This is a genomic window from Geodermatophilus sp. SYSU D00684 (genome assembly GCF_054050455.1).
On sequence record NZ_JBJGZI010000025.1, the window covers coordinates 1 to 55,325 of the forward strand.

Genomic DNA, 55,325 nt, shown 5'->3' on the forward strand with positions numbered 1-55,325 from the left:
CCGGCCGCGGGGGGGGGGGCTTCTTTGTGTTTTGGGGGGGGGTCGGGCACCCGGCCGGGCGGGGGGGGGGGGGCGGCGGGGGGGGGCCCCCCCCCCGCGGACGCTAGGGCGGCCCTGCGGCGGGACCGGCCGCGTCGTCCACAGCCGGCTGCCCGTCCACAGACCGCCGCCGCGAGCCCCCGCCCGGCCGGGCCGGGCGGAGGCTCGCGGGGTGGTCTCAGGAAGCGGACGTGGTCAGCGTGCCGGCCGGCTCCCCGGCGGTGCCGCCGACGACGACCGAGCGGCGCTTGGAGACCACGACGGCACCGATGACCACCAGCGCCGCGGCGCCGGCGATGAGCAGCCGCACCGTGGTGTTGGCGCCCTCCCCCACGTGCAGGCTGACGACCGCCGGCGCGATGAGCAGCGCCACCAGGTTCATCACCTTGATCAGCGGGTTGATCGCCGGGCCCGCGGTGTCCTTGAACGGGTCGCCCACGGTGTCGCCGATGACGGTGGCCGCGTGCGCCTCGCTGCCCTTCCCGCCGTACGCGCCGTCCTCGACCATCTTCTTGGCGTTGTCCCAGGCCCCGCCGGAGTTGGCGAGGAAGACCGCCATGAGCGTGCCCGCGGCGATCGCGCCGACCAGGTAGGCGGCCAGCGGGCCGAAGCCGAGGCCGAACCCGACCGCCACCGGCGCCAGCACGGCCAGCAGCCCGGGGGTGGCCAGCTCGCGCAACGAGTCCTTGGTGCAGATGTCGACGACGGCGGAGTAGTCCGGCCGCTCGGAGAAGTCCATGATCCCGGGACGGGTGCGGAACTGCTCGCGGACCTCGAACACCACCCGCCCGGCGGCCCGGGACACCGCGTTGATCGCCAGCCCGGAGAAGAGGAAGACCACCGCCGCGCCGATGACCGCGCCGACGACGTTGTCCGGCTCGACCAGGCTGAACGCCTGCCCGATGTCGACGCCGTCGAGCGCCACGCGGACCTGCTCGTTGTAGGAGCCGAACAGCGCCGTGGCGGCCAGCACGGCGGTCGCGATCGCGATGCCCTTGGTGATGGCCTTGGTGGTGTTGCCGACCGCGTCGAGGTCGGTGAGCACGCGGGCGCCGTCCTCGTCGATGTCGCCGGACATCTCGGCGATGCCCTGCGCGTTGTCGCTGACCGGGCCGAAGGTGTCCATCGAGACGATCACGCCGGCGGTGGTGAGCAGCCCGCACCCGGCCAGGGCGACGGCGTACAACGCGGCGCCGCCGCCGATGAGGAAGGCGCCGTAGACGGCGGCGCCGATGAGCAGGGCGGCGTAGACGGCCGACTCCAGGCCCAGCGAGATGCCGGAGAGCACGACGGTCGCGGGGCCGGTGAGCGAGCTGCGGCCGACGTCGCGGACGGGCTTGCGGCTGGTCTCGGTGAAGTAGCCGGTGAGCTGCTGGATGGCGGCGGCGAGCACGATGCCGATCAGGACGGACACGAAGCCGAGCACCTGGGGGTTGACCACCGAGTCGGGGACGTCGGCGACGCTCGGCAGCACGGTGAAGGCCGCGGCGGCGACGAGGACGAGGGAGACGACCGCGGAGGTGAAGAAGCCGCGGTTGATCGGCGCCAGGCCGCTGGCGTCGCCCTTGCCCGGGTTGCTGGCGAGGATGCCGACGACGGAGGCGAGCACGCCGATCGCGGCGACGACGAGCGGGAAGACCATGCCGACGGCGCCGAAGAAGACCTGCCCGAGGATCAGCGCGGCCACGAGGGTCACCGCGTAGGACTCGAAGAGGTCGGCGGCCATGCCGGCGCAGTCGCCGACGTTGTCGCCCACGTTGTCGGCGATGGTGGCCGCGTTGCGCGGGTCGTCCTCGGGGATCCCGGCCTCGACCTTGCCGACGAGGTCGGCGCCGACGTCGGCGGCCTTGGTGAAGATGCCGCCGCCGACGCGCATGAACATGGCCAGCAGCGCGCCGCCGAAGCCAAAGCCCTCGAGGACGACGGGGGCGGTCTCGTCGAACAGCAGCAGCGCCAGCGAGGCGCCGAACAGGCCCAGGCCGACGGTGATCATCCCGCAGACCCCGCCGGTGCGGTACGCGATGCGGAAGGCCGGCCGGTAGCCGCCGGTGCGGGCGGCTGCCGCGACCCGGACGTTGCCGCGCGTGGCCAGCGTCATGCCGATGAAGCCGACCGTGGCGGAGAACAGGGCTCCGACGAGGAAGAAGACCGCGCGGCCGATGCGGGTGCCCCAGCCGCCGTCGTGGACCGGCAGGACGAGCAGGAGCAGGAAGACGATCACGGCGAAGACGCCGAGCGTGCGGAACTGCCGCCGCAGGTAGGCCCCGGCGCCCTCCTGCACGGCCCGGGCGATGTCCCGCATGCGGGTGGTGCCCTGCTCGGCGGCCAGGACCGCGCGCACGAGGGACCACGCGAACACCAGTGCAGCCAGCGAGACGACGAGGGCTGCCGTCACGAGGACGACGTCCCCGCCGGAGAGATCATTGTCCGGCATCGGTACCTCCCAGCGGTCGGCTGCCGACGGGCGGCTCGCGTCCCCGGTCGGCGGAGAGCACGTCGGCGGGCGGGACCGCCCGGAGACGAGGCGCGAGTGTAAGCGGAATCACACTCCGCGGTCTGCCCCCTCCCCGGAACCGGTTCGGGGGCAGCGCGTGACCGCAGGTGGGCGGAGAGGCGCTCCCCTCCCCGGGACGAGGGGCGGCTTGCCCCCGGGTGTGACAGTGGAGGGGTGACCACGCTCCACCCGGTCCGGTCGGTTGCTCCCCCACCCGGCCGCGGAGGGTCCTCGGGGGGCGAGGCGCCGGGCACCGCTGGAGAGGGCACCGCCGGAGAGGGCACCGCCGTGGAGGGCACGCCGGTCCACGGTGCGGCCGCCGCGCACGGGTCCGCGCCCCCCGGGAGCGCCGGGTCCCCGGACGCCGTGCCGCCGGGCGCCGAGCTGCTCGGGGACCTGCTGGCCGGCACCCCGGAGGAGGAGTCCCCGGTCACCCACGTGCACCGGCTGGCGGTGCGGGAGAGCCGGACGCTGCCCTGGCCCGAGTGGGTCGAGCCGGGCCTGCGGGAACGGCTGGAGCAGCAGGGCGTCAGCGAGCCGTGGCGGCACCAGGTGGAGGCCGCCCAGCTCGCCCACGACGGCACCTCGGTGGTCGTGGCCACCGGCACCGCGTCGGGCAAGTCGCTGGCCTACCAGCTGCCCGCGCTGACCCGCCTGGCCGAGGACCCGCGCGCCTGCGTCCTCTACCTCGCGCCGACCAAGGCGCTGGCCCGCGACCAGCTGGCCTCGGTCGCCGCGCTGGCCGACCCGTCGGTGCGGCCGGCCGCCTACGACGGCGACACCCCCGCCGAGGAGCGCGACTGGGTGCGCCGGCACTCGCGGTGGATCGTCACCAACCCGGACATGCTGCACCGCGGCGTGCTGCCGGCCCACCAGCGCTGGTCCTCGACGCTGCGCCGGCTGGCCTACGTCGTCATCGACGAGTGCCACGCCTACCGCGGCGTCTTCGGCTCGCACGTCGGGCACGTGCTGCGCCGGCTGCGCCGCATCTGCCGCCGCTACGGCGCCGACCCGGTGTTCGTGCTGGCCTCGGCGACCGTGGCCGAGCCGGCCGCGGCGGCCAGCCGGCTGGTGGGGGCGCCGGTCGTGGCCGTGACCGACGACGGCTCCCCGCGCCCGGGTGCGACCTTCGCGCTGTGGGAGCCCCCGCTCACCGAGCAGACCGGCGAGCACGGGGCGCCGCTGCGCCGGTCGGCCGCCGCGGACACCGCCGGGCTGCTGGCCGACCTGGTCGAGCGCGGCGCGCGGACGCTGGCGTTCGTCCGGTCCCGGCGCAGCGCCGAGTCGGTGGCCGAGCAGGCCCGCCGGCTGCTGGCCGACCGGGGCCGCAGCGACCTGGTGCGGCGGGTGGACTCCTACCGCGGCGGCTACCTGCCCGAGGAGCGGCGGGAGCTGGAGCGGGCGCTGTCCGCGGGCGAGCTGCTGGGCGTGGCCACCACCAACGCCCTCGAGCTCGGCATCGACATCGCCGGCCTCGACGCCGTGGTGCTCGCCGGCTACCCCGGCACGCTGGCCTCCCTCTGGCAGCAGGCCGGCCGCGCCGGGCGGGCGCAGCGCGAGTCGCTGGTCGTGTTCGTCGCCCGCGACGACCCGCTGGACCACTACCTGGCCCACCACCCCCGCGCGGTCTTCGGCCGGCCGGTCGAGGCCACCGTCACCGACCCGGCCAACCCCTACGTGCTGGGGCCGCAGCTGTGCTCCGCGGCGGCCGAGCTGCCGCTGACCCCCGAGGACCTGCCCGACTTCGGCGGCCCGGTGGCCGAGGCGCGGCTGGAGGAGCTCGTCGCCGCCGGGGACCTGCGGCGGCGCCCGGCCGGCTGGTACTGGGCCGGGCGGGGACGCCCCGAGGTCGACATCCGGGGCAGCGGCGGCGAGCCGGTGGCGATCATCGAGGGCGACACCGGCCGGCTGCTGGGCACCGTGGACGGCGGGGCGGCGCACTCCACCGTGCACACCGGCGCGCTGTACGTGCACCGCGGCGAGACCTTCGTCGTCGACGAGTTCGACCCAGAGGACGCCTGCGCCGTCGTGCACGCCGAGAGCCCGGAGTGGACCACCGTGGCCCGCGACGTCACCGACCTCTCCGTCGTGGACGTCGAGCGCACCCGCCGGCTGGGCACGGTCACCGCGCACACCGGCGTCGTGGACGTGACCAACCAGGTCGTGGCCTACCAGCGCCGGAGGGCCGGCACCGGCGAGGTGCTCGCCGAGTTCCCGCTGGACCTGCCGCCGCGCCAGCTGCGCACCCGGGCGGTGTGGCTGACCCTCGACGCCGACGCGGTCGCCCGCGCCGAGGTCGACGACCTGGCGCTGCCCGGGTCGCTGCACGCGGCCGAGCACGCGGCGATCGGCATCCTGCCGCTGCTGGCCACCTGTGACCGCTGGGACCTGGGCGGGCTGTCTACCGCGCTGCACCCCGACACCGGGACCGCGACGGTGTTCGTCTACGACGGGCACCCCGGCGGCGCCGGCTTCGCCGAGCGCGGCTTCGCGGCGCTGCGGCGCTGGGTGCGGGCCACCCGCGCCACCGTCGCCAGCTGCGAGTGCGAGAGCGGCTGCCCCTCCTGCGTGCAGTCGCCCAAGTGCGGCAACGGCAACGACCCGCTGGACAAGGCCGGCGCGGTGCGCGTGCTCGACGTCGTGCTCGACGAGCTGGCCGCGGCCGAGGACACCGCGGACGCCGACGACGCCGAGGAGCCCGAGGCCGAGGGCACCGCACACGTGATGCCGACCGGACCGGTCCGGGGGCTGCTGCGGCGGCCGGGCACCGGGCGGACCGCTCCCCGGCCCGGGCCCGCCCAGGAGCCCGACGCCGAGGGGCCCGCGGAGCCCGCCGCGGACGCCGGCGCCGGCCACGTCGAGGACGGCCTGGTCTTCTGAGCCCGCGGGCGGTGCCGGCCCGGCGCGCGCGGCCGCCTCGGCGCGGCGGGCGCCCAGCGGCCCGAGCGGCACGGTGACCGCGACCCGGACGTCGACGACCGCGCCGTCCCCGACCGTGCAGGCGGCCAGGTCCGCGCCGTTGGCCCGCGCCACCTCGGCGGCGGCCGCGCACGCGGCCGGGTCCCCGGTGACCGCCCGTGTCGCGGCGGCGAGCGCGGCGAGGTCGGCCGCGGACCCGGCGCGGTGGCGGGCGACCACCGCCGCGCCGACGAGGACCGCGGCCAGCCCGACCAGCGCGAGGACGCCGGCCAGGGCCACCGTCCACACCGTCGCCGAGCCCCGCTCCGGCTCGCTCACCCGCCGGCCACCCCGGGCTCCAGCCGGGCGACCGCGCTCGCCCCGACCCCGACGGCCGGGCCGGCGCCCAGCGGCGCCACCGACGCGGCGACGGTGACCCGGACCTCCTCCCCCGCGACGACCACCGCCGTCACCGCCCCGTCCGGCGCCACCCGGGCGGCCAGCGCGCGGACCTGCGCCGCGTCCTCCCCGCGGGCGGCGGCGCGGGCGCCCTCCCGCGCGGCGTCCACGCAGCGCAGGTGCGCGCCGACCACCACGACGGCGGAGACGACGGCCGCGAGCACGAGCACCAGCACGGGCAGCACCACGGCGGTCTCGGCGGTGACCATCCCGGCCTCCCGCCGGTCCGGGGGCACCGCGTGGCGGCGCACGGTCAGGAGAGGGCGCCGAGCGCGGACTCGACCAGGTCGCCGAGCGCGCTGACGACCGAGCCGCCGGTCACCACGCGGTACAGGACCGCGGCGAAGGCGCAGGCCGCGACCGTGCCGACGGCGTACTCGGCGGTGCTCATGCCCGCCTCGGCGGTCGCGCGGACCCGGGCCCAGCGCGCGGCGAGCCCTCGCCGCGCGGGTTCCTCGGAGATCGGCCTGGCCGGGTCCTCGGCGGGCGGGTGGTGGGCGGTCACGGCTCCTCCTCGGGTCGGTCGGCCCCGGTCGCGGGGCGCGCCCCGACCCTCGCCGCGCCGGGCGCCTCCGTCGGCGTCCGCCCGCAGGCTGTGGACGACGGGCCGCCTGTGGACGGCGGACGGCGGGGTGTCGGTGCTTCCGCTTCAGGTGGTCCCCGCAGATGCCGAATCTGCGAGGAGGTGGCGCGCACGCGTCACCGCAGGCCGGGAGGAGGACCCGTGGCACACGGCACCGACCGCCCCGAGGGCCGCCCCCTCGTGCTCGCCGGCTACGTCGTGGCGCTCGCCGCCGCGGCCGCCGCCTTCGGGCTGGACCGGACGCTCGGCGTCGTCGCCGGCGCGCTCAACGTGGTGTTCGGCGTCTACTTCTGCCGGCACCTCTCCTTCGCCGTCGCCGCCGCCCGCTGGGCCGAGCGCGACCTGCTCGCCGCCGACGTCGGGCTGGACAGCTACACCCCGCCGGTCGCGGTGCTCGTGGGCTGCAAGAACGAGGAGCTCGTCGTCGACGGGATGGTGTCCGCGCTGCTCGCCCTGGACTACCCGGCCGACCGGCTCACCCTGGTCGTCGTCGACGACGGCTCCGACGACGCGACCGGCGCGAAGCTCGACGCCTGGGCGGCGCGGGAGCCGCGGCTGCGCGTGCTGCACCGCCCGCCCGGCGCCGGCGGCGGCAAGTCCGGCGCGCTCAACGAGGCCCTCGACCTCGTCGACGCCGAGGTCGTGCTGGTCTTCGACGCCGACCACGAGCCCGAGCCCACGGCGCTGCGCCGGCTGGTCCGGCACTTCCGCGACCCGGTGGTCGGCGCGGTCATGGGCCGCTGCGTGATCCGCAACGGCAAGGACTCGTCCATGGCCGGCGTCGTCTTCGTCGACTACCTCTCCGGCTACCTGGTCAACGAGTACGGCCGCCAGGCGCTGTTCGAGCTGCCCGCCTACGGCGGCGCCAACTGCGCGGTGCGGATGAGCACGCTGCGGGCGCTCGGCGGCTGGAACCCGGACACCGTCACCGAGGACACCGACCTGACGCTGCGCATCCTCATGGCCGGGCAGCGGGTGCGCTACGACGTCTCGGCCATCGACTTCGAGGAGGCGGTGGTCAGCGCCCAGCGGTTCTGGAAGCAGCGCTACCGCTGGGCCCGCGGCCACCAGAAGTGCCTGCGCGACTACTGGCGGCCGCTCATGCGCACGCCGCACCTCTCCCCGCTGGAGAAGGTCGAGACGTCGCTGTTCCTCGCCGTCTACCACGTGCCGATGCTGTCCGGCCTGGGGCTGCTGCTCACCGTCCTGCGGGCCTTCGGGATCGGTGACCTGCCGGTCGTCGGGCTGCTGCCGCTGTCGATGCTGCTGTTCATCGGCCCGCTCGCCGAGCTGTGCGTCGGGCTGCTGGTCGGCCGGGTCGAGCGGCGGTCGGCCTGGCGGCTGCTCGGCTTCCTCCCGGCGTTCGCGCTGTCGATCTGGATCACCTCCCGCGCCTACGTCGACGGGATGCTCGGACGGCCCTACAGCTGGGTGAAGACCAGCCGGTCGGGCGCCACCTCGACCGTGCTGCCGGCAGCGCCGGCCGCCCCGGCCCACGCCGTCGAGGAGAGCGCCGCCGAGCCCGCGGGCCGGCCGCGGTCGTTCGCCGTTCCCGCCGGGGAGGAGCGGTGAGCGCCGCCGGCCTCGCGGCCCCGCCCGTCCGCCGCAGTGCGTGGCGCGGGACGAACCGCCGGTTGGTGCCGGTGCTGTTCGACCTCGCGCTCGCCGCCGCCATCTGCGTGCTGGGCTTCCGCTACCTGTCCGGCCCGCTGCAGGTGGTCGAGGCCGCCGGGGTGGCGACGGTGCTCGGCTGGATCGCGCCGGGGCAGGTGTCGGGGGTGCTGCCGCGGCACGTGCTGCTCTTCCCCGGCGACGGCGGGATCATCGACGCGGTCGTGACGGCGTCGTGCTCGTCGGTGCTGTCGGTGCTGGGGCTGACCGCGCTGACCGCGGTCGTGCTGCGCAGCCGCAGGCTGCACGCCGTCGGGGGGCTGCTGGTCGCCGTCGCGGCGCTGCTGCTGCTCAACCACGGCCGGCTGCTGCTGTCGGCGGGGGCGGGCCTGCTGTGGGGCGAGGGCGCGCTGGTCCTCTTCCACGACTGGGTCGGCACGGTGTGGAACCTCGTCGCCACCCTCGGCGGCTTCCTGCTCATGGTGTGGATCACCCTGCCGACCCTCGAGCGGGCCGAGCAGGACGTGTCGGGCCGGCACACCGCCCGCCGTCCCGACAGCTGGGCGCGTCCCGGCCTCGGCTACCGGGACCCGGGTGGTGACGAGCGGCGCGCCCGGAAGCGGCGCACCACGGTCACCGGGCTGCTGCACCGCCACGTCTACCCGCGCCGGCTGTCGGCCTGGCTGGCCGCCCGCCGGGAGTCCGGGCGCGTGGACTACCGGCTCGGCCACCTCCCTCCGGACCGCCGGGCCGAGCGCGTCCGCGAGCTGGCCGCCGACGGCCTCGGCGCGCACAGCGCCTCGCTCGTGGCCGTGGCCACCTACGAGACCGACCTCGCCGTCCTGGACTGCCTCGCCGAGTGCGTCGCCGCGCGGCAGTGGGAGCCGGTCACCGACAGCCGGGTGGCCTCGCTGCGGCTGTGGGCGCGGGGCTGGCTGCTGGCCCGGCCGGCTGTCGACGACGGGGTGGCGGCCCGGCTGGTCCACGCGCCGCACCCGACGGTCCCGGTCGCGCGGATCGCGGTGCCGCCCGCCGCGTCCCCGGCCGCACCGCCGCCCGCGGCCCCGCCGCCGCCCGGTCCCGCCGTCCCGCACCCCGCCAGCTTCGCCCGCCCGAACGACTCGGAGACACCCCGGTGACCTCGACCCTGCACCCCGCGCCCACGCCTCCGGCTCGCGGTCGGCACGCGGACCCGGACGCGGTGCGCCCCGCCGTCCTCGTCACCGGGGCGGGCGGCCCGGCCGGCGTCGCGGTCGTCCGCCGCCTGGTCGCCCTCGGGCACCGGGTGGTCGGCGTGGACGCCGACGGGACCGCCGCCGGCGCGGCGCTGGCCACCGTCGGCGCGGTCGTCCCGCGCGCGGACCACGTGCGCTTCGTCGACGCCCTCGTGTCCGTCGCGACGGCGCACGGCGTGGACGCGTTGATCGGCACGGTCGCCGAGGAGCTGCCCGCCCTCATCGCCGGGGCGGAGCAGCTGGCCGCGGCCGGGGTGGCCACCTGGCTGCCGTCGGCGGACAGCGTGGACCTGTGCTGCGACAAGGCCGCGTTCGCCCGCACGCTGCGCGACGCCGGGGTCCCCCACCCCGCCACCACCGACACCCCCGCCGGGCTGGTGCGGGTCCCGGGCCCGTGGGTGGTCAAGCCGCGCGCCGGGCGCGGCAGCCGCGGGGTGCGCCTGCTCGACGCCCGCTCCGCGGTCGCCGAGGCCCTGTCCGGGGACGCCTCGCTCATCGCGCAGACCCGGCTCGAGGGGCGCGAGTTCACCGCCGACGCCCTCGTCGGCCGCGACGGCGGGCTGCTCACCGTGGTGCCGCGCTGGCGCGACGACACCCGGGCGGGCATCTCGGTCAAGGGCACCACCTTCGACTCCCCCGCCGTGACCGACGTGGTCGCCGCCGCGCTGGAGGCGGTGCGGCTGACCGGCCCGGCGAACGTGCAGGGCTTCGTCGCCGACGACGGCCGCGCCACCGTCGTCGAGATCAACCCGCGGTTCTCGGGCGGGCTGCCGCTCACGCTGGCCGCCGGGGCCGACGTCGTCAGCGCCCACCTCGCCGGCATCCGTGACCCGCAGGCCCGGCTGCCGCACCTGTGGTTCACCCCGGGCGTGCGGATGAGCCGCTACTTCGCCGAGACCTACACCGCCGAGGACGGCACCCCGGTGACCGACCCGTGCGCCGCGCAGGCGGTGTCCGCGTGAGCCGCCGGCGGCACGTGCTCGTGCCCTTCGGGACCCGCCCCGAGGTGGTCAAGCTCGCCCCGGTGGTGGCGGCCCTGACCGCCGCGGGCCATCGGGTCGACGTCGTCGACACCGGCCAGCACACCGACCCGGCGCTCTCCACCCGGCTGCAGGAGACCCTCGGCCTCGCGCCGACCTGCCGGTTCGCGTTGCCCACCGACGACCCCGCCGCCCGGTACGGCGCGCTGCACGCCGACGCCGCCCGCGCGGTGGCCCGGTTCCGGCCCGACGTCGTCCTGGCGCTGGGCGACACGAACACCGTGCCCGCCTACGCGCTGGCCGCCCGCGGCGCCGGCGTGCCGTTCGCGCACCTCGAGGCCGGGCTGCGCAGCCTGAACCCGCGCAGCGTCGAGGAGGTCAACCGGCGGGTGGCCGCGGCGGTGGCCGCCCTGCACCTGGCCCCGACCCGGCGGGCCGCGGCGTTCCTCGCCGCCGAGGGCGTGCCCGCGGAGCGCGTGTTCGTGGTCGGCAACCCGGTCGTGGACACGCTCGTGGCCCGCGGCGTCCGCCCGGTCCCGGTGGCGCAGCGGTCCGGCGTGCTGGTGACCGCGCACCGGCCCACCAACGTCGACGACCCGGTGCGGCTCAAGCGGCTGGTCGGGGTCGTCCGCGCGCTGGCCGACCAGGTCGGGCCGGTGACCTTCCCGGTGCACCCGCGAACCGCGGCCCGCCTGGCGGCCGCCGGCCTGGACGCCGAGCTCGACCACCCGGCGATCACCCGCACCGGCCCGGTCGACTACGACACCCTGCTGGCCGCGCTGGCCTCGGCCCGGCTGGCGGTGACCGACTCCGGCGGCATCCAGGAGGAGGCCGCCTTCCTCGGCGTCCCGGTGGTCGTGCTGCGCGGCTCGACGCCGCGGTGGGAGGGCGTCGAGGCCGGCACCACCACGCTGGCCGGCCTGGCCGACGACTCCGCCGCCGACGCCGTCCTGGCCGCGGCCGCCGCGCACACCAGCCCTGCAGGGCAGGCCCGCGCGGCCGGCCTGCCCTGCCCCTACGGCGACGGCACGACCGGGCCGCAGGTGGCTGCCGTCCTCGCCGACGAGGCCACCGACGCGCTGCTGGCGCTGGACGAGCCCGACTTCACCGACGGCCGGCTGCCGTGGTGAGCACCGCGCCGGCCTGGGACGGCCCGCCGCCGCTGGCCGTCGTCGTCGACCTCGACGACACCCTCTACCCGCAGGCCGCCTATCTGGCCGCGGCCGCGGCGGACGTCGGGGCCGCCGCCGGCGCGGCCGGGCTGGACGGCGACGCGGTGCACGCCGCGCTCGTCGCGGAGCTGGCGGCCGGGTCCGACGCCGGCGGGACGATCGACCGCGCGCTGCTCGCCGCCGGGGTGCCCGCCGGCGACCTGGCCCGGCACGTGCCGCCGCTGGTCGCCGCGTTCACCGCGTGCGCGCCGGCGCGGCTCGCCCCCTACCCCGGCGCCCCGCAGGCCCTCGCGGCGCTGGTCCGCGCCGTGCCCGTCGGCTGCCTGACCGACGGCAACCCGGTCATCCAGGCGGCCAAGCTCGCCGCGACCGGGCTCGGCCCGCTGCTGACCGAGGTGCTGGTCACCGACACCCTCGGCGGCCGGGCCGCGCGCAAGCCCGCCCCGCAGGGACTGCTCGCGCTCGCCGCACGCCTGGGCGTCCCCGCCGACCGGGTGCTGGTGATCGGCGACCGGCCCGGCAAGGACGTCGCCGTAGCCGCGGCCGTGGGCGCGCGGGCGATCCGCGTCCGGCAGGGCGAGTACGCGGCGGCGCCGGACGTCCCCGCCCCGTGGGCGGGGACCGGCACGTTCCCCGAGGCCGCGGAGCTCGCCCTCGCGGTGGTCGCCCGGGCCGTCGCGGTCTGAGGACGGCCGGTCCCTCCTCGGGGACCCGGCTCGCGGCCGCCTGCACGCGGCACCCCGGACGTCCGATGGACCTCCGGCGGGGCCGGGTGCGCCGCGGTCCGGGAGGGGGCCACACGGCAGGCCGGACGCGGCGGCGCGCGGTCCCCGCCGTCTCCGGGCAGGTCCACGGCTCCTACGACGTCGCCTGGCGGGACCTCGGGCCCTGCTGCCCGTCCTCGGCGGAGCTGCCGGCCGACGGCAACGGGATGGGCGTGGTCATCAGCCTCGCGGCCGCCGGCGCGGTGGGCGGCACCTCGGTGGTCCTCTCCCGGCGGCGCCGCGACCGCGGGACGCCCGCGCCCACCGCGGGCTGACCGGTTGCGCGCGACCGGATCTACCCCCGAGGGGGGAGGTCCCGTCACCGCGCTGGAGGGCGCCGCCGGCGGCGCCGATGGACAGGTGTCGGGCGGGGATGCCGCCCCTGGCGAGCAGAGGACGGCGGTCGTGGACGGCACGACGACGAGGGGCCCGGGACGCAGTGTCCTGGCGATCGGCGCCCACCCCGACGACATCGAGCTCGGCTGCGGCGGCGCGCTGATGGCGCACGTGGCGGCCGGGGACACGGTGACCATGCTCGTGATGACCGGCGGCGAGAACGGCCCCGGCGACGACGGCCAGATCGCCGGCCGGCGCGTCGAGCAGCAGCGCGCGGCCGAGCTGGTCGGCGCGCGGCTGGCCTGGGGCGGGCTGCGCGACTGCGAGGTCGTGGCCGACTCGGACACGATCCGCCGCATCGAGCAGGTGCTGCAGGAGACCGCCGCCGACCTCGTCTACGTGCACGCCCCCGACGACAGCCACCAGGACCACCGCGCCATCGCCGCCGCCACCCTGGGTGCCGCCCGGCGCCTGCCGCGGATCCTGCACTACCAGAGTCCGTCGACGCTGGCCTTCGCGCCGAGCGTGTACGTCGACGTCACCGCGCACCTCGGCGGCAAGCTCGACGCCCTCGCCGCGCACGCCTCCCAGGTGGAGCGCTCGGCGATGGTCGAGCCGGACGCTGTCGTGGCCTCCGCCCGCCACTGGGGCGCGCAGGCCCGCATCGGCTACGCCGAGGCCTTCCAGCCCACGCGGATGGTGCTCGACCTCGCCCCGGTCGCGCCGGCGGTCCCCGCGGCGGTCCCCGCGGCCTGGGCGCTGGTGCCCCACACCTCCGCGATGGCCGCCGGCCGCCGCTGACGACCCTCCCCCGGGGGCTCACCCGAACACCTGGCCCGCGATGCCGATGACCATCGGCGCGATGCCCAGGCACACGAACGCCGGCAGGAAGCACAGCCCGAGCGGCGCGAGCACCCACACCCCGGCCCGGCGCACGCCCGCCTCCGCCCGGCTGCGCGCCGCCGTCCGCGCCTCCGCCGCCAGCACGCGCAGGGCCGGCACCGCCGCCGCGCCCGACTCCCCCGCGCGGACCAGGACCCGGCCCAGCCCGGCCAGCTCCGGCGGCGCGTCGTGCCACGCCGTGCGGGGCGCGGCCCCGAGGCGCAGCCGGCCGGCGACGTCGGCCAGCGCGGGACCCAGCGGCCCCGGCACCGCGGCCGCGACCGCGCCGAGCGCGGCGCCGACCGGCAGCCCGGCGCCCAGGCAGACCCCCAGCAGGTCGCAGGCCACCGGCAGGTCGGCGGTCACCAGTGCGGGCGCCGGGCCCCTGCCGGGCGCCCGCCGCAGCCACCGGTCGGCGAGGACCGCCCCGACCGCGCCCAGCGCCACCCCGGCCCCACCGCCGACGAGCAGCGCCGTGGCGACACCGGCCAGGACCGGGAGCCCCGGCCGCCGGAGCGGACCGGGAGACGTCTCCGGCGGCCGCTCCGGAGTGGCGGGCGCGCCGAGGGCACGCAGCCGGGCCGTGCGGCGCGCCGCCGGCGTCGGCCACGCGGCCAGCGCGCCGGCGACCGCCAGCAGCGCCAGCGCCTGGGCGCCCACGGCGCTCACCGCAGCGCCCGCCGGACCAGCCGCGCCGACCAGGCCAGCCCCGCCGCCTCCAGCGCCACCCCCGCGACCAGCAGCGCCTGGCCGGGCACCGTCGTGGTGAGCACCGCCCACGGGTCCGCGCCGATGCCGCTGCCCATGGCGAGCGCCAGCAGCGGCAGCCCGGCCAGCAGCGCGGCGCTGGCCCGCGGCCCGGCGGTCACCGAGCGCAGCTCCTCCCGCTGGCGCCGGCGGGCCCGCAGGTCGTCCTCGACGGCCCCGGCTACGGCGGCCAGCGAGCACCCCGTCCGGGCGCTGAGCTCGACCGCCGCCGCGAGCCGCCCGTGCGCCGAGCCGAGCTCCGACGCCTCCTCCGCCGGCACCGTCCCCGGCGCCCGGAGGGCGCGGGCGAGCCCCCGGGCGCCGTCCGCGTCGGGGACCACCGCCACCGCTGCCGCGGTCGCCGCGTCGAGCGGCCGGCCGCTGCGCAGCTCCGCGGCCAGGGCGGCCAGGGCGTCGGCGAGGACGTCGAGGTCCCGCTCGTCCCGGCGCAGCGCGCGCTGTCGGACCGCCGCCCGGGCGGCGCCGGCGGCGGCCGCACCGGCCAGGACGGCCAGCATCGGCGGGCCGGCCAGCGCCCCGGCGGTGGCGCCCGCGGCCGCGGCGAGGACCGGCCAGGACCGCGGCGCCGCGACCAGCGGTCCCCGCGCCGGGCGGCCCGCCCCGGTCAGCCGGCGCAGCCGCGCCCGCCGTCGGGCCGCCTCGCCGGGCCACAGCAGCAGCGCCAGGGCGCCCGCGGCCAGCGCCGCGGTCACGGCGTCCCGCCGTCGAGGAGGGCGGCCAGCCGGTCCGCGCCCGGGCACGGGCCGCCGTCGGCCCGCCAGCCGGCGTCGACGGCCACGAGGTCGCCGTCGCGTCGCACCACCCCGACCTCGGCGACCCGGCGGCCCGCGGGGGTGCGCCGCAGGTGCACCACCACCGCGAGCGCGGCCGCGGCCTGGCTGTGCACCGCCCGCCGGTCCAGGCCGGCCGCCACGCCCAGCGCCTCGAGCCGGGCGGGCACCTCCCCCGGCCGGTTGGCGTGCAGGGTGCCGCAGCCGCCCTCGTGCCCGGTGTTGAGCGCGGCGAGCAGGTCGGTGACCTCCGCGCCGCGGACCTCGCCGACCACCAGCCGGTCCGGCCGCATGCGCAGCGCCTGGCGCACCAGGTCGCGCAGGGTCACCTGCCCGGCGCCCTCCACGTTCGGCGGGCGGGTGAGCAGCCGGACGACGTGCGGGTGCGCCGGGGTCAGCTCCGGGGCGTCCTCGCAGAGCACGACGCGCTCGTCCGGCGGCACCTCGCCGAGCAGCGCCGAGAGCAGCGTGGTCTTGCCCGACCCGGTGCCTCCGGTGACGAGGAAGGCCAGCCGCCACCGCACCACCGCCCGCAGCAGCGACTCCGACCGCCCGGGCAGCGTCCCCCGCGCGGCGAGGTCGGCGAGGCCGAGGGAGCAGCGCCGCAGCACCCGCAGCGACAGGCAGGTGCCCGCGGCCGAGACCGGCGGCAGCACCGCGTGCAGCCGGGTGCCGTCGGGCAGGCCCGCGTCGACCCACGGCGCGGCGTCGTCCAGGCGGCGCCCGGCGCTGGCGGCCAGCCGGACCGCGAGCCGGCGGACGGCGTCCTCGTCGGGGAACCGCACGTCCGCGGGCTCCAGGCCGCTCCCCCGGTCGACCCACACCTCGGCGGGGCCGTTGACCAGCACGTCGGTGACGCCGGGCGCCCGCAGCAGCGGCTCCAGCGGCCCGGCGCCGGCCAGCTCGGCGACCGCGTCGCGCACCGCGGCGAGGACGTCGGTCTCGCCGAGCAGGCCGGCCTCCTCCCGCACGAGCGCCGCCACCGCGGCCCGGCTCGGCGGGCCCGGCTCCAGCGCCAGCCGGGCGCGGACGCGCTCGACCAGCGGCAGGCCGCTCACGCCGCCCGCTCCGGCCGGGACAGCTCGCCGAGCAGCCGGCGGACGAGCGCGCCCAGCGGGCTGCGCGGCGCCACCGACGGCGGCTCGCCGCGCTCGCCCCGGGGCAGCGCGCCGCGGTCGTGCCCCAGTTCGGCGAGCACCGGCCGCCCGGCCACGGCGGCCACCTCGGCGGCGGACAGGCCGCCCGGGACGGGGCGCACCACCAGCCGGGCCGCCGACCACGGTGCCCCGTCAACCAACGTGCGGGCGGCCGAGGCGGCGCGCAGCCGCGCGGGCACGACCAGCAGCGCCAGGTCGGCCTCGGCCAGCACCGCCTCCGCCGCGGGGTCGGGCGCCGCCGCGCGCGGCAGGTCCACCACCACCGGCAGACCGCGGTCCCGCGTGGCGTCGACGACGGCGGTGAGCGCCTCGGCCGGCACCGGCACCGGGTCGTCGCGGGCCGCGGCGAGGACGTGCACCCCCGCGGCTGCGGGCAGCGCGGCGAGCAGTGCGTCGCCGGCCACCCGGCCGCGCACCCCGGTCAGCTCCGGCCAGCGCAGCCCCTCGGCGTCCTCGGCGCCGAGCAGCAGGTCCAGCCCGCCGCCCCACGGGTCGGCGTCGACCAGCAGGACGCCCTCGCCCCGGTCGGCGGCGGCCACGGCGAGCGCGGTGGCCAGCGTGCTGGCGCCCGCCCCTCCGCAGCTGCCGCCGACGACGGCCAGCCAGCCGCGCGCCACCGGCGACCGCCCCGCCTCCCCCGCCCGGGCGGCGAGCCACGCCTCGTCGGCGGGCAGCACGGCGACGCGCTCGGCGCCGCGCTCCACCGCGGCCGCCCAGGCCGGCGCCGGCAGGGCGTCGGGCGCGACGACGACCACGCCCGGGCGGCGGGGCAGGGCACGCACCGCCGGGCTGTCGAGGACGTCGGCGCCGAGCAGCACCAGCGCGGCGTCGCGGTGGGCGCGGCGCAGCGCCGTCCCGCCGGTGGCCACCTCGGGCTCGGTGCCGGCGGCGGCGAGGACCCGCAGGACCTCGTCGAGGAGGTCCTCGTCGGCGCAGACGACCAGCGGGCGGGACGGCGGGGGGACCGGAGGCGCGGGCACGCCCCGGAGCCCATCGCGGACTGCCGGTGCGCGCGTGCCGGACCGGGCAACTGTGGACGACCCCAAAGGGTGTGGACGGAGTTGCGAGACCCGTCACACCCAGGGCGTCCGCTTACAGTCGTGAACCGTGACGCACGCCGCGGCGTTCTTCGACCTGGACAAGACGGTCATCGCCAAGTCCAGCACCCTGGCCTTCGGCCGCCCCTTCTTCGCGGGCGGGCTGATCAACCGCCGGGCGGTGCTCAAGGGCGCCTACGCGCAGTTCGTCTTCTCCCTCTCCGGCGCCGACGCCCAGCAGATGGAGCGGATGCGGGCGCAGATCACCGACATGGCGACCGGCTGGGACGTCGCGACGGTGCACGAGATCGTCCGCGAGACGCTGCACGAGGTCGTGGACCCGCTGGTCTACGCCGAGGCGGCCGACCTCATCGAGTCCCACCGGGCGGCGGGGCGGGAGATCGTCATCGTCTCCAGCAGCGGCGCGGAGATGGTCGAGCCGATCGGCGAGATGCTGGGCGCCGACCGGGTGGTGGCCACCCGGATGGTGACCGTCGACGGCCGCTACACCGGCGAGATCGAGTTCTACGCCTACGGGGAGAACAAGGCCGAGGCGATGCGGCAGCTGGCCGCCGAGAACGGCTACGACCTGGCCGACTGCCACGCCTACAGCGACTCGGTCACCGACCTGCCGATGCTCACCGCGGTCGGGCACCCGACGGCGGTCAACCCCGACCGGGCGCTGCGCAAGGTGGCCGCCGAGCGGGGCTGGCCGGTGCTGGAGTTCACCCGGCCGGTGTCGATGCGCTCGCGGTTCGCGGTGCCGCCGGCCCCGGTGGTCACCGGCGCCGCGATGGGCGTGGGCGCCGCGGTCGCCGGGCTGGCCTGGTACGCGCGGCGGCGGGCGCTGCGCGCGGTGCCCGCCGTCGCGGCCGCCGCGACGGCGGCGGTCCCGGCCGCCGGGCGCCGGCGGCGCCGGGGCGCCTGAGGCCCGTCCGCTCAGACGCCCAGCCGCCCGCGGAGCCCGTCCACCCGCTCCCGGACGCCGTCCACCAGCGTGCGCACCGCCGACACCGGCGCGAACGCCCGCGCCGCCGCGGTGAGCGCCGCCTGCTCGTCGGGCCGCAGGTCGACGTCGCCGGCCGCGGCGTTGGCCTCCACCTGCTCCACGGTCGAGGCGCCGGGGATGACCACCACCTGCGGCAGCGAGACCAGCCAGGCCAGCGCGATCGTCCCGGGCCGGACCCCGTGCGCGTCGGCGACCTCGCGCAGGAGGGCGAGCAGCGGCTCCGCGCGCCGCAGGTTCTCCGTGCCGAACAGCGGGTTGGCCGCGCGCACCCCGCCGGGCCGGTTCTCCACGCCGTACCGGCCGCCGAGCAGGCCCTGCGCCAGCGGGCTGTAGGCGATGACGACCCGCCCCTCGCGCTCGGCGAAGGGCACGAGGTCCTCGAGCGCCCCGGGCCGGGCGAGGGAGAACTGCACCTGGTTGGTGAGGACCGGCCGGCCCAGCGCCGCGTCGGCCGCCCGCCAGCGGGCCAGGGAGTAGTTGGAGACGCCGGCGGCGCCGATGCGGTCCTCGTCGAGCAGCTGCCGCAGGCCCGGCATGACCACGCTGTCGGGGACGACCGGGTTGGGCTGGTGCACCTGGTACAGCGGGATCCGCGTCAGGCCGAGCCGCCGGGCGCTGCCCTCGAACCGGGACCGGACCACGGGCGGGAACGGCGCCACGGGGAACACCTTCGAGGCGACGACGACCTCGCCGCGCTCCTCCCCCAGCGCCTCGCCGAGGATGCGCTCGCTGCGGCCGAAGCCGTAGACCTCCGCGGTGTCGAACAGCGTGACGCCGAGCTCCCGCGCCCGGCGGACGATGTCGCGCGCCGCGCCCTCGGCGTAGCCCTCGCCGTAGCCCCACTCGCGGGACCCGAACTGCCAGGTGCCCAGCCCGATCCGGCTGACCGGGCCGAGCCCGTCGACGTCGAGGTAGCGCATCTGCCCACTGTGCGCCGCGGCCGGACCGGGCGCAGGGCGGGCCGGTCAGCCGCGCAGGATCGCCTCGGCGATGGCCAGCCCCTCGCGGGCGCCGAGCTCGGTGGCGCGGCAGCAGTGCACCAGCCAGGCGGCGACACCGTCGGGACCGCCCGCGGCGTAGCCGGCCAGCCGCTCGCGGTAGGCGTCGGCGCCCAGCTCGACGAAGCCGACCTCGGGCACCGACACGGCCTTGGGGTCCAGGCCGCGGCCGATGGTGGTGAGCCGGGCCGCCGCCCGGGCGACGACGCCGTCGGCGGTGCCGAACGGCGCCAGGGCCGCGAGCTCGCCGTGCACCAGCCCCGCCACCAGCACCGCGGGCACGGTCGAGGTGCCGGTCACCACCTGGAACAGGCCGGACAATCGCGGCCCGGCGTGCGGGCCGGGGCGGCCGAGGCCGGCCCGGTCGGTGAGGTCGGCGGCGGCCAGCGCGTGCAGCCGGGCGAGCACCTGCCCGGGCGCCTTCGCCCACGTGTCGACCAGGGAGCCCAGCCCCACCGACACCCGCAGCGAGCCCTGCACGACCGGGTCGTCGACCGAGCCCGCGCGCAGGTCGGCCAGCGGGACGTCGACGCCGTCCAGGGCCGCCGACGCACGGGCCCCGCGCAGCGCCGACTCGGTGCTGACCTCGGCCGACCGGTTGCGCATCAGCCGGTGGGCCAGCAGCCGGTCGATGCCGGCGCGGGCGGCGTCGGCGGCCTCCCGGACCCCGGGGAGGTCGAGCAGCGGGGCCAGCGGGTCGGGGCCGGTCGGCGCGGCGGCGGGACGGCCGGCGCCGGGACGGACGGGGATGGTCACGTCCCGACGGTACGAGCACCGGCCCCGGGGCCCGCGCCCGCCTGCCCTACGCTCGGCGACCACCATGGCCCGCCCGCTCACCCTCCTCCTCGTCCGGCACGGGCAGAGCACCTGGAACGCCGCCGGGCTGATGCAGGGCCAGACGGCGCACGTCCCGCTCACCGACCAGGGGCACGACCAGGCGCGGACGGCGGCCCGCGAGCTCGCGGCACTCGGGCCGTGCGCGATGCTGTCCAGCGACCTGCTGCGGGCGGTGCAGACCGCCGAGCACTGCGCCGCCGCGACCGGGCTGGCGTTCACCACCACGCCGGCGCTGCGCGAACAGGGCTACGGCGTGCTCGAGGGGCGGCCGTCACGGGAGCTGTGGGACGTCGTCGACTGGACCGACCCGCACTGGGCGGCCGAGGGCGGCGAGAGCCTGGCCGACCTGCACGCCCGGGTCGCGGCCCTCCTCGACCGGCTGCGGACGGACCCACCGGCCGACGTCGTCGCGCTGGTCACCCACGGCGACACCATCCGCGCCGCACAGGCGGTGGCCGCCGGGCTGGGCCCCGCGGAGATGCCGGCGGTGACGCCGCACAACGGCACGGTCACCCGGCTGGAGCTCACGGCGGCGGTCGCCTGATGGCCCGGGTGCTGGTGCTGGGCGGGTCACGGTCGGGGAAGTCGGCGCACGCGGAGTCGCTGGTGGCCGACCGGCCCGGCGTCGTCTACCTGGCCACCTCGGCACCGGCGCCGGACGACGCCGAGTGGACCCGGCGGGTCGCCGCGCACCAGGCCCGCCGGCCGGCCGGCTGGACGACGCTGGAGACGACGGCGCCCAGCGACCTGCTGCGCGGCGGGACGGTCCTGGTCGACAGCGTGACCACGTGGGTCGCGGCGCTCATGGACGAGACCGGCGTCTGGACCGACGAGCCGGGCGCCCTCGACCGGCTGGCCGGCCGGGTCGACGCGCTGGTCAACGCCTGGGCGATGACCCCGGCGCACGTGGTCGCGGTCAGCGACGAGGTGGGCCTGGGCGTGGTGCCGGAGACCCGCGCGGGCCGGCTGTTCCGCGACACCCTCGGCGAGGTCAACCAGCGGCTGGCCGGCACCGCCGACGAGGTGTGGTTCGTCGTCGCCGGGCTGCCGCAGCGGCTGCGGTGACGCGCCGGCCGAGATGGGCCGGCCCGCTGGAGTCGGTCGCGCTGCTCACCGTGGTCCGCGTGCCCGCCGCCGGGACGACGTCCACCCGCGGGGTGCTGCCCTGGGCGCCCCTGGTCGGGCTGGCGCTCGGCGGCGCCGCGGCCGGGGTCGGCGTGCTCGGCGCGCACCTGGTGTCCCCGCTGACGGGGGCCGTGGCGGCGCTGGCCGTGCTCGCCTGGCTGACCCGGGCGCTGCACCTGGACGGCCTGGCCGACACCGCCGACGGCCTGGGTCCGCTGCGCGGCCGGGAGCGGGCGCTGCAGGTCATGCACCAGGGCGACGTCGGCCCGTTCGGCGTCGTGACGCTGGTCCTCGCGCTGCTGCTGCAGGCGGCGGCGGGCGCGGCGCTGCTGGCGGCCGGTGGCGGCTGGCTCGCACTGTGGACGGCGGTCGTCGTGGCGCGGCTGGCGATGGCCCGCACCGGGCTGCCCGGCACGCCGACGGCCGCGGGCTCGTCGCTGGGGCGGGCGGTGGCCGGCACCGTGTCGGTGCCCTGGCTCGCGGGGTGGGGGTTGCTCGTGGTCGGCGGTGCGGCCGCGGCGGGGTGGGCGGCCGGCGGTCCCGGGACCGGGGCGGCGCTGGCGGGGGCCGCGGGAGCCGGCCTGCTCGCGGCCGAGCTCGTCCGCGTCCGCGCGACGGCCCGCCTCGGCGGCGTCACCGGGGACGTGATGGGAGCGATGGGCGAGGCGGCGGCGACCGTCGTGCTGCTGGTCGCCGCCGCCTCGCTGGCCTAGGAGGTCCGCCCGCCGGTCAGCGGCGGCCGGTCGGGGCGGCTCGTCAGCGGCGGCCGGTCAGCGAGCCGAGCAGGCGGCTCAGCCCACCGGAGGCGGCGGTCGTCGGCGTGCCGCGGCCGAAGCGCCGGGTCGGGGCCGGGGTCGCCATCTTGGAGCGGCCCATGCCCCGGCCGGATGGCATGCCGCGTCCGGCGGTGCCCCGGCCCATCCCGCGCCCGGAGGCGCGGCCGGCGGCGGCGCGGCCCCCGGCGGCTCCGCGACGAGCCGTGGTCTCAGCAGTGCCCAGGAGTCGGTTGAGGATGCCCATGGTGATCGACTACCCGGCCACACGGGGACCCGAACCGTTTCCGGATCGGTACCGCGCGTCGTCACGGCTCGTGATCACCCCTGCTCAGGCCGGCGCCCCCGACTGCGCCGGCGTCTCGCCGCCCTCGAGGTCGCCCTCGGTGTCGAGGTAGGCCTGCCGCAGCCCGGCCAGCAGCGCCGGGTCCGGCTCGGCCCACATGCCCCGGTCCACCGCCTCCAGCAGCCGCTCGGCGATGCCGTGCAGCGCCCACGGGTTGGACCGCTCCATGAACTCCCGGTTCTCCGGGTCGAGCACGTAGGTCTCGGTGAGCTTCTCGTACATCCAGTCGGCGACCACGCCGGTCGTGGCGTCGTAGCCGAACAGGTAGTCGACGGTCGCGGCCAGCTCGAACGCGCCCTTGTAGCCGTGCCGGCGCATCGCCGACAGCCACTTCGGGTTGACCACCCGGGCGCGGAACACCCGCGAGGTCTCCTCGGTCAGCGAACGGGTGCGCACCTGCTCGGGCCGGGTCGAGTCGCCGATGTAGGCCGCCGGCGCCGAGCCGGTCAGCGCGCGGACCGTCGCGACCATCCCGCCGTGGTACTGGAAGTAGTCGTCCGAGTCGGCGATGTCGTGCTCACGGGTGTCGACGTTCTTCGCCGCCACCGCGATCCGCCGGTACGCCGCCTCCATGTCCGGCCGCGCCTGCACGCCGTCGAGGTCACGGCCGTAGGCGTAGCCGCCCCACACCGCGTACACCTCGGCGAGGTCGGCGTCGCCGCGCCAGTCGCGGGAGTCGATGAGCGACAGCAGCCCCGCCCCGTAGGCACCGGGCTTGGAGCCGAACACCCGCGTGGTGGCCCGCCGCCGGTCCCCGTGCTCCGCGACGTCGGCGTCGACGTGGGCGCGCACGAAGTTCTCCGACGCCGGCTCGTCGAGCCCCGCCACCAGCGTCACCGCGTCGTCGAGCATGGTCACCACGTGCGGGAAGGCGTCCCGGAAGAAGCCGGAGATGCGCACGGTGACGTCGATCCGCGGCCGACCCAGCTCCTCCAGCGGCACCGCCTCCAGCGACGTCACCCGGCGCGAGGCGTCGTCCCACACCGGGCGGACGCCGAGCAGCGCGAGCACCTCGGCGACGTCGTCGCCGGAGGTCCGCATCGCCGAGGTCCCCCACACCGACAGCCCGACCGAGCGCGGCCACTCCCCCGTGTCGGCCCGGTACCGCTCCAGCAGCGAGTCGGCCATCGCCTGGCCGGTCTCCCACGCCAGCCGCGACGGCACCGCCCGCGGGTCGACCGAGTAGAAGTTCCGACCGGTCGGCAGCACGTTGACCAGCCCGCGCAGCGGCGAGCCCGACGGCCCGGCCGGCACGTAGCCGCCGTCGAGGGCGTGCAGCGTGGCGTCGAGCTCGTCGGTCGTCCGCTCCAGCCGCGGCACCACCTCGTCGACGGCGAACCGCAGCACGGCGGCCACGCCCTCGTCCTCGCGCCCGAGCACCTCCCGCACGACCGGGCCGACGGCGCCGATCGTCCAGCCGGCCTCCTCCATGCCCGACACCAGCGCGGCCGCGAGGGCCTCCACCTCGTCGGTCGCCGCGCGCCCGGCCGTGCCGTCCTCGGTCAGGCCCAGCGCCTCGCGCAGCCCGGGCAGCGCCACCGCGCCGCCCCAGATCTGCCGCGCCCGCAGCATCGCGAGCACCAGGTCCACCCGGTCCTGCCCCGACGGCGGGACGCCGAGCACGTGCAGGCCGTCGCGGATCTGCGAGTCCTTGATCTCGCAGAGCCAGCCGTCGACGTGCAGGATCATCTCGTCGAAGTGGTCGTCCTCCGGCCGCTCGGCAAGACCGAGGTCGTGGTCGAGCCTGGCGGCCTGCAGCAGCGTCCAGATCTGCGCCCGGACGGCGGGCAGCTTCGCCGGGTCCATCGCGGCGACGTTGGCGTGCTCGTCGAGCAGCTGCTCCAGCCGGGCGATGTCGCCGTAGGAGTCCGCGCGCGCCATCGGCGGCACCATGTGGTCGACCAGCGTGGCGTGCGCCCGGCGCTTGGCCTGCGACCCCTCGCCCGGGTCGTTGACCAGGAACGGGTAGACCAGCGGCAGGTCGCCGATCGCGGCGTCGGGCCCGCACGACGCCGACAGCCCGACGGTCTTGCCCGGCAGCCACTCCATGTTGCCGTGCTTGCCGACGTGCACCAGCGCGTGCGCCCCGAACACCGACCGCAGCCACCGGTAGGCGGCCAGGTAGTGGTGCGAGGGCGGCAGGTCGGGGTCGTGGTAGATCGCGATCGGGTTCTCGCCGAAGCCGCGCGGCGGCTGCACCATCACGACGACGTTGCCTGCGCGGAGGGCCGCGAAGACGATGGCCTGGTCGTCCCCGGAGCCGTCCACGAACAGCGAGCCCGGCGCCTCGCCCCAGTGCTCCACCATCGCGTCGCGGAGGTCCTGCGGCAGCGTGTCGAAGAAGCGCCGGTACTCCGCGGCCGGGATGCGCACCGGGTTGCCCGACAGCTGCTCCTCGGTCAGCCAGTCGGCGTCCTGTCCGCCCGCGGCGATCAGCGCGTGGAACAGCGCGTCGCCGTCGAGGTCGGCGACGCCGGGCAGCGCGTCGGGCCCGTCGAACGGGCCGATGTCGTAGCCCTGCCCCTGCATCGCGGCCAGCAGCCGCACCACCGACGCCGGGGTGTCCAGGCCGACCGCGTTGCCGATCCGCGCGTGCTTGGTCGGGTAGGCCGACAGCATCAGCACGATCCGGCGCTCGGCGGGTGGGGTGTGCCGCAGCCGGGCGTGCGCCACCGCCGTGCCCGCCACCCGCGCCGCCCGCTCGGGATCGGCCACGTAGGAGGTCAGGCCGTCCTCGTCGGTCTCCTTGAAGGAGAACGGCACGCTGATCAGCCGGCCGTCGAACTCGGGGATGGCCACCTGGTTGCCGACGTCGAGCGGGGAGAGGCCGTCGTCGTCGGCCAGCCACTCCTCGCGCGAGCGGGTCAGGCACAGGCCCTGGACCACCGGCACGTCGAGCGCGGCGAGCTGCCCGACGTCCCAGGCGCCGTCGTCCCCGCCGGCGGACGCCATGGCCGGCCGGGAGCCGCCGGCGGCGAGCACCGTGACGACGAGCGCGTCGGCGGTGCGCAGCACGTCGAGCAGGTCGTCGGGGACGCTGCGCAGCGAGCTCACGAACACCGGCAGCGCCTGCCCGCCGGCGTCCTCGACCGCGGAGCAGAGCGCCTCCACGAACGCGGTGTTCCCGGCCAGGTGGTGCGCCCGGTAGTAGAGGACGGCGATCCGCGGGCCGCTCCCCCGGCCCGCGCGCTCCACCACCCCCCAGTCCGGCGCCACCGACGGCGGCTCGAAGCCCTCACCGGTGAGCAGCACGGTGTCGGACAGGAAGCGGTGCAGCTGCACGAGGTTGTCCGGCCCGCCCTGCGCCAGGTAGCCGTGCGCCTCGGTGGCCACGCCCATCGGGACGGTGGACAGCTCCATCAGCTCGGCGTCGGGCACCTGCTCCCCGCCGAGGACCACGACCGGCGCCGGCCCGGCCAGCAGCGGCGCGAGCATCTCCTCGTACTGCCGCCGCACGCCGAGGATCCGGACGACGACGAGCCGCGCGCCCTCGGTCAGCGATGCGATGCCCTCGGTGCCGAGGCGGACCGGGTTGCCCAACCGCCAGTCGGCGCCGCTGGCGCGGGCGGAGAGCAGGTCGGTGTCACTGGTGGAGAGCAGGGCGAACACGCAGCGTCCTCACTCGGGGTCCGCGCCCCGGGTCGTCGGGCACGGCAGCCGGAGTGTCTGGCTCCCCCGAGCACCCGGGGTCACAGTGGCGGGACCGCGCCGGGCTCGCACCGGCTTCCTGCACGCACTGCCGTGATGGGGAGACGGTACCGCCCGCACGCCCCTGCCCCCGGCCGCGTGGCCGGGGGCGGAGCGCGGGCCTCAACCGAGGACCGGCACCGCGGTGGACGGGTCGCCGTCGGCGGCGGCGGCCAGGGCCGGCACCACCTCGTCCAGCAGGTAGGGCAGCGAGAGCGGGCTGCCGAAGCCGAGCGCGGCGGACACGTCGCCGGAGTAGCCGCCGAGCAGGACCGTGCGGCCCTGTGTCACCACGTCGAGGGCGGAGAACAGCGGATCCGCGTCGGCGTCCGCCTGGTCGTACCCGTTCACCGCCAGCACGTCCGCGTCCAGGAGGTCCAGCCGCTCCTGGCTGACGTCGGTGCTGGTGTCGGGGACGGTGAAGCCGAGGTCGGTGAAGAACTGGGTGCGCAGGTCGTCCGCGCCGAGCAGGTAGTGGCCGGAGCCGACGCCGGTCAGGTCCACGGCGAGCGAGCGGCCGGCGAAGCCGGGGTTCTCGTCGATCGCCTGCTGGAACCGGCCCTCGACGTCGTCGACGAGCTGCTGTGCCTCGTCCCCGCGGCCCAGCGCCTGCCCGATGAGGAGGGTCTGCTCCTGCCACGGGGTGGCGCCGTCGGCGTGGTCGTCGGTCTGCGCGAGGGTCGGCGCGATGCCGGAGAGCTGCTCGTAGACCGTCTCGTCCATGAAGGAGTAGACGCCGACGATGAGGTCGGGCTCGAGCGCGGCGACGGCCTCGAGATCGATCTCCTCGCCGCCCACGGTGGGGATCTCCTCGTCCGGCGACTGCTCCCGCGCCCAGGGGCGGGTCGCGGCGTCGTAGTCCCCGAGGAGCTCGCGCTCGCCGACCGGGGTCACGCCCAGGGCCAGCACGAAGTCCTGGTCGTTGAAGCCGACGGTGACCACGCGCTGCGGCTCGGCGGGGATCTCGGTGGTGCCGAACCTGTTCTCGATGGTGACCGGGAAGGCGCCGTCGCCGCCCTCGGCGACCGAGGCCGCGGACTCGTCGTCGGTGGTCCCGCCGCAGGCGGTCAGCCCGGCCGCGAGGACGGCGGCGGCCGCGGTCAGCGACGCGCGCCGCAGACGGGTGGGGACGGGGTGGTGCGGCACGGTCGGCTCCTGACCTCGGTGATCGTCTCGCGGTGAGGTTAGCCTCCCCTTAGCTGGCTCTCGCACCCCGTTTCCGTCCGGTCACGTCCGTTCCGGGGTCCAGCCGAGGGCGTCCAGCACGGCGGCGCGCAGCCGGAGGTACTGCGCGCGGTCGTACCCGGGCAGGCCGGGCGGCCGGACGACGACCCGCGGCTCCCCCACGACCTCGTGCGGGGCGAACTGCCCGCGGGTGAGGTCGACCTCGCGGCCGCCGGGCAGCCGGTTCCACCAGTGCACGCCCTGCCGGGAGCCGTCGGTCCGGCGCACCTCGGCCAGGAGCAGCTCGCCGCCGAGCAGGTCGTGCACCGTGAGCGCGGTGGCGCCGCACTGGCCGCGCGCGGGGTTGCCCGGCGTCCAGTCGGCGAGGTCGCTGTCGTCGCAGGTCTCCCGGCACCAGGCGGCGCGCACGGCGGCGGTCACCTCGTCGAGCGTGGGCACGGGCGGCACCCTGCCACCGGGCACCGACACCGTCAGCGCAGCAGCAGCCGCTCCACCGCGCGGGGCAGCCAGTCGGCGTACCGCTCCGGGGGCCAGCCGCAGCCGCGGACCAGCCGGGACTGCGTCTGCGGGGAGAACACCGACCACACGACGTCGACGGCGGACCCGACGTCGAGGTCGGCGCGCAGGTCGCCGGCGAAGGCCTCGACCAGCGCGGTCATGTCCGCGCGTCGCCGTCGCTCGTAGTCGGCGTACGCGGCCCCGACCTCCGGATCGACCGCGGCCGCGGCGGCGAAGACGTCCTGCACCGGGAGCGTGGCGGCGGTCGTCTGCAGCGCCAGCCGGTGCAGCGCCGCCAGCCGACCGGCCCGGTCCGGCGCGGCGAGCAGCTCGGCGAAGGGGCCCAGCTCGCGGACGGGGCGCTCGTCGTCGGAGCCGACGAGCGCCCGGTCGACGCACGCGAGCAGCACCGCCGCCTTCCCACCCTGCGCGAACACGGTCGGCACCGAGACCCCGGCGGCCGCGGCGACGTCGCGCATCGTCGTCGCCGCGTAGCCGCGCTCGACGAAGCAGCGGGTCGCGGCCTCCAGCACCTGCACCCGCGTGCGCTGCGCCTGCTCGGCCCGCAGCGCGGAGCGGTAGACCCTCTTGCCCTCGACCACGGGTCCACCTTACCGTGCCGCCATTCGATTTATCGTCACTCAACCCGAAAGGGGTCCCCGTGACCGCTGCCCCGCCGCTCCCCGTCCAGCTCCGCCTCGAGGGTCAGGCCGCCGCGCCCGACGGCCCGGTCGACCTGGCCGCCATGTACGTCATGCACCGCGCCTTCCGCCGGGACCTCGACGCGTTCGCCGCCGTCGTCCCCACGGTGCCCGTGACGGACCGGCGGCGGTGGCGGCGGCTGGCCCGCCGCTTCGCCCAGTTCGGCTCCTACCTGCACAAGCACCACTCCGGCGAGGACGCGGGACTGTGGCCGCTGCTGGCCGAGCGCGGCGCCGACCGCGCCGTCCTCGACGCCCTGGAGGCCGAGCACGCGGGCATCGACCCGGCGCTGGCCGCGGTCGCCGCGGGGCTCGAGGCACTGGCCGCCGGCCGGGGCGACGCCGCCACCCGGGACGAGCTCGCCCACCGGACCGTCGCGCTGCGCGACGGGCTGGGCGCCCACCTCGCCCACGAGGAGAGCGACGGGATGACCCAGGTGCAGCGGCACCTGACGCCGGAGGACTGGGACCGCCTCGACCGCGAGGTCTTCGCCGAGGAGTACCGCCCGACCGAGGTCCTGGGCGCGCTGGGCTGGACCGTGTCGGCCATCCCGGACGAGGCCGTCGACCGCCTGCCGGTGCCGCACCCGGCGCTGCTCGCCGTCGCCCGGTTCGCCGGCCGGCGCGCCGCCCGGCGCGACGCGCGGCTGTTCGGGACCGCCCGGTGACCGCGACGACGGGCACCGCCCTGTCCCGCGCCGACCGCGCGGCCACGGTGCTGTCCCGGCACGTGGCGGCCCTGCACACCGCGCTGCTGCGGCGCACCGGCGGGCGGGTCGGCAACCGCTTCCGCGGCGGCGACGTCGTCCTGGTGACCTGCCGGGGCCGGCGCACCGGGCAGCCGCGCACCACCCCGCTGCTGCACGTGCGCGACGGCCGGGACCTGGTGGTGGCGGCGTCCAACGGCGGCATCGACGCCGAGCCGCAGTGGTGGCTGAACCTGCAGGCCGACCCGCGCGGGGAGGTCGAGGTGCGCGGCCGGCGGTGGGCGGTCACCGCGAGCGAGGTGGGCGACGCCGACCGGCCGCGGCTGTGGGCGGCGCTCATGGCCAACTGCGGGACCTACGACGCCTACCAGGCGAGGGTGTCCCGCCGGATCGCGCTGGTGCGCCTGTCCCCGGCGGGCGGCTGAGCCGTCCGCTCCACGTTCCGCCGCAGCACGGCGAGCATGCGGGCCTGCACGAGCCAGACGACGGGGGGACACAGCCAGTAGAGGGCGGCGCGCTCGAGCCACCGCGGGCGCACGACCTGCTAGCCGCTGACGACGAGCCGGCGAGGTCCTGCCACTCCGGGTGGACCTCCTGCGCGCTCGGGCGCCCGGCGTTGTCCAGGTGGCCCCAGGAGTACCAGCCCGCGGTCCCAGCCCATCTGGACCAGCCAGGGCCACACCCGCTCCGGAGGTGCGTCGACCGTGACGGCCATGGCGCCCGACCGCTCGCCGCCGGGCACCAGCCCGGCGCCCGGGAAGGGGCCGGTGACCTCCTCGTCGGTGGCACCCCACCGCAGGAGCCGGGGGCGCACCCACCGGCCGTGGACGACGACCGCCGCCCCGGCCGCCCCGAGGCCGGCGAGCACGCGATCGCGGGTCACCGACGGAGCCTGCGGGGTCCGGGCCCATGCCGCGAGAGACCACCGGCTCGCGGCACGGGCCCGGAGGCCCCCTCGGTCCGGAGCGGTCAGGCGGCGCCCAGGGCGTCGGCGACGCGGTGGTGGGCGACGGCCTCGTCGCGGCGGCTCTGCCGCTCCAGCGTGCGGGCCAGCGCGCGGCGGGCCCACCCGTTGGCCGGCGCGAGGTCGACCAGCCGGCGCAGCGCCGTCTCCGCGCGCTGCAGCTGGGCCGAGCCGAAGTAGCTGCGGGCCAGCAGCTCGAGGGCGGCCTCGTTGCCCGGCTCGGCCTCGACGAGCGGCTCGAGCAGGCGGGCGGCCTCGATCGGCTGCCCCATGGAGAGGAAGAGGTCGGCGCGGAGGAACTCCGAGTGCAGGTCGGGGGAGAACGGCTGGGTCACGCCGGCGGAACGACGGCGCGGCGCCCGCTCTTCCCGAGATCACGACACGCCCGGCCGGCGCGGGGACGAGAAGGTCCGGAACCAGGTGCATCCGGACACGACCGGATTGGGAACAACGGATGTCAGCACCACCGACCCGAGGAGCACGACCATGGCCCTGTCGCTGCACCGTCACCGGACGGCCGACCGCGCACGGACCGGCGCCGCCGACCCCACCCCGCGCACCGACGACGCGCGGCGCCCCGGGCGCGGGTCCGCGTCCGGCAACCGCGTCTACGCCGTCCAGCGCACCGGGGCGTTCGTCGTCGCGGGGATCATCGCCGTCTTCGGCGTCCTGGGCCTGGCCAACGGCCTGGCCTTCTTCTCCACCGAGGGCCAGCGCATCCTCGGCATGTCGTCCAACGGCCTGCTGTCGGTGATCTCGCTGGTCACCGCGGTCGTGCTGGTCGTCGCCGCCTTCCGCAGCCCCCGCACCGCCTCGACGGTCATGATCGTCATCGGCGTGCTGTTCCTGGTGTCGGCGTTCGCGAACCTGGCGGTGCTCAACACCGGGCTGAACCTCCTCGCCTTCCGGCTGAGCAACGTCGGCTTCTCCGTCGCCGCGGGCCTGGTGCTGCTGCTGCTCGGCGCCTACGGCCGGGTGAGCGGCAACCTGCCGCCGGACAGCCCGTACGCCCGCGAGCGGGACGAGGTGCCGCCGGTCCCGGCCGACGAGTACCCGTCGACGCCGGCCGAGTTCGCCGCCGAGCGGGCGATGCGCGACGCCGAGGTCGCCGTCGTCCAGCACGTGGCCTCCTTCGACCAGCGCCGCCGGGTCGCCGCGATGGCGCAGGTGACCAGCCGCAAGGAGCGCCGCGAGGTGTGGATGTCCTTCGACCGGGCCCGCCGGGACGCCTGACCCCCGGCACGATGCGGGGGTGACCGTCCGCCTGGCGCACTGGCCCACCCCGCTCGACCCGGCACCGCGGCTCGCCGCCGCTCTCGGCCTGCGGCCCGGGGACCTGGCGGTCAAGCGCGACGACCTGACCGACCTCGGCGGCGGCAACAAGGTGCGCAAGCTCGAGCACCTCGTCGCCGAGGCGGCCGGGGACGGCGCGACCGTCCTGGTCACCAGCGGCGGCGTGCAGAGCAACCACGCGCGGACGACCGCCGCGGCCGCCGCGCGGCTGGGCCTGCGCGCCGTGCTGGTGCTGCACGGGACGCCGTCGGCGGACCGGCCCGGGAACCTCGCCCTGGAGGGCGCGCTCGGCGCCCGCGTCGTCGTGGTCGCCGGCCCGGACGACGTCGACGCCCGGGTGGCCGAGGTCGCCGCCGAGCTGCGGGCCGCCGGCGAGGTGCCCGCGGTGCTGCCGCTGGGCGGCTCCTCCCCCACCGGCGCCCGCGGGTACCTGGCCTGCGCGGACGAGCTGCGGGAGCAGGCGCCCGACGCCCGGCACGTCGTCGTCGCGGTCGGCTCCGGCGGCACGATGGCCGGCCTGGTGGCCGGGCTCGGCGCCGAGCGCGTGCTCGGCGTCGACACCGGGGCGGTGCCCGACCCGGCCGAGCGGGTGGCGGCGCTGGTGACCGCGCTCGGCGGCTCGGCCGCGGGGTTGCGGCTGCGCCGCGACCAGGTGGGCGACGGCTACGGCGCCCGCACCGACCCCGCCGTCGCGGCGCTGCGGACGGCGGCCGGCACGGAGGGGCTGCTGCTCGACCCCGTCTACACCGCCAAGGCGCTGGCCGGGCTGGCCGCCGCGGTGGCCGACGGCTCGGTCCGGCCCGGCGAGCGGACGGTGTTCGTGCACACCGGCGGGCTGCCGGGGCTGTTCGGGCACCCGGTGGCCGCCGAGCTCGCCGCCGGGGTGGTGGGCGCGTCGTAGCCTCGCGGGCGCGATGACGACGCCCCGACCCCGCGCCGACGCCTGCCCCGGCGCGCTGCAGACGCACCCCGCCGCCGACGGCGAGCTCGCCCGCGTGCGGGTGCCCGGCGGCCTGCTCACCGCCGCCCAGCTGCGGGTGCTCGCCGCCGCCGCGCGCGACCTCGGCGACGGCGCCCTCGAGATGACCAGCCGGGGCAACCTGCAGCTGCGCGGGCTGGCCGCCGGCGCCGCGCGGGAGCTCGGCGACCGGCTCGCCGGCGCGGGCCTCCTGCCCAGCGAGACGCACGAGCGGGTGCGGAACGTGCTGGCCAGCGCGCTGACCGGCCGGGCCGGCGGACTGCTGGACGCCCGGCCATGGGTGGCCGCGCTCGACGCCGGCCTGTGCGCCGACCCCGTGCTCGCCGCGCTGCCGGGCCGCTACCTGGCGACGCTGGACGACGGCCGCGGCGACGTGTCCGGGCTCGGCGGCGACGTCGGCCTGCTGGCGCTGTCGCCGTCCTCGGTCGCGCTGCTGCTCGGCGGGGCGGACAGCGGGCTGCGCGCGGACGCCGACGGCGCCGTCGGCCTGCTGCTCGCCGCCACCCGCGCGTTCCTCGCCGAGCGCGCCGCGCAGGGCGGCACCGCCTGGCGGCTGGCGGAGCTCGACGACGGCCCGGCCCGCGTGGCGGCGCGGCTGGGCGGCGCCCCGGCCGCGCCGGTCGCCGTCCCCGCCGCACCGGACGCCGGCCCGGTCGGCGCGGAGACGCAGGCCGACGGGCGCACCGCGCTGGTCGGCGTCGTCCCGCTCGGCCGGCTCTCCGCCGACCAGGCCGACCTGCTCGCGTCGGTGACCGGCGAGGTGCAGCTGACCCCGTGGCGCAGCGTCGTCGTGCCCGACCTGGCCGAGGACCGCGTGGACGACGCCGCCGTCGACCTGTACCGCACCGGCGTGGTGTTCGACGCCGAGAGCCCGTGGGCGCGGGTCACCGCGTGCGCCGGCCGGCCCGGGTGCGCGAAGTCGCGGGCCGACGTCCGGGCCGACGCGGCCGCGGCGGTCGCGTCCGGCACCGTCCCGGAGGGCGTCCGCGTGCACTGGGCCGGCTGCGAGCGCCGCTGCGGCCGCCCCCGCGGTGAGGTCCTCGACGTCGTGGCGACCCCCGAGGGGTACCGCGCCGGCTAGTCGTCGTCGGGGTCCGGGTACCGCGCGCCGGCGGCGACCTCGGTGCCCTCGGGGACGGACACCGCGCGGCCGACCAGCGTGACGTCGCCGTCGCCGCCGACCGTGGCGCCGCGGCCGACGTCCACGCGGTCGTCGACCACCGCGCAGGTCACGGTCGCGCCGGAGCGCACCCGCACGCCGGGCAGCAGGACCGAGTCGACGACGGTCGCCCCGGCCTCGACCACCACGCCGGGCGAGAGCACCGACCCGCGGACGTTGCCGGACACCCGGGTGCCGCCGGACAGCAGGCTGTTCTCGATCTGGCCGTCGTCGAGGACCCGGGCGGCGCTGTGCCGGCCGCCGCGGGTGTGGATCGGCCAGCCGGGGGCGTCGAGGTCGATCGGCGGCTCGTCGGTCAGGAACTCCTGGTGCGCCTCCCAGTACGCCGGGACGGTGCCGACGTCCCGCCAGTAGCCCTTCAGCGGGTGCGCCCGCGCGCCGCCGTCGCGGGTCTGCGCCGGCAGCAGGTGGGTGCCGAGGTCCTCGAGCCCCTCCTCGCCGACCTCCGACTGCAGCTGCTCCAGCCGGTCCAGCGTGGGCCCCGGGTCGAAGACGAACACCTCGTTGGTGGCGGTGGTCGTGGCCGGCTCGTCGGGCTTGTAGGCGTAGCCGGTCACCCGGTCGCCGTCGACCTCGACGATGCCGTAGCGGGACGCGTCGTCGGCGGCGACCTCGGTGGTCACCATCGTCACCTCCGCGCCCGACTGCAGGTGCGCCTCGGCGACCTCGCGGTAGTCGAGCTCGTAGACGGCGTCCGCGCTGACCACGACCAGCGCCTCCGGGCCGAACTGGCGGATCAGCTCGGCCTGCCGCCACAGCGAGTTCGCCGTCCCGGTGTTCCAGCCGCCGCGCTCGGTGCCCTGGAACGGCGGCAGCGTCATCAGCCCGCCGGTGGTGCGGTCGAGGTCCCACGGCCGGCCGTTGGCCAGGTGGTCGGCCAGCGACGCGGGGTGCTGCTGGATCGACACCCACACGTCGGGGATGCCGGAGTGCTGGCAGTTGCTCAGCGGGAAGTCGATGAGCCGGTACACCCCGGCGAACGGGACGGCGGGCTTGGCGCGGTGCTCGGTGAGCAGCTGCAGGCGCCCACCGGCGCCACCGGCGAGGACGAGGACGAGCAGGCGGGGAAGGGCCATGCCCCCGGCTACCCGCTCCGTGCGCGACGTAGCCTCCTGCCCGATGTACGAGTACGAGAAGGACGGCGCCGAGATCTACCGGCAGTCGTTCGCGACGATCCGCGCCGAGGCGGACCTCACCGGCCTGCCCGAGGACCTCGCGCGGGTGGTCGTCCGGATGATCCACGCCTGCGGCCAGGTCGACCTGGTCGCCGACGTCGCCGCGAGCCCCGACGTCGTCCGGCTCGCCCGCGAGGCCCTCGACGCCGGCGCGCCCGTCCTGTGCGACGCGCAGATGGTCGCCTCCGGCGTCACCCGCCGCCGGCTGCCGAAGGACAACGACGTCGTCTGCACCCTGGGCGACCCGCGCGTGCCGGCGCTGGCCGCGGAGCTCGGCACCACCCGCACCGCCGCCGCGCTGGAGCTGTGGCGCGACCGGCTCGACGGCGCCGTCGTCGCCGTCGGCAACGCGCCCACCGCGCTGTTCCACCTGCTGGAGATAGTCGCCGCGGGCGCGCCCCGCCCGGCCGCCGTCCTCGGCATCCCGGTCGGCTTCATCGGCGCGGCCGAGTCCAAGGAGGCGCTGGCGGCCTCCGACCTGCCGTTCCTCGTGGTCCGCGGCCGGCGGGGCGGCAGCGCCATGACCGCGGCCGCGGTCAACGCGATCGCGAGCGACGTCGAGTGAGCGCAGGGGGGTCAGAAATGGCCATTTCTGCCGCCGGGAGCGCCCGGTGAGCGGCCGCCTGTACGGGGTCGGGCTGGGCCCCGGCGACCCCGAGCTGGTCACCGTCAAGGCCGCCCGGCTGATCGGCGCCGCCGACGTCGTCGCCTTCCACGCCGCGCAGCACGGCCGCTCGGTCGCCCGCGCGCTGGCCGCCCCCTATCTGCGGGAGGGGCAGGTCGAGGAGCTGCTGGTCTACCCGGTCACCACCGAGGGCACCGACCACCCCGGCGGCTACCAGGGCGCGATCGACGAGTTCTACGAGGCCGCCGCCGCCCGGCTGGCCGCGCACCTCGACGCCGGCCGCGACGTCGTCGTGCTCGCCGAGGGGGACCCGTTCTTCTACGGGTCCTACATGCACATGCACAAGCGGCTCGCGCACCGGTACCCGACCGAGGTGGTGCCCGGCGTGACCAGCGTCAGCGGCGCCGCCGCCGTCGTCGGGCGGCCGCTGGTGGAGCGGGACGAGGTGCTCACCGTGCTGCCCGGCACGCTGCCCGCCGACGAGCTGGCCGAGTGGCTGGCCACCACCGACTCGGCCGCGGTGGTGAAGCTCGGCCGGACGTTCCCGCAGGTCCGCGAGGCGTTCGAGGCCGCCGGCGTGCTGGACCGGGCGCTCTACGTCGAGCGGGCCACCACCGACCGCCAGCGCACGCTGCCGCTGGCCGACGTCGACCCCGCGACCGTCCCGTACTTCTCGCTGGCGCTGCTGCCCTCGCCCCTCACCGGGGCCACGCCGGGCCCGGCGGACCTCCCGGACGCCGCCCCGCGGGCCGGCGAGGTGGTCGTCGTGGGCCTCGGCCCCGGCGCCCGCGGCTGGACGACGCCCGAGGTCGCCGACGCGCTCGCCGCCGCCGACGACCTGGTCGGCTACGGCCCGTACCTGGACCGGGTGCCGGCCAACCCGCGGCAGACCCGCCACCCGAGCGACAACCGGGTGGAGGCCGAGCGGGCCGCGCACGCGCTGGGGCTGGCCCGGTCCGGACGGCGGGTCGCGGTCGTCTCCAGCGGCGACCCGGGCGTGTTCGCCATGGCCGCCGCGGTGCTCGAGGTGGCCGCGCAGCCCGAGCACGCCGGCGTCCGCGTGCGGGTGCTGCCCGGGCTGACCGCCGCGCAGGCCGTGGCGTCCCGGGTCGGCGCGCCGCTCGGCCACGACTTCGCCGTCATCAGCCTCTCCGACGTGCTCAAGCCGCTCGACGTCGTCCTCGACCGGCTGCGCTCCGCGGCGGCGGCCGACCTGGTGCTGGCGCTGTACAACCCGCGGTCGAGGGCGCGCCCGCACCAGCTGGCCAAGGCGCTCGACGCGCTGCGCGAGGTGCGCGAGCCGGAGACGGTGGTCGTCGTCGGCCGCGACGTCGGCGGGCCGGAGGAGGAGGTCCGGGTGACGACGCTGCGGGACCTGGACCCGGAGACGGTGGACATGCGCTGCCTGCTGCTGGTCGGGTCCTCGCAGACGCGGGTGACGCCGGCCGGGCAGGTCTACACGCCGCGCCGCTACCCGTCCTGACGGGAATGCCGGCCGGATCGGTGGCCTTGGCAACTGTCGTGCCCCGCCTCCCCCGCCCGGTCGCGTTCTGGTCGGTGGCCGGACTCCTCGTGCTGGTGCTGGCCGCCTCCGGCGTCCCGTCCCCGCTGTACCGCGTCTACCAGGAGCAGTTCGGCTTCGGCGCCGGCGTCCTGACGCTGGTGTTCGGCATCTACGCCTTCGCGCTGCTCGCCGCGCTGCTGGTGGTCGGCAGCCTGTCCGACCACGTCGGCCGGCGGCCGGTGCTCGCCGCCGGGCTGCTGCTGCAGGCGGTCGCGATGGCGGTCTTCCTCGCCGCCGACGGCGTGGGCTGGCTGCTGGCCGCGCGCACGCTGCAGGGGCTGTCGACCGGCGCGCTGACCGGGTCGCTCGGCGCGGCGCTGCTCGACCTGCAGCGCCCCTCGGCACGCCCGCTGGGCGCGCTGCTCAACAGCGTGTCCCCGGGCCTGGGGCTGTCGCTGGGCGCGGTGGGCGCGGGCCTGGCGATCGAGGGGATCGCGGAGCCGACGCCGTGGGTGTTCGGCGTGCTGACCGTGGCCTTCGTGCTGGGCGCGGGGCTGGCCCTGCTGCTGCCCGAGACCTCCCCGCGGGTGCCCGGGGCGCTGGCCTCGCTGCGCCCGCGGGTGGAGGTGCCGCGGCCGCAGCGGCGCGCGTTCGCCGTCGGGGTCCCCTGCCTGGTCGCGCTCTGGGCGATGGGCGGGCTGGTGCTGTCGCTGGGGCCGTCGCTGACCGCCGGCGTGTTCGGCGTGGCGGGCCACCTCGTCGGCAGCCTGCTCATCCTCTGCATGCAGGGTGCGGCCGCCGTCGGGGGCGTGCTGGCCCGGGACGTGCCGCCGCGCCGGGCGATGGGCGGGGGCTGCGTCGTGTTCGCGGTCGCCGTCGGCGGCCTGCTGGTCGCGCTGGTCACCGGGACGCTGTGGTTGTTCTTCGTCGCCTCCGGGCTGGCCGGCCTGGGCTTCGGCGCCGCCTTCCTCGGCACCGTGGCCACCGTGACGGCGGGCGTCGCGCCCGGCCACCGCGCGGGGCTGCTGTCGAGCGTCTTCGTCGTCGGGTACCTGGCGTTCAGCATCCCGGCGATCGCCGCGGGCATCGCCTCGGGCGCGGTCGGGCTGCGGCCGGTCGCGGAGGTCTACGGCGCCGTGGTGATCCTGCTGGCGCTGGGCGCGGCGGTCGGCCTGCGGCTGTCGGACCGGCGCGCGCCCGCTCCCCTGCCCGTCGACGAGCCGTCCGAGCCACTGGCCGCCTGAGGTCCGGCCGCCGGGCGACGGTGTGCGCTCACGCGGGGTTCCCGGCGGGAGAACCCCGCGTCGGCGCACACCGTCGCGGTCCGGGGGCGTCAGGATCGTGCGCGACCGACCGCGGCGCAGAACCGGTCGTGGTCGGCGCGCGCCGCCGCCAGCGGCGCCAGCACCTCCTCGTCGGCCACCTCGGCCACCCGCGCGGTGAGCCGGCGCCGCGCCGTCCGCGCCCGGCGTCTGGCGCCCGCGGCGACCAGCGGCCGGCACAGCAGCGCCAGCAGCAGCCCGGCGAGCAGCCCGCCGGCCAGCAGCAGCGTGGGCAGCGGGATGCCCTGCACCCGCGGCAGCGGGAGGACGTCGTCGAGCTGCAGCAGCCCCAGCCCCACCAGGGCGAGCAGCCACAGCGCGCCGACCAGCGCGGTGAGCGCCAGCAGCCACTGCAGGCCGCCGGCCGCGCGCTGCCACAGCGGCGTCCGGTCGGGGCCGAGGTCGGTGCCGGCGACGGCGCGGTCGAGCCGGTCGGGCAGCCGCTCCTCCGTGTCCTCCGACGTGCGGCGCAGCTCGTCGCGCCAGGCCGGCGGCAGCCCGCGGCCGGCGTCGTCGCGCGCCCGGCGCAGCGCGGCGTCCATCCCGGCCCGCTGCACCGCACCGGCCTGCGGCAGCGAGGTCCGCGACCGCTCGTCGCCCAGGTTGAGCCGGCCCAGCGGGTCCGCGCGCAGCTTCGAGGTCCACCGCAGCACCGGCCAGCCGGTGTGCGCCACCCCGCTGCGGTGCGCCGAGCGCTCGACCGCGGCGACGACCGCCGGCACCCCCGCGGCGTCGGCGAGCGCGCCGGCGAGCTCCTCCCGCGCCGCCCGGTCCGGCCCGCGGTCGCGGCCGGCGTCGGGCGCGCAGTGGGCGGCCAGGGCCGAGGCGGCGCCCCGCGCGTCCGCGGTCAGCCGGTCGGTGGCGGCCTTGCGGGCGCCCACCCGGCGGCCCAGCTCGGCCCGCAGCTGCGGCAGGCCCAGGCCGCTGGACGCCGCGGTGGGCAGCACCGGCACCCCGGTCAGGCCCTCCTCGTCGAGCAGCCGGCGCAGGTCGGCCAGGCACGCGACGGCCGCCGCCTCGTCGAGCCGGTCCACCTGGTTGAGCACCACCAGCAGCACGCCCGCGTGCCCGGCCAGCGGCGCGAGGTAGCGGGTGTGGACGGCGTCGTCGGCGTACTTCTGCGGGTCCAGCACCCACACCAGGACGTCGACCAGCTGCACCAGCCGGTCGACCTCCAGCCGGTTCTCCAGCCGCACGCTGTCGTGGTCGGGCAGGTCGAGCAGCACGAGGCCGTCGAGCGCGGGGTCGGGGTCGGCGACCCGGTGCCGCCGCGGCACCTCCAGCCAGTCGAGCAGCCGGTCGGCGCCGTGCGCTCCGGTGGCGGGGTCGCCCCACACGCTCGCGTGGGCGACGCCGGTGGTCGGCCGCCGGACGCCGGGCGTGCTCACCTCGGCCCCGGACAGCGCGTTGAACAGCGTCGACTTGCCGCTGCCGGTGGCCCCGGCCAGCGCGACGACGGTCGCGTCGCCCAGCGCCTCGCGCGCCCCGGCCTTGGCCAGCAGCGACCGCGCCGTGCCCACCTCGGGCACCTCGAGCCGCCCGTCGGCGACCTCGACCGCCTCGCGCAGCGCGGCCAGCCGGTCGGCCAGCGACGGCCCGCGGCCCCTCACGCGCCGGCCCCCCGGGCCGCGGCCAGCGTGGCGACCGCCGAGCGCAGCTCCTTCGCCGCGCCGGGGGCGTCCGCGGCGACGGCGAGCAGCTCGTCGAAGCGGTCCTGCTCGGCGGCCAGCAGCCGGTCGGCGCGGGCGTCGAGGTCGGCGCGGGCCCGGGCGGCCAGCGAGCGCACCGCGGCGTCGCCGAACACCGCCTCGAGCACCCGCTGCCCGAGCGCCGTCGTCCCGCCGGCGACGGCGAGCTCCGCCCCCGACAGCCCCGCCGTGGACGCGAAGACGGCGACCATGACCACCGCGCCGGCCCCGTTGACGCCCCACGACAGCAGCCGCGCCTGCGAGCGCTTGCCCGCGCCCTCCTCGCGCACCAGGTCGAGCACGTGGCCCTGCCAGTCGCGGACCTCGTCGGCGGCCGCGGGCGCGAAGTCCGGCGACTCCGAGCCGAGCTCCTCCTCGCGCCCGGCGACCAGCGCCGGCCCGCCGGGCAGCGCGCGCCACGCGGTCACCGTGCGGTCGGCGGCGCGGCCGGCCTCGGCGCGCAGCAGCGTCTCCACCCCCGACTCCAGCGCGCCGTGCAGCGAGTCCGCCGACGTCGGGCGGCCGGTGAGCGCGGCGCCCAGCCGGTCGCGCAGCCGGCCCACCCGGTTCTGCAGCGAGCGCATCCACTCGCCGGTGCCCACGAAGTCCTGCCAGCGGGCCAGCACCTCGCCGCGCAGCAGGCTGCCGTTGCCCACGCCCTCGGCGACCGCGTCCCGCGCCGCGTCGTAGGCGGCGTCGGCGGCGTTCCCGAGGGCGGCCGCCGCCGCGGCCTGCTCGTCCACGCCGTCGGCGACCGCGGCCACCCGCCCGTCCAGGCTCTCCAGCGCCCCGGCCAGCGTCTGCCGCACGACGGCGGCGCGCTGCTCCTGGTCGGCGGCCAGCCCGCGCAGCCAGTCGCGCAGCGGCGCCACCTGCTCCTCGGGCAGGAAGCCGTCGCGCAGCGGCCGCTCCTCCACGACGAACAGCCGCGCCGTCCCCAGCCCGCCGCGCTGCAGCATCCCGGCGAGGTCGGCGGCCACCTCGGTCACCGCCTCGGGCGGCACCCGGTCCAGCACGACCGCCAGCGCGGTGCCCCGCTCCTGCGCCGTGCGCAGCAGGTCCCACGGGACGGCGTCGGCGTAGCGGGCCGCCGTCGTCACGAAGACCCACAGGTCCGCCGCCGACAGCAGCTGCCCGGCGAGGTCGCGGTTGGTCTCCACGACCGAGTCGACGTCGGGGGCGTCGACGAGCGCGAGCCCGGCCGGCAGCGCCTCGCTCGGGACCAGGCGCAGCCCGCCGGTGACGTCGCCCGCGCCGGTCGTGCGCGGGAGGCCGGGGAGCACGCGGTCGCCGGAGAACGCCGGCACGTCGGCCGGTGAGCAGACGAGCACGGGGGCGCGGGTGGTCGGCCGGAGCACGCCGGGCGTGGTCACCCGCGCGCCGAGCACGCTGTTGACCAGCGTGGACTTGCCCGCGCCGGTCGAGCCGCCGACGACGGCGAGCAGCGGGGCGTCGAGGTCGCGCAGGCGCGGCAGCAGGTAGTCGTCGACCTGGTCGACCACCGCCCGGGCGGTCCGCACGGTCGCGTCCCGCGCGGGGGTGGCGAGGCCGAGCGGCGCCGCGGCGACGGCGTCGCGCAGGTCCTGCAGCGCGTCGGTCAGCGGGACGGTCATCCCCGGTGACTAGCCAGGACGGGGGTCCGCTACCCGTCGAGCGTCGCCAGCGCGGCCGGCACCTCCCCCGGCGTCGCGACGACGACGGCCGCGCCGGCCCCCTCCAGCTCGCCCGGACCGCCCGGTCCCCAGCCCGCGCCCACGCACGCCAGCCCGTGCGCCGCCGCGCCGAGCACGTCCTGCGCGCGGTCGCCGACGAGCACGGCCGGCCGCCGCGCGGGGTGCGCGGCGAGCGCGGCGGCGACCACCTGGTCCTTGTGCCGCACCGCGCCGTCGAGGGTGGCGCCGTGCACGGTCGCGAACGCCGCGCGCAGGCCGGTCGCCTCGAGCACCCGCACGGCGAACACCTCGGGCTTGCTGGTCGCCACGGCGAGGGTGGCGCCGCCGTCGCAGAGGGTGGCCAGCAGCTCCGGGATCCCGTCGTACACGGTGACGTCGAGCAGCGCGCCGGCCGCGTAGTGCGCCCGGTAGGCGGCCACCGCGCGGTCGACGTCGGCCGGCGGGACCCCGAGCACCGTGGCGAAGCCGTCCTGCAGCGGCGGGCCGACCATGTCGCGCAGCTGTGCCGGCGTCGGCTCGGGCAGGCCGAGCCCGGCCGCGGCCACCCGCACCGAGGCGGCGATGCCCGGCGTCGAGTCGACCAGCGTGCCGTCGAGGTCGAAGAGGACCAGCCGGCGCTCGTTCGGCACGGGACCTGCGCCTCCGGTCGGTCGGGATCCCCCGTCGGGGGCGCGAACACCGGGCGCCCTTGTCCGCAGCCTCCCCCGGGAGAACGCTGGGCGCATGAACGGGTCCGAGGAGCGGACCGCCGACGAGGGCACGCCGGACCGGCCGGTGCGCGCTCCGCACGGTCACCACACCGAGCAGGCCTCCCAGCGCCTGCAGCAGGACGTCCGGCAGCTCCAGGAGCGGCTGGCCCGGGGCGCCGAGGCGATGGCCACGACCGAGCACGCCGTCGCCGCCACCCATCTCGCCCTGGCCGAACGAGCCCTGCGCAAGGGCCGCGTCGAGGACGCGCAGGGGTACCTGCGCGAGGCCGCGGCGGCACTGCGGGCCGTCGAGCACGAGCGGGACCGGGCCGTCCGGTGGCCGGCGGCCACCACCCCGGGGGGCACGGACGCGGCGCACGCCGAGCAGGCGCGGAGGGCCGCCGACCGGGCGTTGGAGGACGCGGCCGGTCGGCGCGACCAGGCGGCCCGCCGGTGGGAGGACGCGGCGCTGTCCCGCGAGGAGGCCGCGCGACAGCGCGACGAGGTGGCCGTCGAGCGTGACCGGCAGGCCACGGCGCGGGCCGCCGCCTCCCGGGCCCGGGAGGCGGCCGCCGACGTGCGCCGGGCCGAGCAGGAGAGCTGGCAGGAGCGGGCGGCGGCCTCGGCCGGCGGGCTGCCGTCCGAGCAGCGGGAGGACCAGCGGACCATCGACGTCCAGGTCGCCGAGAGCTACCGCGCCCAGACCGAGGACGACCGGGCGCGGACCGAGTCCGACCGGGCGGCCGACGCCGCCGACCGCTGGGCAGCGGAGCGGGACCGCCGGGCGGCGGCCCGGGACCGGGACGACGCCCGCGCCGACCGCGAGCGGGCCGCCCGCGACCGCGCCGCGGCGAGGGCCGACCGTGACCAGCACCCCGGCGCCGGCCCCGCGGGACGCTGACCCGCCGGGTCAGCGGGTGACGGCGTCCAGGAAGGTGTGCACCCGCTCCCGCAGCTCGGCGACCCGCTCCCCGGCCACCTCGTCCGGGTCGCGGTCGCGCAGCCACGGCGGGATCTCGGTGCGGGCCCGGGCGGCGCAGCCGAGGTCGGCGCACACGTAGGTGCCGACCGTGTTGCCGTTGCGGCCCGCCTCGCCGGCGCGGCGCGCGGTGAACAGCGAGACGGCGTCGCCGGAGTGGGTGGACTGGCACAGCAGGCACATGACGGTCCGGCGCGCGGACATCCGCGACTCCGCCGCGCGCAGCGCGATCCCGACCGGCTCCCCCTCCCGCTGGACGACGAGGTAGCCGCGCAGCGGCGCCTTGGGGTCGCGCCAGCCGAGCACCTCCAGCTCGCCCCACGGCAGGTCGGCGAGGTCGCGCGGGAGGGTGGCCGCGTTGGCCTCGCCCTTCGAGCAGTTGACGAAGGAGCGCCGCACCTGCTGCTCGGTCATCGGTTCCACGAGGGGCCATCCTCCGTTCCGGCACCGTCGCGTCTCAACGCATTTAGCCACTCCACCGCCTGCTCGACGGTGGTCACGACGTCGACCCCCGGGGGCAGCGGCGGGCGGCGGACCAGCACGACCGGCAGCCCGAGCCGCCGGGCGGCGACCAGCTTGGCCTCGGTCATGTGCCCACCGGAGTCCTTGGTCACGACGACGTCGACGCCGTGCTCGCGCATCAGCGCGACCTCCTCCTCGACCGTGAACGGGCCGCGGGCCAGCAGCAGCACCGCCCCGGCGGGCAGCGGCTCGTCCGGCGGGTCGACCGAGCGCACCAGCACCCGCCCGGGCAGCGCGGCGAACGCGCCGACCCCCTGCCGGCCGGTGGTGAGGAAGACGGTGCCGGCGTCCCGGACCGCCGCGGCCGCGTCGGCCAGGGAGTCCACGTACGTCCAGCGGTCCCCCGGCCCCGGCGTCCAGCCCGGCCGCTGCAGCCGCAGCAGCGGCACGCCCCGCCGCCGCGCCGCGGCCGCCGCGTTGGCGGTGATCCGGGCGGCGAACGGGTGGGTCGCGTCGACGACGGCCCGCGGCCGGTGGGTGGCCAGCCAGTCGGCCAGCCCGTCGGCGCCGCCGAAGCCGCCGACCCGCACGCCGCCCTCGGGCAGGACCGGGTCGGCCACCCGCCCGGCGAGGCTGGACAGGACGTCGACCCCGCGGTCGACGAGCGCCGCGGCCAGCCGCCGCGCCTCCCCGGTGCCGCCGAGCACGAGCACCTGCCCGCTCATGCCGCACCGCCGGGGATCATGGGCCGGTGAGCAGGGACGGCGCCTCCGGGCTGCGGCACGGCTGGACCACCGGCGCGTGCGCGACGGCGGCCACCACCGCGGCCTACACCGCGCTGCTCACCGGCGAGTTCCCCGACCCGGTGACCATCGACCTGCCGAACGACCGGCACCCGGCGTTCGCGCTGGCCCGCGAGTCGCTCGAGTCCGGTGCGGCCACCGCCGGGATCGTCAAGGACGCCGGCGACGACCCCGACGTCACGCACGGCGCCCTGGTCAGCGCGCGGGTGACGCACGGCGAGCCGGGCACCGGCGTCGTCTTCCGCGCCGGCGAGGGCGTGGGCACCGTGACCAAGCCGGGCCTGCCGCTGGCCGTCGGCGAGCCGGCGATCAACCCGATGCCGCGGCGGTTCGTGCGGGAGCACGTCGCGGCGGTGGCGGCGCGGCACGGCGGCAGCGGCGACGTCGTCGTCGAGGTGTCCATCGAGAACGGCGCCGAGCTGGCGCGGAGGACGTGGAACCCGCGGCTGGGCATCCTCGGCGGGCTGTCGGTGCTCGGCACGACCGGCGTCGTCGTCCCGTACTCGTGCTCGTCGTGGATCGACTCGATCCGCCGCGGCATCGACGTCGCCCGCGCCGCCGGGCACGAGCACGTGGCCGGGTGCACCGGGTCGACCAGCGAGCGGACGGTGCAGGAGCTCCACGGTCTGCCCGAGGACGCGCTGCTGGACATGGGCGACTTCGCCGGCGCGGTGCTCAAGTACCTGCGCCGCCACCCGGTGCCGCGGCTGACCGTCGCCGGCGGGATCGGCAAGCTGGCCAAGCTCGCCGACGGCCACCTCGACCTGCACTCGGGCCGCTCGCAGGTGTCCTTCGACTCGCTCGCCGCGCGGGTGGCCTCCGCGGGCGGGTCCCCCGACCTGGTCGAGGGCGTGCGCGGGGCGAACACGGCGCTCGACGCGCTGCGGCAGTGCCAGGCGGCCGGACTGCCGCTGGGCGACCTGGTGGCCGCGGGCGCGCGGGAGACGGCGCTCGGCGTGCTGCGGGGAGCCCCGGTCGCGGTCGACGTCGTGGTGATCGACCGCGCCGGCGCGGTGGTGGGACGCGCCTAGCCGCGGCATCTCGTCGTCGAGTAGAGGTGGCTGTCGGGGAACTGCGCGGCGGTGAGCACCGGGCCCACGACGACGATCGCGGTGCGTCTGACGCCCGCGGCCTCGACCTGCCCGGCGATGTCGGCGAGCGTGCCGCGCAGCACCAGCTCGTCGTCGCGGCTGGCGCGGGCGACGACGGCGACCGGGCCGTCGTCGCCGTAGTGCTCGGCCAGCTGCGGCGCGAGCTCGGCCATCCGCTGCACGGCCAGGTGCAGCACGAGCGTGGCGCCGGTGGCGGCGTAGGCGGCCAGCTCCTCCCCCGGCGGCATCGGCGTCGAGCGGGCGGAGGTGCGGGTCAGGACGACGGTCTGGCCGACGCCGGGCACGGTGAGCTCCCGCTTGAGGGCGGCGGCCGCGGCGGCGAAGGCGGGCACCCCCGGGACGACGTCGTAGGGGACCCCGGCGGCGTCGAGCCGGCGCATCTGCTCGGCCATGGCGCTGTAGACCGACGGGTCACCCGAGTGCAGCCGGGCGACGTCGTGGCCGGCCTCGTGGGCGGCGACGAGCTCGGCGGTGATCTCGTCCAGGTCGAGGTCGGCGGTGTCGACCAGCCGGGCGCCGGGCGGGGCGGTGTCGAGCAGCTCGCGGGGCACCAGCGCGCCGGCGTAGAGGCAGACCGGGGCGCCGGCGATGAGCCGCGCCGCCCGCAGCGTGACCAGGTCCGCGGCCCCCGGCCCGGCCCCGATGAAGTACACGGTCACGGGAGCGCCCTCCGGTGCACTTCCGCGGAAGTGCACGGTGCACTTCCGCGGAGATGCCCGCTCACCACCGGGTCACCGACCAGATCGTCACGGGCATCGCGGGCTTCCAGCCGGTGAACGACCCGACCGGCTCGGCGCGCTGCACCTCGACCCGCACCAGCTCCCCGCCGACCCGGGCGTGCCACCGGGCGAGCACCGCCTCGCTCTCCACCGTGACCGCGTTGGCCACCAGGCGGCCGCCCACCGGCAGCGCGTCCCAGCAGGTCTCCACCAGCAGCGGCGTGGTGAGCCCGCCGCCGATGAACACCGCGTCCGGGGCGCCCAGCCGGGACAGGACGTCCGGCGCGTGCCCGTGCACCACCCGCAGGTACGGGACGCCGAGCCGGCCGGCGTTGCGGGCGATCCGCTCGGCCCGCTCGGCGGAGGCCTCGACGGCGACGGCGCGGCAGGTCGGGTGCGCGCGCATCCACTCGATGCCGATCGAGCCGGCGCCGGCCCCGACGTCCCACAGCAGCTGCCCGGGGACGGCGGCCAGCCGGGCGAGGGTGACCGCGCGGACCTCCGACTTGGTCAGCTGCCCGTCGGACTCGTAGGCGCCGTCGGGCAGGCCGGGGGTGGTGGGCAGCGGCATGGTGCCGCGGTCGGCCCGGCACTCGACGGCGGTGACCACCAGCGCGGGCGCCGGCTGGGACCAGGTGGCCGCGGTGCCGGTGCGCACCTCCTCGTCCGGGCCGCCGAGCCCGCCGAGCACGGTGATCAGGCTCTGCCCGTAGCCGCGGCCGGCCAGCAGCGCGGCGACCTGCGCCGGCGTCTCGCCGTCGGAGCCGAGCACCAGCAGCCGCCGGCCGGGCTGCACGTGCGGGTGCAGCAGCTCGATCGGCCGGCCGACCAGGGTGACCACCTCGGTGTCCTCCACCGCCCAGCCCAGCCGCGCGCAGGCCAGCGACACCGACGACGGCGCCGGCAGCACCCGCACCCGGTCGGCGCCCAGCAGCCGGGTCAGCGTGGTGCCGATGCCCGACAGCATCGGGTCGCCGCTGGCCAGCACCACCAGCGCGCGGTCGGCGTGCTGCTCCACCAGCCCGGGCAGCGCCTCGGTGAGCGGCGAGGGCCACGGCACCCGCTCGGCGGGGACCTCCGCCGGGACCAGGTCGAGCTGGCGGGAGCTGCCGAGCAGCACCTCGGCCCGCTCGACCTCCGCCCGCGACGTGGGCGCCAGCCCGTTCCAGCCGTCCGCGCCGATCCCGACGACGACGATCGGGGTCGTCGCGGTCTCCTCCACCGCCTCCGCCTGCCGGACCCCGCTCACGCCGGCAGCTCGCCCTCGGGCCCGGCGGCCTCGGCGAGCAGCCGCTCGCGCAGCTCCTCGGGCAGCCGGTCCACGTAGACGACGCCGTCGAGGTGGTCGACCTCGTGCTGCAGGCAGCGCGCGGCCATGCCGGTGGCCTCGATGGAGACCGGCTTCCCCGTCACGTCGACGCCGTCCACCCGGGCGCGGAAGGCGCGGGCGAGCTCGGCGTAGGGGCCGGGCACCGACAGGCAGCCCTCCTCGGTGACCTCCTCGGCCGGCTCGTCGCCCGTCGGCTCGAGCAGCGTGAGCCGCGGGTTCACGGCGTAGCCGACGACGTCCTCGCCGTCGGCGTCCGGGCAGTCGATGACGAACACCCGCGCGTCGACGCCGATCTGGTTGGCCGCCAGCCCCACCCCGTCGGCCTCGCGCATCGAGGCGAACATGTCGAGGACCAGCCGGCGCAGCCGCTCGTCGAACTCGGTGACCGGGGCGGTCGGGCGGTGCAGCACCTCGTTGCTGCCGTAGGTGACGATCGGCCGGGCGACGCCGTCGTAACGGCCGGGCAGGCGCATGGCCGCGATCCTAGGAAGCCCGGTCGGGAGGATGGACGCCGTGCTCCACCGCCGAGGCCCCCGCCGCAGAGACGTCCCCACCGCCGTCGGCCTGGCGCTCGGCGCGGCCGCCGACCTGCTGCTCGCCGACCCCGCGCGGCGTCACCCGGTGGCCGGGTTCGGCACGGCCGCCGCGGCGCTGGAGCGGCGGGTCTGGCGGGACTCCCGCGCGGCGGGTGCGGGGTACGCGGCGGTGCTCGCGGCGGGCGCGGCAGGGCTGGGGGCTGCGGTGGACCGCGCCACCCGGGGCCGGCCGGCGGTGCGCACCGCCGCCGTCGCCGCCGGCACGTGGGCGGTGCTGGGCGGCACGTCGCTGGGCCGGGCGGCGACGGCGATGGCCGGCGCGCTGGAGGCCGGCGACCTGCCCGCCGCCCGGGCGCTGCTGCCCACACTCGCCGGGCGGGACCCCTCGGCCCTCGACGAGGGGGAGCTGGCCCGGGCCACCGTCGAGTCGGTCGCGGAGAACACCTCCGACGCCGCCGTCGCGCCGCTGGTGTGGGGCGCGCTGGCCGGCCTGCCCGGGCTGCTGGGGTACCGCGCGGTCAACACCCTCGACGCGATGGTCGGCCACCGGTCCCCGCGCCACGCCCGGTTCGGCTGGGCCGCCGCCCGCACCGACGACGCCGCCAACTGGGTGCCCGCCCGGCTCACCGCGGCGCTGACCGTCGCCTGCGCCCCGTTCGCCGGCGGGTCGGCCCGCGGGGCGCTGCGGGTGTGGCGCCGCGACGGCGCCGCCCACCCCAGCCCCAACGCCGGCCGCTGCGAGGCCGCGGCGGCGGGCGCCCTGGGACTGCGGCTGGGCGGGCGCAACGTCTACGGCAGCCGGGTGGAGGACCGGCCGGTGCTCGGCGACGGGGCGGCGCCGGCCAGCAGCGACGTCGCGCGGGCGGTGCGCCTGTCGCGCGCGGTGTGGCTGGCCGCCGCGGCCCTCGCCGTCGCGAGCAGGGCCGCCCGCGGCCGCTGAGGAGACCGGGTCCGCGGCCCGCGCCCGTGCAGGGCGCCGCGCGGCGCCGACGGGACGGGGAAGCCGGACGGGTCGACGCGGAGGTGGCTGGCCGGCGGGTCGGCCGGGCCGCGGCCGCCGCGGACGGCGACCACCAGCGTGGTCACCGCCAGGGCGGCCAGGGCCAGCAGGAACAGCAGGACGAGGACGGCACCAGGAGTCATGGACAGGACAGTGGCACCATCCGGCCTGGACGGAAGCGGTCCAATCCGGCATGGTGGCCTGCATGCCACCGACCACGGACCAGTCCACCGCTCCCGAGCTGGCGGGGCTGGTCGGGTCACTCGGTGACCTGCCGGGCCCGCGGTACGCCGCGCTGGCCCGGCGCATCCGCGAGCTGGCGGCCCTCGGGCAGCTCGCGCCGGGCACCCGGCTGCCGGCCGAGCGCGACCTCGCGGCGGCGCTCGCGGTCAGCCGGGTGACCGTCGCCTCGGCCTACCGGCTGCTGCGCGAGGAGGGGCACGCGAGCACGCGGCACGGTGCGGGCACCGTCGTCGAGGCGCCCGCGGCCGACCCGGTGTGGACCGCCCCCACCACCGACCCGGCCGTGCTCGACCTCGCGCACGCCGCGCCCGAGGCGGCGCCGCAGCTGCTGCCCGCCTACCGGGAGGCGCTGGAGCGGCTGCCCGCCGTCGCCGCCGGGCACGGGTACGCGCCGGGCGGGCTGCTCGAGCTGCGCGCCGCGATCGCCGACCGGTACACCGCCCGCGGCCTGCCCACCGACCCCGAGCAGGTGGTGGTCACCGCGGGCACCGGGGACGCGACCGCGCTGGTGTTCGAGACGCTGCTGCAGCCCGGCGACCGCGTGCTGGTGGAACACCCCACCTACCCGGGGGCGCTGGGCCTGGTCACCGCCGCCGGCGGCCGGTGCGTCCCGGTGGCCGTGGACGCCGCCGACCCCGACGCGGTCGTCGGCGCCGCGCACATCGCCGTCCGGCAGAGCAGCCCGCGGATGGCCTTCCTCATGCCCGACTTCTCCAACCCCAGCGGTGCCCGGCTGTCGGCCGCCGGGCGCCGCCGCCTGGCCGCGACGCTGTGGCAGCAGGGCGTGCTGACCGTCGTCGACGAGGTCACCGCGGAGCTCCACCTCGACGACGGGCCGCTGCCCCCGTACGCCGCGGGCCTGCCCGACGCCGCGACGATCACCGTCGGCGGGCTGTCCAAGGCGGTGTGGGGCGGGCTGCGGGTCGGCTGGTTGCGGACCGACGCCGCCCTGGCCGGCTCGCTCGGCGCGGCGCTCGGCCGCCGCCAGCTCTCGGTGGGCCTGGTCGACCAGCTCGCCGCGGCCACCCTGGTGCGGGAGCTCGACGCGGTCCTCGACCAGCGGCGGGCCCTGCTGCGCGAGCGCCGGGAGGTGCTGCTGGCCGAGCTGGCGGCCCGCCTGCCGGCGTGGACCCCGACTCTCCCGCGCGGCGGCCTGTCGGTCTGGTGCGCGCTCCCGCCGGGCACCAGCTCCGCCGCGCTGGCGGCCGCCGCCGCCCCGCTCGGGCTGGTGCTGGCCGAGGGCCGCGCGTTCGGCACGGGCACCGCCTTCGACGACCACCTGCGGGTGCCGTTCACGCTCCCCGCGGCGGACCTGCGCAGCGCCGTCGGCACCCTCGCCGCCGTCGACGCCGCGCTGCGCCGCGATCCGGTGGTGCGGCACCCGGCGCGGCCCCTCACGGTCGTGTGACACGTACCGGACCGATGCCGTCCGATGGTCGTGCGCCCCCGGCCCCGGGGGACTACCGTCATGGAGGTCCCCGAGCGGCCGGGATCTCCCCCGGCGATCCGCAGATGGTCGAACAGCCGGCTGCGCGGCGCTCTCGCCGGGTCTGTCGCCCGGTGCGTCCCCTCGGAGCCCGCCATGACGTCGACGCAGTCGCGTGTCGCCTCCCGACACCACCCACCGGCCGCCCGGACGACGGCCCCGTCCCTCCCCCGTCCCCCCGCCGCTCCTCCGCCGTTGCCCGCGCGGCGCGCCGCCCTCGCCGGCCGCTGGCGCTACGACCGCGCCACCGGGGACTGGTGGTGGTCGGCCGAGATGGCCGCCCTGCACGGCCTTCCCGACGACGGCCCCGGCCCCTCCACCGAGGTGCTCGTGGCCGCCCAGCACCCCGACGACCGGGCGCGGACCATCGACGCGCTCTCCGCGGCGGTCACCGGGGCGCAGGCCTTCTGCCTGGAGGTCCGGCTGCGCTCCGGCGACGGCCACCGGCCCGTCGTCTTCCTCGGCGAGCCGCGGACGGACGACGACGGCCGGGTGGTCGCGGTCGAGGGCCTGATGGTCGAGGCCCCGCGGCCGGCGGTGCCGTCGGCCGAGGAGCGGGTCACGGCGCTGGAGACCGAGGTGGCCCAGCTGCGCACGGCGATGGCCAGCCGGGCACCGATCGAGCAGGCCAAGGGCGTGCTCATGCTGCTCACCGGGTGCGGCGACCAGGTGGCCTTCGACCTGCTGGCGCACATCTCCAGCCACGTCCACCGCAAGGTCCGCGACGTGGCCCTCGACCTCGTCGCCTCCGCCTCGGGAGCGCGGCCCCTGGCGCCCGAGGTGCGCGCGATCCTGCGCGACGCCTGCCCGCCCCAGGGACACGCCGAGCGCTGACCCCCGCCCCGCCCGCGCGGCCCTGCCTCCCGGACCGCGCGGGCGTCGGGGGAGGATGCCCGGGGTCCGGGCCGGCGGGCAGACGCCGGCCCCGGTCCCTGGGAGGGGGCGGACGGCGTGTTCTACCTGCTCGCGCGGTTCCTGCTGCGGCCGCTGTTCCGGGTCGTGTTCCGGCCGCGGGTCACCGGGCGGCAGCACGTGCCGCCCACCGGCGCGTTCATCATCGCCAGCAACCACCTGTCGTTCATCGACAGCATGGTCATCCCCCTGTCGGCACCGCGCCGGGTCCGGTACCTGGCCAAGGACGAGTACTTCACCGGCCGCGGCCCGGGCGGCTGGTTCACCCGCACCCTGTTCACCGCGCTGGGCGCGATGCCCGTGGAGCGCAAGGCCTCCCGCGCGGCGCAGGAGGCGCTGGACACCGCCCTCGGCGTGCTGCGCGCCGGCGAGGGCTTCGGCATCTACCCCGAGGGCACCCGCTCCCGCGACGGCCGGCTCGCGCGCGGCAAGACCGGCGTCGCGTGGCTGGCGCTCACCGCCGGCTGCCCGGTGGTGCCGGTGGCCGTCACCGGCACCGACCGGGTCCAGCCGGTCGGCGCCCGCTGGCCGCGGCCGCACCGGTTCTCGATCGAGTTCGGCGAGCCGATGACCTTCCCCGAGCACGCCGGGCAGGCGGGCAACGGCCGGGCCCGCCGCGAGGTCACCGACCGGATCATGGAGACGATCGCGGGGATGTCCGGGCAGGAGAAGGCGGGCTGGGGCAGCCCGCGCCCGGCCGCGTGAGCGGGGCGCTGCTGGTCGCCGGCACGACGTCGGACGCCGGCAAGTCCGTCGTCACCGCCGGCATCTGCCGCTGGCTGGCCCGCCAGGGCGTGCGGGTGGCGCCGTTCAAGGCGCAGAACATGAGCAACAACTCGGTGGTCACCGCCGACGGCGCCGAGATCGGGCGGGCGCAGGTCATGCAGGCCGCGGCGGCGCGGGTCGAGCCCGAGGCGGCGATGAACCCGGTGCTGCTCAAGCCCGGCGGCGAGGACGCCAGCCAGGTCGTGGTGCTCGGCCGGCCGGTCGCCGACGTCACCGCGCTGTCCTACCGGCCGATGAAGGCGGCGCTGCTGGAGCAGGCGCTGGCCTGCCTGGCCGACCTGCGGTCGCGCTTCGACGTCGTGGTGTGCGAGGGGGCCGGCTCCCCCACCGAGATCAACCTGCGCGCCGACGACATCGCCAACATGGGCCTGGCCACCGCCGCGGGGCTGCCGGTGGTCGTCGTCGGCGACATCGACCGCGGCGGGGTCTTCCCCGCCCTCTACGGCACCGTCGCGCTCATGCCGCCGGCCGACCAACGGCTGGTCGCCGGGTTCCTGGTCAACAAGTTCCGCGGCGACGTCCGGCTGCTGCGGCCCGGCCTCGAGCAGCTCACCGCGCTCACCGGCCGGCCGACGTTCGGCGTCCTGCCCTGGCTGCCCGGCGCCGCGCTCGACGTCGAGGACTCCCTCGGCATCCCCACCGGCGTCCTCGCCGCCGGGCCGCCGCACGGCGAGGAGGTGCTGCGGGTGGCCGTCGCCCGGCTGCCCCGGCTGTCCAACTCCACCGACGTCGACGCGCTGGCCGCCGAGCCCGGCGTCCTCGTCCGGTTCGTCACCCGCCCCGAGGAGGCCGCCGACGCCGACCTGCTGGTGCTGCCCGGCAGCCGCGCGACGGTGTCCGACCTCGCCTGGCTGCGCGCGACCGGGCTGGCCGACGCGGTGGTCCGCCGCGCCGCCGGGGGCCGGCCGGTGCTCGGCATCTGCGGCGGGCACCAGATGCTCGCCCGCACCATCACCGACGACGTCGAGTCGCGGGCGGGCACCGTGCCCGGGCTGGGGCTGCTGCCGGCCGACGTCCGGTTCGCGCGGGAGAAGACGCTGGGCCGCCCGTCCGGGGAGGCCCTGGGCCACCCCGTGCACGGCTACGAGATCCACCACGGCGTGGTCACCTACGGGGACGGGGCCGAGCCCTTCCTCGACGGCGGCCGGGCCGGGTCGGTGTGGGGCACCACCTGGCACGGGGCCCTGGAGAACAACGGGTTCCGCCGCGCCTTCCTCGCCGAGGTCGCCCGGGCCGCCGGCCGCCGGTTCACGCCGGCGCCGGGGACGTCCTTCGCCACGGTCCGCGAGCAGCGCCTGGACGCGCTCGGCGACGTGGTGGCCGAGCACGCCGACACCGACGCGCTGTGGCGGCTGCTCGAGGAGGGCCCGCCGGCAGACCTGCCGCTGCTGCCGCCCGGCGACGCGCTCAGCCCGCGCTGAGTACGGCTGACAGGGGCGGAGGATCCTGCTGACTCAGCGAGAAGGGCGGGGTCCGGCGGCAGGCCGGCAGCCGAGCGGCACCGGGTGAGGGAGGCGCGCGCGTCCGAAGCGGGGGCCTGCGGGCTGGGTGCGCCTGGGGAAACGCCCGGGCGGATGCGGGCCGACCAGTGCCCGGCACGGTGATGATGTGCCAGCCCGCGGGGGCACGTCGCGGCGTCAGCAGTTGGTCGCGCACGTGTCCCGGTGCCACCGACCGCGCGGACGGGCACGCAGGTACCGCCGGCAGGAGTGAGACGAGTGGTCAAGTGGTTCGTGCTCGCGGCCGGTGTTGTCGGGGCGGCGTCAGGCGCGCTGGCCGTGTACGTCGGGACCGACGACTTCCGCTACGGCGGCCGTGAGCACATCGACCTCGGCAGCTGGGTCGGAGCCGAGGACGCCTGGACGCAGTCGATGGTGCCGGGGGCTCGCTGGGCCACGGACGAGCTGTGCGGTGCCGATCTACCGTGCCGTCAGGCCGTGCAGTCCGACACCCTGACCATGTACCGGTTCGCCGAGCGGGAGGACGCCGTGGCCGCGGCGCGCGACTTCGCGGGTGAGGCGTACCTGTCGGGGTGGATCGTCGTTCGCTTCGAACCGGGGAAGCTGACGCGGGCGGAGCGCTCCGAGCTCGCGGCCGGCTTGGACTGCATCAACGTCGGGGTCACCGAGGACGGGCTCGAGTGCTGACCGTTCGCTGCGGTTGCAGTCAGCAGGACGCGATCGATCACCCTCGTCAGCCGTACTCGGCCCGCGCTGAGTCCGGCAGCGAGGTGCGGAGGGTGGGGACCGGTCACCCGCCCCGCCCGGAGGCTGCATCTGGCGAGCGCTGCGATCGGCCGCTCGGAGTGCGGTCACCAGGACGGCGGGGTGAGGCCGTAGCGCCGGATCACGTCGGCCTGCCAGTCGGGATCGGCCACCTGGAGGCCGTACTCGTCCGCGAGGGCGAGGAACCTCGCGACGTCGGTCTCGCCGGCATCCGCGAGGTCGGCGACGTCGCGGAAGAAGCGCTCGAACCCGGCCGGGCTGATGATCTCGATCATCCGCGCGGGCACCGAGCCGGCGTTCCACATGGCGTGCAGCTCCCCGCGGGGCTTGGTGATGTAGCCCCCGGGGCCCAGCACCACCTCGCGGTCTCCCGAGCGGAAGCCGATCTCTCCCTCGACGACGATCGAGTACTCGTCCTCGCGCGTGTGCAGGTGGGCGGACACGTACGCACCGATCGCGAACGGGTGCTCGACCACCGCGATCGATCCGTGGGTGTCCTCCCCCCACAGCTTGAACGCGACGCCCACGCCGTCCGGGAGGTCCACCACCCGCCCCTGGCCCGGTCGCACGATCGTCAGCGGCGGCGGGG

At 77.9% G+C, this 55,325-nt stretch carries 54 protein-coding genes, 1 pseudogene and 1 riboswitch (1 of these 56 running past the window's edge); of the genes and pseudogenes, 28 read left to right on the forward strand and 27 right to left on the reverse strand.

Annotated features, from left to right (window positions below):
• Window positions 1-217: 217 nt before the first annotated feature.
• Window positions 218-2,473 carry a sodium-translocating pyrophosphatase gene (locus ACI79L_RS17700; protein WP_456938027.1) on the reverse strand — a complete coding sequence of 752 codons (2,256 nt, stop codon included), beginning with the start codon at window positions 2,471-2,473 and terminating at the stop codon, window positions 218-220.
• Between the two features lie 348 nt (window positions 2,474-2,821).
• On the opposite strand from ACI79L_RS17700, the gene ACI79L_RS17705 reads away from it, so the two are divergent.
• Window positions 2,822-5,413 (forward strand): DEAD/DEAH box helicase, encoded by a 2,592-nt coding sequence (locus ACI79L_RS17705; protein ID WP_456938028.1) that lies wholly within the window; start codon window positions 2,822-2,824, stop codon window positions 5,411-5,413.
• 27 nt (window positions 5,414-5,440) lie between these two features.
• On the opposite strand, the pseudogene ACI79L_RS17710 reads toward ACI79L_RS17705, so the two are convergent.
• The 3 genes and pseudogenes from ACI79L_RS17710 to ACI79L_RS17720 all read right to left on the reverse strand — a co-directional run.
• Window positions 5,441-5,770: pseudogene (locus ACI79L_RS17710) on the reverse strand (Rv3654c family TadE-like protein); the annotation flags it as partial.
• The gene (locus ACI79L_RS17715; RefSeq protein ID WP_456938029.1) at window positions 5,767-6,099 is read right to left on the reverse strand and encodes a TadE family type IV pilus minor pilin; all 333 of its coding nucleotides are present in this window, start codon (window positions 6,097-6,099) and stop codon (window positions 5,767-5,769) included. The pseudogene ACI79L_RS17710 and the gene ACI79L_RS17715, both read right to left, overlap by 4 nt.
• A 44-nt stretch (window positions 6,100-6,143) precedes the next feature.
• A complete protein-coding gene (locus ACI79L_RS17720) occupies window positions 6,144-6,395 on the reverse strand; it encodes a DUF4244 domain-containing protein (protein WP_456938030.1) in 252 nt (83 codons plus the stop codon).
• A gap of 219 nt (window positions 6,396-6,614) precedes the next feature.
• Between ACI79L_RS17720 and ACI79L_RS17725 the strand changes: the two genes are divergently transcribed.
• From ACI79L_RS17725 to ACI79L_RS17755, 7 genes are all read left to right on the forward strand, one after another.
• Window positions 6,615-8,045 (forward strand): glycosyltransferase, encoded by a 1,431-nt coding sequence (locus ACI79L_RS17725; RefSeq protein ID WP_456938031.1) that lies wholly within the window; start codon window positions 6,615-6,617, stop codon window positions 8,043-8,045.
• Window positions 8,042-9,223 (forward strand): hypothetical protein, encoded by a 1,182-nt coding sequence (locus tag ACI79L_RS17730; RefSeq protein ID WP_456938032.1) that lies wholly within the window; start codon window positions 8,042-8,044, stop codon window positions 9,221-9,223. The genes ACI79L_RS17725 and ACI79L_RS17730 overlap by 4 nt, the downstream gene beginning before the upstream one ends.
• Window positions 9,224-9,285: 62 nt before the next feature.
• The gene (locus tag ACI79L_RS17735; RefSeq protein WP_456938033.1) at window positions 9,286-10,281 is read left to right on the forward strand and encodes an ATP-grasp domain-containing protein; all 996 of its coding nucleotides are present in this window, start codon (window positions 9,286-9,288) and stop codon (window positions 10,279-10,281) included.
• Entirely contained in the window at window positions 10,278-11,429 is a 1,152-nt protein-coding gene (gene wecB, locus ACI79L_RS17740; protein WP_456929820.1) for a non-hydrolyzing UDP-N-acetylglucosamine 2-epimerase, read from the forward strand. The genes ACI79L_RS17735 and wecB overlap by 4 nt, the downstream gene beginning before the upstream one ends.
• Window positions 11,426-12,157 (forward strand): HAD family hydrolase, encoded by a 732-nt coding sequence (locus ACI79L_RS17745; RefSeq protein WP_456938034.1) that lies wholly within the window; start codon window positions 11,426-11,428, stop codon window positions 12,155-12,157. The genes wecB and ACI79L_RS17745 overlap by 4 nt, the downstream gene beginning before the upstream one ends.
• 65 nt (window positions 12,158-12,222) lie before the next feature.
• Window positions 12,223-12,510 (forward strand): hypothetical protein, encoded by a 288-nt coding sequence (locus ACI79L_RS17750; protein ID WP_456938035.1) that lies wholly within the window; start codon window positions 12,223-12,225, stop codon window positions 12,508-12,510.
• A 130-nt stretch (window positions 12,511-12,640) separates the two neighbouring features.
• On the forward strand, window positions 12,641-13,372 hold the full coding sequence (locus ACI79L_RS17755; RefSeq protein ID WP_456938036.1) for a PIG-L deacetylase family protein: 732 nt from the start codon (window positions 12,641-12,643) through the stop codon (window positions 13,370-13,372).
• Between the two features lie 18 nt (window positions 13,373-13,390).
• Here ACI79L_RS17755 and ACI79L_RS17760 read toward each other — a convergent pair whose 3' ends face one another.
• The 4 genes from ACI79L_RS17760 to ssd are packed head-to-tail and all read right to left on the reverse strand — an operon-like array spanning window position 13,391 to window position 17,128.
• The gene (locus ACI79L_RS17760) at window positions 13,391-14,122 is read right to left on the reverse strand and encodes a type II secretion system F family protein (RefSeq protein ID WP_456938037.1); all 732 of its coding nucleotides are present in this window, start codon (window positions 14,120-14,122) and stop codon (window positions 13,391-13,393) included.
• Complete coding sequence (locus ACI79L_RS17765; protein WP_456938038.1) at window positions 14,119-14,913, reverse strand: type II secretion system F family protein; 795 nt, start codon at window positions 14,911-14,913, stop codon at window positions 14,119-14,121. Before ACI79L_RS17765 ends, ACI79L_RS17760 begins: the two co-directional genes overlap by 4 nt.
• Window positions 14,910-16,049, reverse strand: coding sequence for a TadA family conjugal transfer-associated ATPase (locus tag ACI79L_RS17770; RefSeq protein WP_456938039.1), 1,140 nt, complete (start codon window positions 16,047-16,049; stop codon window positions 14,910-14,912). The genes ACI79L_RS17765 and ACI79L_RS17770 overlap by 4 nt, the downstream gene beginning before the upstream one ends.
• Window positions 16,046-17,128, reverse strand: a complete 1,083-nt coding sequence (ssd, locus tag ACI79L_RS17775; RefSeq protein ID WP_456938040.1) for a septum site-determining protein Ssd — start codon at window positions 17,126-17,128, stop codon at window positions 16,046-16,048. The genes ACI79L_RS17770 and ssd overlap by 4 nt, the downstream gene beginning before the upstream one ends.
• Before the next feature lie 127 nt (window positions 17,129-17,255).
• Here ssd and ACI79L_RS17780 point away from each other — a divergent pair, with 127 nt between their 5' ends.
• Window positions 17,256-18,113, forward strand: coding sequence for an HAD family hydrolase (locus ACI79L_RS17780; RefSeq protein ID WP_456938041.1), 858 nt, complete (start codon window positions 17,256-17,258; stop codon window positions 18,111-18,113).
• 11 nt (window positions 18,114-18,124) lie between these two features.
• Here ACI79L_RS17780 and ACI79L_RS17785 read toward each other — a convergent pair whose 3' ends face one another.
• Together ACI79L_RS17785 and ACI79L_RS17790 are read right to left on the reverse strand one after the other, a co-directional pair.
• Complete coding sequence (locus ACI79L_RS17785; RefSeq protein ID WP_456938042.1) at window positions 18,125-19,114, reverse strand: aldo/keto reductase; 990 nt, start codon at window positions 19,112-19,114, stop codon at window positions 18,125-18,127.
• Between the two features lie 45 nt (window positions 19,115-19,159).
• Window positions 19,160-19,948, reverse strand: coding sequence for an oxidoreductase (locus ACI79L_RS17790; RefSeq protein ID WP_456938043.1), 789 nt, complete (start codon window positions 19,946-19,948; stop codon window positions 19,160-19,162).
• A gap of 64 nt (window positions 19,949-20,012) precedes the next feature.
• Here ACI79L_RS17790 and ACI79L_RS17795 point away from each other — a divergent pair, with 64 nt between their 5' ends.
• From ACI79L_RS17795 to ACI79L_RS17805, 3 genes are read left to right on the forward strand one after another with little or no spacing between them, the layout of a single operon-like run.
• Window positions 20,013-20,573: a histidine phosphatase family protein gene (locus ACI79L_RS17795; RefSeq protein WP_456938044.1), complete on the forward strand. Its 561-nt coding sequence runs from the start codon at window positions 20,013-20,015 to the stop codon at window positions 20,571-20,573.
• Window positions 20,573-21,094, forward strand: coding sequence for a bifunctional adenosylcobinamide kinase/adenosylcobinamide-phosphate guanylyltransferase (gene cobU / locus ACI79L_RS17800; protein WP_456938045.1), 522 nt, complete (start codon window positions 20,573-20,575; stop codon window positions 21,092-21,094). Before ACI79L_RS17795 ends, cobU begins: the two co-directional genes overlap by 1 nt.
• Window positions 21,091-21,867, forward strand: a complete 777-nt coding sequence (locus ACI79L_RS17805) for an adenosylcobinamide-GDP ribazoletransferase (RefSeq protein WP_456938046.1) — start codon at window positions 21,091-21,093, stop codon at window positions 21,865-21,867. The genes cobU and ACI79L_RS17805 overlap by 4 nt, the downstream gene beginning before the upstream one ends.
• 43 nt (window positions 21,868-21,910) lie before the next feature.
• Here the strand turns inward: ACI79L_RS17805 and ACI79L_RS17810 are convergent, their stop codons facing one another.
• From ACI79L_RS17810 to ACI79L_RS17830, 5 genes are all read right to left on the reverse strand, one after another.
• Entirely contained in the window at window positions 21,911-22,048 is a 138-nt protein-coding gene (locus ACI79L_RS17810; RefSeq protein WP_456938047.1) for a hypothetical protein, read from the reverse strand.
• 210 nt (window positions 22,049-22,258) lie between these two features.
• Window positions 22,259-25,882: a cobaltochelatase subunit CobN gene (gene cobN, locus ACI79L_RS17815; RefSeq protein WP_456938048.1), complete on the reverse strand. Its 3,624-nt coding sequence runs from the start codon at window positions 25,880-25,882 to the stop codon at window positions 22,259-22,261.
• Window positions 25,883-25,934: 52 nt separating this feature from the next.
• Window positions 25,935-26,002, reverse strand: a riboswitch (cobalamin riboswitch).
• A gap of 81 nt (window positions 26,003-26,083) precedes the next feature.
• On the reverse strand, window positions 26,084-27,106 hold the full coding sequence (locus ACI79L_RS17820; RefSeq protein ID WP_456938049.1) for an iron-siderophore ABC transporter substrate-binding protein: 1,023 nt from the start codon (window positions 27,104-27,106) through the stop codon (window positions 26,084-26,086).
• 81 nt (window positions 27,107-27,187) lie between these two features.
• Window positions 27,188-27,583, reverse strand: a complete 396-nt coding sequence (locus ACI79L_RS17825) for a YunG family protein (RefSeq protein ID WP_456938050.1) — start codon at window positions 27,581-27,583, stop codon at window positions 27,188-27,190.
• 32 nt (window positions 27,584-27,615) lie between these two features.
• Window positions 27,616-28,245, reverse strand: coding sequence for a TetR/AcrR family transcriptional regulator (locus tag ACI79L_RS17830; protein ID WP_456938051.1), 630 nt, complete (start codon window positions 28,243-28,245; stop codon window positions 27,616-27,618).
• Between the two features lie 59 nt (window positions 28,246-28,304).
• On the opposite strand from ACI79L_RS17830, the gene ACI79L_RS17835 reads away from it, so the two are divergent.
• Together ACI79L_RS17835 and ACI79L_RS17840 are read left to right on the forward strand one after the other, a co-directional pair.
• Window positions 28,305-29,012: a hemerythrin domain-containing protein gene (locus ACI79L_RS17835; protein WP_456938052.1), complete on the forward strand. Its 708-nt coding sequence runs from the start codon at window positions 28,305-28,307 to the stop codon at window positions 29,010-29,012.
• On the forward strand, window positions 29,009-29,476 hold the full coding sequence (locus ACI79L_RS17840; protein WP_456938053.1) for a nitroreductase family deazaflavin-dependent oxidoreductase: 468 nt from the start codon (window positions 29,009-29,011) through the stop codon (window positions 29,474-29,476). Before ACI79L_RS17835 ends, ACI79L_RS17840 begins: the two co-directional genes overlap by 4 nt.
• A gap of 119 nt (window positions 29,477-29,595) precedes the next feature.
• On the opposite strand, the gene ACI79L_RS17845 is transcribed toward ACI79L_RS17840, so the two are convergent.
• Window positions 29,596-29,934 carry a hypothetical protein gene (locus ACI79L_RS17845; RefSeq protein WP_456938054.1) on the reverse strand — a complete coding sequence of 113 codons (339 nt, stop codon included), beginning with the start codon at window positions 29,932-29,934 and terminating at the stop codon, window positions 29,596-29,598.
• Between the two features lie 86 nt (window positions 29,935-30,020).
• On the reverse strand, window positions 30,021-30,350 hold the full coding sequence (locus ACI79L_RS17850; protein WP_456929839.1) for a tetratricopeptide repeat protein: 330 nt from the start codon (window positions 30,348-30,350) through the stop codon (window positions 30,021-30,023).
• Window positions 30,351-30,501: 151 nt separating this feature from the next.
• On the opposite strand from ACI79L_RS17850, the gene ACI79L_RS17855 reads away from it, so the two are divergent.
• The 3 genes from ACI79L_RS17855 to cobG are packed head-to-tail and all read left to right on the forward strand — an operon-like array spanning window position 30,502 to window position 33,368.
• Window positions 30,502-31,248, forward strand: coding sequence for a DUF4383 domain-containing protein (locus tag ACI79L_RS17855; RefSeq protein WP_456938055.1), 747 nt, complete (start codon window positions 30,502-30,504; stop codon window positions 31,246-31,248).
• Between the two features lie 19 nt (window positions 31,249-31,267).
• Entirely contained in the window at window positions 31,268-32,209 is a 942-nt protein-coding gene (locus tag ACI79L_RS17860; protein WP_456938056.1) for a pyridoxal-phosphate dependent enzyme, read from the forward strand.
• Between the two features lie 13 nt (window positions 32,210-32,222).
• A complete protein-coding gene (cobG, locus tag ACI79L_RS17865) occupies window positions 32,223-33,368 on the forward strand; it encodes a precorrin-3B synthase (RefSeq protein WP_456938057.1) in 1,146 nt (381 codons plus the stop codon).
• Here cobG and ACI79L_RS17870 read toward each other — a convergent pair.
• Entirely contained in the window at window positions 33,365-34,543 is a 1,179-nt protein-coding gene (locus tag ACI79L_RS17870) for a glucose-1-phosphate adenylyltransferase family protein (protein WP_456938058.1), read from the reverse strand. The two genes, cobG and ACI79L_RS17870, sit on opposite strands and share 4 nt — an antisense overlap.
• Before the next feature lie 43 nt (window positions 34,544-34,586).
• Here ACI79L_RS17870 and ACI79L_RS17875 point away from each other — a divergent pair, with 43 nt between their 5' ends.
• From ACI79L_RS17875 to ACI79L_RS17885, 3 genes are read left to right on the forward strand one after another with little or no spacing between them, the layout of a single operon-like run.
• Window positions 34,587-35,207 carry a precorrin-8X methylmutase gene (locus tag ACI79L_RS17875; RefSeq protein ID WP_456938059.1) on the forward strand — a complete coding sequence of 207 codons (621 nt, stop codon included), beginning with the start codon at window positions 34,587-34,589 and terminating at the stop codon, window positions 35,205-35,207.
• A gap of 46 nt (window positions 35,208-35,253) precedes the next feature.
• Entirely contained in the window at window positions 35,254-36,750 is a 1,497-nt protein-coding gene (locus ACI79L_RS17880) for a precorrin-2 C(20)-methyltransferase (RefSeq protein WP_456938060.1), read from the forward strand.
• A gap of 38 nt (window positions 36,751-36,788) precedes the next feature.
• Window positions 36,789-38,015, forward strand: a complete 1,227-nt coding sequence (locus ACI79L_RS17885) for an MFS transporter (protein ID WP_456938061.1) — start codon at window positions 36,789-36,791, stop codon at window positions 38,013-38,015.
• An 89-nt stretch (window positions 38,016-38,104) separates the two neighbouring features.
• On the opposite strand, the gene ACI79L_RS17890 is transcribed toward ACI79L_RS17885, so the two are convergent.
• From ACI79L_RS17890 to ACI79L_RS17900, 3 genes are read right to left on the reverse strand one after another with little or no spacing between them, the layout of a single operon-like run.
• Window positions 38,105-39,703, reverse strand: coding sequence for a GTPase (locus tag ACI79L_RS17890; RefSeq protein WP_456938062.1), 1,599 nt, complete (start codon window positions 39,701-39,703; stop codon window positions 38,105-38,107).
• Window positions 39,700-41,394 carry an ABC transporter gene (locus ACI79L_RS17895; RefSeq protein ID WP_456938063.1) on the reverse strand — a complete coding sequence of 565 codons (1,695 nt, stop codon included), beginning with the start codon at window positions 41,392-41,394 and terminating at the stop codon, window positions 39,700-39,702. Before ACI79L_RS17895 ends, ACI79L_RS17890 begins: the two co-directional genes overlap by 4 nt.
• A gap of 29 nt (window positions 41,395-41,423) precedes the next feature.
• A complete protein-coding gene (locus tag ACI79L_RS17900) occupies window positions 41,424-42,083 on the reverse strand; it encodes an HAD hydrolase-like protein (protein ID WP_456938064.1) in 660 nt (219 codons plus the stop codon).
• Window positions 42,084-42,177: 94 nt separating this feature from the next.
• Here ACI79L_RS17900 and ACI79L_RS17905 point away from each other — a divergent pair, with 94 nt between their 5' ends.
• Window positions 42,178-43,044, forward strand: a complete 867-nt coding sequence (locus ACI79L_RS17905; RefSeq protein ID WP_456938065.1) for a hypothetical protein — start codon at window positions 42,178-42,180, stop codon at window positions 43,042-43,044.
• Between the two features lie 9 nt (window positions 43,045-43,053).
• Here ACI79L_RS17905 and ACI79L_RS17910 read toward each other — a convergent pair whose 3' ends face one another.
• Together ACI79L_RS17910 and ACI79L_RS17915 are read right to left on the reverse strand one after the other, a co-directional pair.
• Window positions 43,054-43,536, reverse strand: a complete 483-nt coding sequence (locus tag ACI79L_RS17910; protein WP_456938104.1) for an FBP domain-containing protein — start codon at window positions 43,534-43,536, stop codon at window positions 43,054-43,056.
• A complete protein-coding gene (locus tag ACI79L_RS17915) occupies window positions 43,533-44,309 on the reverse strand; it encodes a cobalt-precorrin-6A reductase (RefSeq protein WP_456938066.1) in 777 nt (258 codons plus the stop codon). Before ACI79L_RS17915 ends, ACI79L_RS17910 begins: the two co-directional genes overlap by 4 nt.
• Window positions 44,310-44,335: 26 nt before the next feature.
• Here ACI79L_RS17915 and ACI79L_RS17920 point away from each other — a divergent pair, with 26 nt between their 5' ends.
• Entirely contained in the window at window positions 44,336-45,418 is a 1,083-nt protein-coding gene (locus ACI79L_RS17920; protein ID WP_456938067.1) for a cobalt-precorrin-5B (C(1))-methyltransferase, read from the forward strand.
• Here the strand turns inward: ACI79L_RS17920 and cobM are convergent.
• From cobM to def, 3 genes are all read right to left on the reverse strand, one after another.
• A complete protein-coding gene (gene cobM, locus ACI79L_RS17925; protein WP_456938068.1) occupies window positions 45,415-46,158 on the reverse strand; it encodes a precorrin-4 C(11)-methyltransferase in 744 nt (247 codons plus the stop codon). The genes ACI79L_RS17920 and cobM overlap by 4 nt on opposite strands.
• Before the next feature lie 61 nt (window positions 46,159-46,219).
• Window positions 46,220-47,467, reverse strand: coding sequence for a precorrin-6y C5,15-methyltransferase (decarboxylating) subunit CbiE (cbiE, locus tag ACI79L_RS17930; protein ID WP_456938069.1), 1,248 nt, complete (start codon window positions 47,465-47,467; stop codon window positions 46,220-46,222).
• Window positions 47,464-48,021 carry a peptide deformylase gene (def, locus tag ACI79L_RS17935; RefSeq protein WP_456938070.1) on the reverse strand — a complete coding sequence of 186 codons (558 nt, stop codon included), beginning with the start codon at window positions 48,019-48,021 and terminating at the stop codon, window positions 47,464-47,466. The genes cbiE and def overlap by 4 nt, the downstream gene beginning before the upstream one ends.
• Window positions 48,022-48,061: 40 nt before the next feature.
• Here def and ACI79L_RS17940 point away from each other — a divergent pair, with 40 nt between their 5' ends.
• The 6 genes from ACI79L_RS17940 (at window position 48,062) to ACI79L_RS17965 (ending at window position 54,658) form a co-directional block, all read left to right on the forward strand.
• Window positions 48,062-49,024, forward strand: a complete 963-nt coding sequence (locus ACI79L_RS17940) for a cobalamin biosynthesis protein (protein ID WP_456938071.1) — start codon at window positions 48,062-48,064, stop codon at window positions 49,022-49,024.
• 265 nt (window positions 49,025-49,289) lie between these two features.
• Entirely contained in the window at window positions 49,290-50,735 is a 1,446-nt protein-coding gene (gene yczR, locus ACI79L_RS17945) for a MocR-like transcription factor YczR (protein WP_456938072.1), read from the forward strand.
• A 273-nt stretch (window positions 50,736-51,008) separates the two neighbouring features.
• A complete protein-coding gene (locus ACI79L_RS17950; protein ID WP_456938073.1) occupies window positions 51,009-51,647 on the forward strand; it encodes an ANTAR domain-containing protein in 639 nt (212 codons plus the stop codon).
• 117 nt (window positions 51,648-51,764) lie between these two features.
• Window positions 51,765-52,430 (forward strand): lysophospholipid acyltransferase family protein, encoded by a 666-nt coding sequence (locus ACI79L_RS17955; RefSeq protein ID WP_456938074.1) that lies wholly within the window; start codon window positions 51,765-51,767, stop codon window positions 52,428-52,430.
• Window positions 52,427-53,932 (forward strand): cobyric acid synthase, encoded by a 1,506-nt coding sequence (locus ACI79L_RS17960; RefSeq protein ID WP_456938075.1) that lies wholly within the window; start codon window positions 52,427-52,429, stop codon window positions 53,930-53,932. Before ACI79L_RS17955 ends, ACI79L_RS17960 begins: the two co-directional genes overlap by 4 nt.
• 297 nt (window positions 53,933-54,229) lie before the next feature.
• On the forward strand, window positions 54,230-54,658 hold the full coding sequence (locus ACI79L_RS17965; protein WP_456938076.1) for a hypothetical protein: 429 nt from the start codon (window positions 54,230-54,232) through the stop codon (window positions 54,656-54,658).
• A 164-nt stretch (window positions 54,659-54,822) separates the two neighbouring features.
• On the opposite strand, the gene ACI79L_RS17970 is transcribed toward ACI79L_RS17965, so the two are convergent.
• On the reverse strand, window positions 54,823-55,325 hold the 3' portion of the coding sequence (locus ACI79L_RS17970) for a cupin domain-containing protein (protein WP_456938077.1). Its footprint extends 13 nt past the window's final position; 503 of the gene's 516 nt are visible here — the last part of the coding sequence; its start codon lies beyond the right edge, outside the window — the gene reads right to left on this strand; the stop codon is at window positions 54,823-54,825.

What these genes read in the sequence shown, in the direction of transcription:
- ACI79L_RS17700 (WP_456938027.1), bottom strand. Translation starts at nt 2,473, where the DNA reads ATGCCGGACAATGATCTCTCCGGCGGGGACGTCGTCCTCGTGACGGCA.
- ACI79L_RS17715 (WP_456938029.1), bottom strand. Translation starts at nt 6,099, where the DNA reads ATGGTCACCGCCGAGACCGCCGTGGTGCTGCCCGTGCTGGTGCTCGTG.
- ACI79L_RS17750 (WP_456938035.1), top strand. Translation starts at nt 12,223, where the DNA reads ATGGACCTCCGGCGGGGCCGGGTGCGCCGCGGTCCGGGAGGGGGCCAC.
- ACI79L_RS17785 (WP_456938042.1), bottom strand. Translation starts at nt 19,114, where the DNA reads ATGCGCTACCTCGACGTCGACGGGCTCGGCCCGGTCAGCCGGATCGGG.
- ACI79L_RS17795 (WP_456938044.1), top strand. Translation starts at nt 20,013, where the DNA reads ATGGCCCGCCCGCTCACCCTCCTCCTCGTCCGGCACGGGCAGAGCACC.
- cobU (WP_456938045.1), top strand. Translation starts at nt 20,573, where the DNA reads ATGGCCCGGGTGCTGGTGCTGGGCGGGTCACGGTCGGGGAAGTCGGCG.
- ACI79L_RS17810 (WP_456938047.1), bottom strand. Translation starts at nt 22,048, where the DNA reads ATGCCATCCGGCCGGGGCATGGGCCGCTCCAAGATGGCGACCCCGGCC.
- ACI79L_RS17855 (WP_456938055.1), top strand. Translation starts at nt 30,502, where the DNA reads ATGGCCCTGTCGCTGCACCGTCACCGGACGGCCGACCGCGCACGGACC.
- cobG (WP_456938057.1), top strand. Translation starts at nt 32,223, where the DNA reads ATGACGACGCCCCGACCCCGCGCCGACGCCTGCCCCGGCGCGCTGCAG.
- ACI79L_RS17870 (WP_456938058.1), bottom strand. Translation starts at nt 34,543, where the DNA reads ATGGCCCTTCCCCGCCTGCTCGTCCTCGTCCTCGCCGGTGGCGCCGGT.
- ACI79L_RS17875 (WP_456938059.1), top strand. Translation starts at nt 34,587, where the DNA reads ATGTACGAGTACGAGAAGGACGGCGCCGAGATCTACCGGCAGTCGTTC.
- ACI79L_RS17895 (WP_456938063.1), bottom strand. Translation starts at nt 41,394, where the DNA reads ATGACCGTCCCGCTGACCGACGCGCTGCAGGACCTGCGCGACGCCGTC.
- ACI79L_RS17905 (WP_456938065.1), top strand. Translation starts at nt 42,178, where the DNA reads ATGAACGGGTCCGAGGAGCGGACCGCCGACGAGGGCACGCCGGACCGG.
- ACI79L_RS17910 (WP_456938104.1), bottom strand. Translation starts at nt 43,536, where the DNA reads ATGACCGAGCAGCAGGTGCGGCGCTCCTTCGTCAACTGCTCGAAGGGC.
- ACI79L_RS17915 (WP_456938066.1), bottom strand. Translation starts at nt 44,309, where the DNA reads ATGAGCGGGCAGGTGCTCGTGCTCGGCGGCACCGGGGAGGCGCGGCGG.
- def (WP_456938070.1), bottom strand. Translation starts at nt 48,021, where the DNA reads ATGCGCCTGCCCGGCCGTTACGACGGCGTCGCCCGGCCGATCGTCACC.
- yczR (WP_456938072.1), top strand. Translation starts at nt 49,290, where the DNA reads ATGCCACCGACCACGGACCAGTCCACCGCTCCCGAGCTGGCGGGGCTG.